The organism is Actinomyces timonensis DSM 23838, from assembly GCF_000295095.1.
Classification (GTDB): Bacteria; Actinomycetota; Actinomycetes; order Actinomycetales; family Actinomycetaceae; genus Actinomyces; species Actinomyces timonensis.
In genome coordinates this window covers 622,369-680,039 of the sequence record NZ_JH806633.1, presented here as the reverse complement: position 1 = coordinate 680,039, position 57,671 = coordinate 622,369, and the positions used below count along the sequence as shown (strand labels likewise).

Genomic DNA, 57,671 nt, shown 5'->3' with positions numbered 1-57,671 from the left:
TGTCACGTGTTCTGGCTCCCAAGGCAGGCGGTTTTGACGTGGTCGACCAGGTGCTGCGCGAGGAGCCTCTTGAGCGTGTGGTGCTGTTCTCCTCGCTGTCGGCCTGGTTGGGCAACCCGGGGCAGGCGGCCTACTGCGTCGCCAACGCCTACCTCGACGAGGCCGCGGCCAGGCGCGAGCGCCAGCGGGAGGCGGGGGAGCGCCAGGGCCGGACAGTGAGCATTGGATGGCCCTACTGGGCCGAGGGCGGTATGACCATCAGCGACGACGCTGTCGAGGCCGCGCGTCGAGATCTGGGAATGGTGCCGCTGGACACGGCGGTGGCGCTGTCGCTGATCGACCGAGCAGTGGCCTCCTCCGAATCCGCGATCGCCTGCGGACAAGGATCTGTCCCGGCGATGCGTCGCGCCCTGCTCCAGCCACAGGAAGAGGCCGGGTCGCCGGAGCGCGCGGGCGCGGGATCTCGTGAGTTGGCGCTTGCTGCCGCTGGCCGAGTGCGGCAGGCCGTTTGCGAGGCGACTGGTACGCCGCCGGAGCGTGTTCGCTTGGACGACACCTTCGAGGACCTCGGCATGGACTCCATCGTGATGATGACGGCGACCCGGGCGCTGGAGCGGGACTTCGGGTCGCTGCCCAAGACACTGTTCCTTGAGCACCGTTCCATCGACGAGGTGGCGCTCACGCTGGCCGGGACCCACGCGGACACATGCGCGGCCCTTGCCCGGGCGCAGGAGCCCGCTCCGACCCCCGAGGCCTCGGTGGACCACCCCGCGCGGCCTGGGACGGAGGGTGGGCCGGGCGTGGCGTCTCCCAGCGGAAGGACGAGCGCCCAGCATCACGGTGCCAGCTCCGGGAATCGAGACCTGGCGGTCATCGGTATGAGCGGGCGCTTCCCCGGGGCGCGCGACCTGCCCGAGCTCTGGACGCTGCTGCGCGAGGGGCGCGACTGCATCACTGAGGTGCCCTTGGACCGCTGGGACCACGCGGCCTACGTCAGTGACGACGGCACTCCTGGCACCACCTATGCCCGCTGGGGCGGTTTCCTCGAGGACGTCGACGCCTTTGACCCGCTCTTCTTCGGCATCTCGCCGGCCGAGGCCTCCTTCCTCGACCCCCAGGCCCGTCTGTTCCTGCAGGAGTGCTGGCACGCCGTGGAGGACGCGGGCTACAGCCGCGCTCAGCTGGCTGGCCGTGCGATCGGCGTCTTCGTCGGGATCATGTACGGCCACTACGGCATGCTGCGTGGTGACATCGAGGGTCGCAGTGTCCCTGTCCCGTCGTCTTTCGCCGCCGTGGCGAACCGGGTGTCGCACTTCATGGATCTGCGCGGGCCCAGCATCGCGTTCGACACCATGTGCTCCTCCTCGCTCACGGCGCTGCATGCCGCAGCGGCCAGTATCCGCTCGGGAGAGGCCGAGATGGCGTTGGTCGGGGGAGTCAACCTCACCATCCACCCGGACAAGCTGGTCCTGCTGTCCCAAGGCAAGTTCGCCGCGAGGGACGGGCGGTGCCGCGCGTTCGGTCAGGGAGGCACCGGCTACGTGCCGGGTGAGGCTGTCGCCGCCCTGCTGCTCAAGCCTGTCGACCGGGCGGTCGCCGACGGTGACCACATCTGGGGAGTGATCCGTGGCACGGCTGTGAACTCTGGTGGTCACGCTGGCGGCTTCACCGTGCCGAGCTCCCAGGCCCAGGCCGAGGTGATCACGGCGGCCCTGCACGACGCCGAGGTCGACCCGGACTCGATCTCCTACATCGAGGCGCACGGCACCGGGACTGAGCTAGGAGACCCTATTGAGGTGCGGGCACTGGCCACGGTCCTGGGCGGCGGGCACCGCGACCAGCCGTGTCTTATCGGGTCGGTCAAGTCCAATATCGGGCACTGTGAGTCGGCGGCTGGTGTGGCGGGTCTGGCGAAGATTCTGCTACAGCTCCAGCACGGCCAAGTCGCGCCGTCGCTGCACGCTGACCCGCCCAATCCGCATATCGACTTCGCCGGGGCCGGTGTCGCCGTCGCGAAAAGCCTGGTCCCGTGGACGGCGGACCCGCCGCGCCGGGCAGGACTGAGCGCGTTCGGGGCCGGTGGCGCCAACGCTCACGTCGTCGTGGAAGAGGCGCCTGCCGTGGCTCGGTGTCCCGAGTCCCAGGGCCGTCACGTGCTGGTGTTCTCGGCGCGCGACGAGGACCGCCTACGCGCGGTCCTGCAGGAGTTCATCGCCTATGTCACCCGCACGCCATTGCTGCGGCTCGATGACGTGGCACTGACCCTGCAGACCGGGCGAGAGGAGATGGCCCAGCGGGCTGCGGTGGTCGTGGGCTCGCTCGATGAGGCGGTTGAACAGATCCAGCATGTGCTCGATGGCCAGGGCTCCTCCGTGCTGCTGGGCCGAGCGCAGCACCACGGCTCCGTGCTGGAGCAGGATCCCGATGACGAGCAGCGGGTCATGGGGCTCCTGCGAGCCGCACGGCTCGACGAGCTGGCTCGTGCCTGGGTGGCCGGACGCGCTGTGCCCTGGCAGGCTGGCTGGCAGGGGCGCGCAGCGCGCCGGGTCAGCCTGCCCGGCTACCCCTTCGCCAGGGAGCGTTGCTGGGCAGAGCCACCCGCGGATGCCGAGGAGCGGGCTGGGCGGTATCCGCACCCGCTGCTGCACGCCAACCGCTCGACCATGGACCAGGTGGTCTTCACGACGTCGTTCACCGGTGCGGAGTCATGGATCCGTGATCATCACGTTGACGGCGGTCCTGTCCTACCGGCCGCGGCTATGGTGGAGATGCTTCGCGCGGCTGCCCAGATGGCGCTCAGGGCACCAGTGGTCCTCTCCCAGGTCACCTTTGTCCGAGCCTGCCGTGAACCGGCCAGCGCGCCCCTGGAGGTGCATGCTGAGCGGGAGGGCGACGGCGTTCACGTTCGGCTCGTGGGCACCGATGAGGGCGCTGAGGTGGAGTACTGCGACGCCCTTGCCCAGATGGCGACCACTCCCGCGTCACAGGAGCGGGTGGCGCTCGCGGAGCTGCGGGCGGCCGCCCGCACCCGGGTTGAGGGGGCCGAGGTGTACTCGGCCCTCGCGGGTTCCGGTTTGGACTACGGCCCTACGCACCGGGTGGTCCGAGACGTCATAGTCGGCACGGATGCGGCGGTCGCCATGCTGCGGCGCTCGGGGGCCGCGGTGACGGGCGCGCTTCTCGACCCCGCGCTGCTCGACGGCGCGTTCCAGAGCACGTGGGCCTTCCTCAACCAGGGTGATGATGCGGCTGCGGGCCAGATGCTTCCGTTCTCGATCGGGCGTGTCGAGGTTGGCAGTGGCGGCTGGCAGTCATGGGACGAGGCAGCTGTAGTGACCACGCCTGCTGACACGGATCACGGCGACGAGCGGTGCGTGCACGTGCGGATCTGCTCGCCCACTGGCGACGTGCTGGCCCGTATCAGCGACCTGCGCTTCCGCGCGTCCTCGACCGGGCGCATGATCCAGGTTCCTGAGTGGCGTCCGGCACCGCTCGCCAGGGAGCGGCAGGACCTGCCCACGACCTGGCGAGTCCTCACCGCTTTCGAGCGCCTGGGGACGTACATGCCGGCCCTGGCCGAGACGACACTCCTGCCCTCGGATGCTTCTTTCGAGCAGGACTACATCCGGGCGGCGGAGACGACGCTGTCGATGCTGCAGCGCCTCCCGTCGGATCGCTGTGGCCGCACCGTGGTGCAACTGGTCCTCCCTGACGGCTCCCTGCTGGCGGGGCTGCTCGCGATGCTGCGCAGCGTCAGGGCGGAGGAGGAGGACATCGAGGTCCAGGCCCTGCTCTGCCCGGATGCCAGCGATCCTGCCTCGGTAGCGAGATGGGCGGGTGAGGAGGCAGGAGCGGCGGTCCTCCACGAGGCGGTCCGGCGAAGCCAGCACGAGCGTGAGACCGAGACCCTGCGGGAGGAGCCGTGGCCCGTTACCGCGCCCCGGCATGCCGATGGTGTCTGGCTGATCAGCGGGGGCGCGGGTGGAGTTGGCCGCCTCGTCGCCGAGGACCTCGCGGACCGGGCGCGGCGGAACGGTGACCCGCTCACGTTGGTGCTGCTTGGCCGCACGGAGCCTCAGGAGGAGATCCGCGCACTGACAGCGCGTCTTGGCGGGGACGGTGTCAGCTGCCGGTACATCCAGGTCGACATCTGTGACGAACCTGCCCTGCGACGTGCTGTCGCAGAGGTCGTCGCCGAGGCGGGTCCGGTCACCGACGTGATCCACGCCGCTGGCGTGCTGCGCGACGGGCTTGTGGCGACCAAGTCGGCTGAGGCCGTGCGCGAGGTCCTGAGGCCGAAGGTGACTGGCACGATGGCGCTGCACCGCGCGACCGCGGATCAGCCGCTGCGCAGCTTTGTGCTGTGCTCCTCGCTGGCAGGCACGGTTGGCAACGCGGGACAGAGCGATTACGCGGCTGCGAACGGTTTCCAGGACGAGTTCGCCGCCTGGCGCCGTGACCTGGTCCGTCGCGGCAAGGTCAGTGGCGCCACGGTGTCAATCGCCTGGCCACTGTGGCAGGACGGTGGTATGACGCTCAGCAGGCATGCGCTCGAGCGTATGGACGTCAGCACGGGGATGGTCCCGCTGCCGACACGCGACGCGCTGGAAGTCCTCCACGCCGCTCGCCATGGGGACGAGACCCGCTTGGTCCCACTGGTGGGCAGCCTGCCCGCTGTCCGCGGCTATCTGTCGCGCTGCCGCCGCAACGACTCACGTGAGCGGGGCGGTCCTCTGACCCGAGAAGCAGAGGCCGTGCCGCAGAGGCGATCGCGGAGACAACCACAGGCGCCGGGGATCGGCGGCGGCTCGGACACCGAGAAGGTGGCGGACCGGTTGCGCGAGATCCTGGCGTCCCTGACCAGGATCGACCGGGCGCGCCTGGACCTGGACGAGGAGATGGAGAGCTATGGCGTCGACTCCATCATCGTCATGAGCTTCGCCGAGCGGCTGCGCCCGACGATGGGCCGGGTGCCCAAGAGCCTCTTCTTCGACAACCGCACGCTGCGGGAGCTGGCTGGCAGCCTGCTGGAGACGCGGCCGCAGGAGTGCGCCGTCCTGCTGGGCGCCGGAGAGGGGGGAGAGTCCGGGCGACAGGACGCGTCAGCGCGTGAGGCCGCCGCGCACGAGCGCCAGGCCGAGGATGACCCGCCGGCCCACGAGCAGATCGCGGTCATCGGGCTGGCGGGTCGCTACCCGCACGCTGAGGGGCTGGCAGAGTTCTGGCAGAACCTGGTCGCCGGGCGCGACTGTGTCGACAGGCTCGACCGCGCGCGTTGGGAGGCGCTCGGCGCCCCCGTGTGGGACCAGGACCCGGCTACGGGCTGGGCGGGGCTGCTCAAGGATGCCGACTGCTTCGACGACAGGTACTTCTCGATCGCGCCCGTCGAGGCCGAGGTGATGGATCCCCAGGAGCGGATTCTGCTGGAGTGCGCCCACCACGCCCTTGAGGACTCCGGGTACGTTCCCCAGGATCTCGGAATGCCGCAGGAGGACCGCTCGATGAGCGTCGGCGTCTATGTCGGTGCGATGTACTCGGAGTACCAGCTCTACGCGGCGCAGTCCCAGATGACGGGGACGGGCTACACGCTCAACGGCGCGCCAGCGTCCCTGGCCAACCGTATCTCCTACACATACGGCTTCGGCGGACCGAGCCTCACCATCGACAGCATGTGCTCGTCCTCGCTGACGGCGCTGCACCTGGCGTGCGAGTCGTTGGGAAGGGGCGAGTGCGAGGCCGCGCTGGTCGGCGGGGTGAACCTGTCGCCGCACCCGAACAAGTTCCGCCTCCTCCACTCCTCCGGCTTCGCTGCCTCCCACGGGCGGTGCAAGGCCTTTGGGGCGGACGCAGACGGCTACGTCCCCTCCGAGGGGGTCGGTGTGGCTGTGCTGAAGCCGCTCTCCCGGGCGCTGGCCGACGGCGACCACGTGTACGGCGTGATCGCGGCGACGGCGGTGGGCCACGGCGGGCGCAGCAACGGGTTCACGGTGCCCCGGCCAGCGGCGCAGGCGAGGGTCGTCTCGCTCGCCTTGGACCGGGCGGGGGTGAAGGGATCCGATGTGGCCTACGTCGAGGCGCACGGGACTGGGACCAGGCTGGGCGACCCGCTCGAGATCGAGGCGCTGGGCATGGCGCTGGGCCCAGGCCGGCAGCGGGCCTGCCTTGTCGGGTCTGTCAAGTCCAACATCGGCCACTGCGAGAGCGCTGCTGGCATCGTGTCGCTGACCAAGGTCCTGCTCCAGATGCAGCACGGCACGCTGGTCCCCAGCATCCATGCCGACGAGCTCAACCCTGAGGTCGACTGGGACGGTGCTGGCCTGGAGCTGGTGACCAGTACCCGTCCGTGGCCCGATCCCGCGCACTGCACGGCCGGGATCTCGACCTTCGGCGCGGGTGGTACCAACGCCCATGTCATCGTGACTTCTGCGCCTGAGCCAGAGCGGGAGCGCCCCGCCCCCGCCATGCCGGTGACGGTGGAGATCCCGCTCTCCGCGTGCCGTCAGGGTGACCTGGGCGTGCTGGCGAGCCAGCTCCTCGAGTGGTCGCGGTCGCGCTCGCTGCAGCCCGAGGACCTCGTCGACATCGCTTTCACCCTCCAGGCGGGGCGCCTGGCTCAGGATCACCGCGCCCTTGTCGTGGCCGGCAGCCAGGAGGAGCTGGAACGGGAGCTTGACGCGCTGGTGTCCGGGAAGACCGGGCGTCCTGCGCTCACGGACACCGGACGCGCCTGGCTGGCCGGGGAGAAGGTCGCGTGGCCACGTCCCCAGGGCAGCCGACGGATCTCGCTGCCGGGCTACCCCTTTGCCCGCCGTCGCCACTGGAGACCAACGGCTGTCACCGTCCCACCCGTTCCCCCCACCCACGGCGCCTCGCTCCCGGGCGCGAGGGAGACACTGCACCCACTGCTGCACCGCAACGAGTCAACCCTGTTCACCCAGCAGTTCGTGAGCAGCCTGGGCCCGGGGGTACCGCAGGCGGCTGACCACCGCGTCGCCGGTCAGCCGGTGCTGGCTGGCGCGGCATCGCTCGAGATGATGCGGACCGCCGCCTCCGCCAGCCTTGAGCATCCTGCGCACACCTTGACTGACATCGTGTGGCCCGCCATGGTTCCTCTCGATTCGCCCATTGACGTGCGCACTGTACTGACTCCAACGGCTGAGTCCCTGCGCGCCGAGGTCGTGGCGCAGGACCGCGCGGTGCCAGCGGCCAGCGCGACGGTGAGCCTGGAGCCGACTGCCCCGGTCGTGCCGGGGCTTGACCTTGACGCCCTGCGTGGGATCTGCGGCGAGCCCAGTGACGCCGCGCCTGTGCGCCGGCTGCTGGCCTCCTGCGGTCTCGATCATCTCGGCTGCTACCGCCAGCTGCGGGCGTGCAGCTCTCGCGGCGACCAGGTGCTTGCGCGCCTGGGTGCCCTGGAGAGCGAGAGCCCCTCCTTGCTGGCTCCCATGCTGAACGCGGCGTTCGAGTGCGCGGTCCTGCTCGGCTCCGAGCAAGGGCTGTACCTCCCATACGCGGCGGAGTCGGCGAGGTTCAGTGATGGCCCCCTGCCCATGCGGGCGTGGGCGCACCTCATCCGACGCCGTGGGCCAGCAGACCGGTTCGTCCTGGACCTGTCTGTGGCAGACGAGGCGGGACGCGTGATTGTCGAGATCGACGGCCTTGTCCTGCGTGAGCTGAAGGAGCCATATCATGCCTGAACAGGAGCTCAGCTACTTACGTGTTGCAGCGACGCGGGCGTCGACGGGGCCTCGGGCGGTGGACGGCGATATCCGCGACGTCATCGCCGTCGATCCACCTGGTGGCCAGTGGCCTGGGACCGGGATCCGCGACTGCCTCGCTCAGGCGGGCGTGGCTGTCAACAGGGTCGGGGAGTGGAGCGCTGTGGCACCTGCGCTCAGGGACATGGACCGGCAGGGCCGTCCTCCTGCCGCCGTCCTGGTTCCCGGATCGTGCGCCGATCCTGTCGCGTGGCTCGAGGTGCTGCTGGAGCTGGTTCACAGCGTGATGGCTCTCCGGCGTGACAGGGCTGTGGACGTGATCGTCGTGCACGACGCGGCATCCGGTCCCGCCCAGGCGCTGCCGTGGGCCGAGGCGGCAATGGGCCGGGTGGTCACGCTGGAGGATCCGCTGGTGCGGCTGCGTTCAATGGTTGTGGCCGGCCCTGTGACGGCTGACCTGGCTCAGCGCCTATGCGCTGAGCTGCGCGGGCACGACGACTGGGTGCGTGTCTCCACGCAGGGCCGGGAGGTGCTCCAGGTCGTGCCTGCTCCAGCAGTTGGCCACGAGCCAGTGCCCCAGTGGCCGGCGATGTCGACTGAGGAGATCGTGCTGGTTACTGGCGGCACCGGTGACGTCGGCAGAGTCCTGGCACGCAGCATCGGTGCCGAGAGCGGTTGCACCCTTGCTCTGGTGGGCCGCAGCCCGCAGGATGCCCCTGGACCGGCCCGGGTGCTCGCGGACCTGAGGGCGGCTGGTTTCGCCGTGCGTTACGAGCGGTGCGACGTGACCGACCGCGTCGCGGTTGCGGACATGACCGCGCGCCTGCGCGCCGATGGCGTCTTGCGGGGTGTTGTCCACGCCGCTGGCGCGGTTGACGACGCCTTTGTCAGGATGAAGACCGCCGCGTCCGCGCGGGCGGTGGCCGCTCCCAAGGTCCTTGGGGCCACCTGCATCGACGAGATGACGCGCGATGACCCGCTCGCGTTCTTCCTGCTCTGCTCCTCCCTCGCGGGGACCTTGGCCAATGTGGGCCAGGCCGACTACGCCTTTGCCAACGGTTTTCTCGACGGTTTCGCTGTACGGCGGGAGGCTCAGCGGCTCCGGGGCGAGCGGCATGGCGCGACGTGCTCAGTGGTCCTGCCCGCCGTGCGCGGCACCGCGATGGTGGACAGCGTGCCGGAGACGGCAAGTACCGCGGTGAGCCTGTCCACTGAGCAGGCTGTCAGCGCCTGCCAGCACGCGGTGTCGGCGGGGGTGCCGGTCCTGGTGCCAGTGAGCGAGGGCGCCCAGTCCGTGATGACCGCCTTGGCGCGGGGCGGCGAGTCAGCGGCTCCGGACGCGCGCATCGCTGGGGACCGTGTTGAGGAGATCGTGCTACAGGTTGTTCGGGAGGTCACCGGACTGGACGCTGAGGAGGTGACGCCTGTCACCAGTTTTCGGAGGATGGGCGTGGAGTCCATCCTGGCGCTGTCCCTGACTGCGGCCCTGGAGAAGCACTTCGGCCAGCTCCCCAAGACCTTGTTCTTCGAGCACGACAACCCTCGTGAGCTCGCCGCGCGTCTGGCTGCCCAGCACCAGGCCGCTCCGGATACCGGTCCCGGTGCCAGCGAGCCCTCCGAGCGCCCCAGCGGCGGGCCCGCTGGCGTCGCGGTGCCGCCTCCGCCGACGAGCCCGCTGCCTGGCAAGTGGGACCTGCTCGCGGCCCGGGCACGTGCTGGGGCGGGCGTGAGCGCCTCAGGACCAGCAGGCAGCGCTGAGTCGTCCGGATCGCTTTGTCGTGATATCGCGATCATCGGTATCGCCGGACGCTACCCGCAGGCTCCCGACCTTGACAGCTTCTGGCACAACCTGCGCGAAGGTGTGGACGCGGTGACGGAGGTGCCGGGCTCGCGCTGGGACCACGAGAGGATCTTCGACCCAGAGGGGCGCCGCCCCGGCAGCACGGTCAGTCGCTGGGGAGGCTTCCTCGACGGTATCGAATGCTTTGACCCGCTCTTCTTCGGCATCTCGCCGGCCGAGGCCGCCTATATCGACCCGCAGGAACGGCTGTTCCTGCAGACAGCCTGGCACGCGCTGGAGGAGGCGGGGTATGCGCCTGACCAGCTGGACGGGCGCGAGATCGGCGTCTTCGCTGGAGCCATGTTCAGCCACTACCAGCTGCTTGCTGATGCGGCCGGCGTGCGCGGAGGGGGCTCCTTCTCCTCCATCGTCAACCGAGTGAGCTGGACCCTTGGGCTGCGTGGCCCCAGCGTCGCGGTCGACACCATGTGCTCGTCATCCCTGACAGCCCTCCACCTGGCGTGCAGGAGCCTGGCGACGGGTGAGTGCGAGGCCGCGATCGTCGGTGGTGTCAACATCATGCCCCACCCGGCGAAGTATGTGACCCTGTCGCAGGCGGGGTTCCTCTCCACCGACGGACGCTGCCGCTCCTTCGGTGCCGGTGGTGACGGTTACGTCCCGGCAGAGGGCGTGGGCGCGGTCGTGCTCAAACCGCTGCGGAGGGCACTGGCTGACGGGGATCACGTCCATGCTGTCCTGCGGGGCAGCGCGCTCAACGCCGCCGGCAGGACCAACGGGTACACGGTGCCCAGCCCCGTCGCCGAGGGCGATGTGATCGGCGCGGCCCTGAGCGCTGCTGGTGTCGACCCGGCGACGGTGAGCTGCGTCGAGGCGCATGGCACTGGGACTGCGCTGGGGGATCCCATCGAGCTGGTCGGCCTGACCCACGCGCTTGGTGACGCCAGTGACCACCCCCAGGTCTGGCTAGGCTCGGTGAAGTCCTCCATCGGCCACGCGGAGTCTGCTGCGGGTGTGGCGGCGCTGACCAAGGTGGTCCTCCAGCTGCGGCACCGTACGGTCGTCCCGTCGCTGCACTCAGCGCCGCCCAACCCGAACCTGGACCTCGCGTCGGCAGGCTTCCGGGTTCCCCAGCGCGCCGCCACCTGGGCCCCGCTACGTGCTGATGAGCCCCTGCGAGCCGTTGTGAGCGCGTTCGGAGCAGGAGGGGCCAACGCGAACATCGTGGTGGAGGAGGCTCCTGCCCAGCCAGATCCGCACGCTGGTGACGACGGTCCGCAGCTGGTGGTGCTGTCCGCTCCCGACGCTGAGCGCCTTGATGCCGTGGTGGACTCCTGGCGTCGTTGGCTGCGCCCGCGGCCTGTGGGCTCCGGCGCGCCCCTGACCGCGGCGCTGGAGGAGGTTCTTGCCCTGCCCGCCGGCAGCGTGGATGAGGACGACTGCCTTGAGGATCTGGGACTGGACGCTGTCACCTGGGGCCGGGTGCTGGAGCGGGTTGGACTTGACGTGATGTCGCCGGGAGCGCGGCGCGTGAGCGAGATCCAGGCCCTCGACGCTCCGGCAGGTCCTGCGGCCGCGCCACTACCGACCCTTGCCCAGATCGCCGCCACGTCCCAGCTGGGCCGTGTCGCGCACCCCCACCGGGTGGCGGTGCTGGCCAGCTCCACTCAGGAGCTGAGCGAGGCCCTGGAGGCACTGGTGCGGGGGAGGGAGCATGACGCCCTGCTGACCGCGCCATCCAGCCAGCCTGCCGGTCTGACTGACGTGCTGGGCACGCAGTTCACGCAGGGGTTCGTCGCCGACGCCGTTCGGCAGCGCCGTTGGGCCGACGCCGCGCGTATGTGGGTCCTGGGGGTGCCCGTCGACTGGGCCCCGGCGTGGCAGGGGCGCCGACCACGTCGTGTGTCTCTGCCGCTGTACCCCTTCCGTGAGGACGTGTGCTGGCTGACACCGACTGGCGCGGGCCGGCCCCTGGCACCCGCGACCGCCGCGGGCGAGCCAGCGCCAGAGCTGCCGGACCATGCCCCGCACAGGACCGGCTCCGTCGAGGACTTCGTCCTGAGCACCTTCTCTCGGGTCCTGGGTATCCCGCGGGACCGACTGGACGTCGGCAGCCCGCTGGAGGCGTACGGGACGGACTCCATCCGCATCCGTCAGCTCCTCTCCGCGCTCGAGACGCGGTTGCCGAAGCTGCCAGCCTCCCTGATGTTCCAGGCGAGGACGGTGGGTGACGTTGTCGACGCCATTGTCACCCGTTGCGCTGACAGCAGGGATGCCGATGACCTGGCCGAGGCGGTGCCGGTGCCGGTGGTGTCTCAAGCGAGTCCAGCGGATCACGCGGGTACCGGGGAGGATGACGATATCGCCATTGTCGGTGTCGCTGGGCGCTTCCCGGGCGCTCCGGACACCGGTGCGCTGGCCGCACGGCTGCGGGCGGGCGAGGACTTGGTGAGCGAGGCGCCGCCGCACCGGTGGGACTGGCGCCGCTACGAAGAGCTCCGGCTGCGCTGGGGCGGCTTCATTGACGAGGAGCGGTGCTTCGACGCCGAGTTCTTCGGCATCGCTCCTGCCACGGCTGCCTATATGGATCCGCAGGAGCGGATCCTCCTGGAGTGCGTCTGGCAGTGCGTGGCCGACGCCGGATACGTGCCGCCCTCCCACGCTGCTACCGGTCAGCGGGTCCTGACCACACGCACCGGCGTCTACGCCGGTGTGTCATTCAAGGATTACGCCCTGCTCGGCGCGCAGGAGCTGGCACGCGGACGACTGGTGCCGGTGGACTCCCAGCACTATTCCGCGGCCAATCGTGTCTCTTACCACCTGGACCTGCAGGGCCCCAGTATCGCCGTGGACACCGCGTGCTCCTCCTCGCTCACCGCGCTGCACACGGCGTGCGCCGACCTGCGCGCCGGTCGCGCGGATGCCGCAGTGGCCGGGGGCGTCAACCTTCTCCTCCATCCCGCCAAGATGGCGACTCTGTCCATGCTCGGGTTCGTCGCGCAGGACGGCCGCTGCCACAGCTTTGGCGACGGAGGCAGCGGATACGTCCCATCCGACGGAGTCGGTGCGGTCCTCCTCAAGCGTCTGAGCGACGCTCGTGCGGATGGAGACCACGTCTACGCTGTGGTCAGGGGATCCGCGGTGAACCATGGTGGTCGAGTGCACGGCTACACCGTCCCCAGCCCGGCTGCCCAGACGGCGCTGGTGCGTGAGGCCTTGGCCTCAGCACGGGTCGATGCCCGCACAGTGACGCGTCTGGAGGCGCACGGAACGGGTACCGACCTCGGTGACCCTATCGAGGTTGAGGCGCTGACGGCGGCCTACGAGGGCGCGGAGCAGGGCAGCGTGGTGATCTCCTCGGTCAAGGCGAACATGGGTCATGCCGAGGCCGCTGCCGGGATCGCGCAGGTGATCAAGGTAGTGCTTGAGATGAGCAGGGGCGAGTGCTTTCCTCATCGCACCAACTCGGCGACGGTCAATCCCCGCCTTGCGCTGGAGCGCACGCCGTTCCGGCTGCCGACTAAGGGCGAGCCGTGGCAGCGCAAAGTCGTTGACGGCGCCGAGGTCCCGCTACGAGCGGGCATCAGTTCCTTCGGCGCAGGAGGGGCCAACGCGCACCTTGTTCTTGAAGAGGCGCCTGCTCGGGTCCAGCTCGCAGAGGGTCGTGAGCCGGAGCTCGTCGTCGTCTCCGGCACGGACGGGGACTCGCTTGGTCGTCAGGTCCGGGCTCTCCTCACCGCGCTTGATGGCGGCGACGCTGGCCAGCCGTCGCTGGCAGCGGTGGCCACGACAATGCGGCTCGCACGGCCCGCGCTGTCCCACCGGCTCGCGCTGGTTGCCTCCACCGTGGGCGAAGTGCGCTCCGCGCTGCGCTCCTATCTTGACGGCGACGAAGGACCCGTCGTCCTGGGCACGGCCGAGCCAGACGCGGATGCTGAGCCGGCGCGCGTGACAGCGCGCCCCGGTCCTGGGCAGCTTCTTGACGCTGGCCGGGCCTGGACCCGGGGGCGGCTGCTGTGGGGCGAGGGATGGCGAACGGGCTCGGTCGTGCCCCTGCCGGGCTACTCCTTTGCCCGAACGGAGCACTGGCTCTACAACGATGCGCCCGTGCTACCGGCCCAGGAGGGGGCCGGTGAGGGTGAGAGCGAGGCCGCTGCGGCCGCCGAGGACAGCACTGTCGAGCCATCGCTTGCCGTGGTTCTGAGCGGTGCGACGCCCGCCGAACGCGAGGCCGCTGTTGAGGCCGAGGTAAGACGGCTCGTGGCGGCCACTCTCGGGTACAAGGATCCTGGGGCGCTGGAGGCGTCCAGAGGCTTCTTTGACATGGGCATGGACTCCATCAGCTCCACTGATCTGTCGAACGCGATCGAGGAGCGTGTGGGCAGGGCGCTGGACATGCAGATGGTCTTCACCTATCCGACGATCGAGAAGCTGACCGGCTACCTGCTGGAAGAGCTGGAACAGGACTATGGGCAGGACCATGAGGCACTGGCTGCGCCGCCCGCGGCACCGGACTACCCGGTCACCCTGCTGGCACCGACCTGGATCCCTGTTCCGTCCGAGGACGGCGACGAGAAGGCTCCGGATGTCCTGCTTCTGCTGGCTGACACTCCTGACCTGTATGACGCGCTGGTGGCGCTGCCGCCCGGAGCTCGTCCGCGTCGCATCGTCCTTGTTCGCCCGGGCGCGTCTCGGCAGCGCGTCGGCGCGGACAGCTTCTGCGTCCGCACGAGCAGCAGACCTGACCTGGACTGGCTTCTCGAACAGGTAGGCGAGACCATCTCCCACGTCCTGGTGTGGTGGAGCAGAGACGATGAGGCGCTGTCCGAGCAGTTGGATGCCGGCTACTACACGGTGATGGCTCTGTGCCAGGCCCTGCGAGCGTCTACCGAGGAACCCACCAGGGTGCTGGTGGGATACGGCCGCGCCGATGACGGGTTCGCGCCATCGGCCGCGGCTGGTATCGGCGGCTTCGCCCGTGCGGTCCGGATAGAGGTGCCGGGCCTGGATGTGCGTACCCTTGAGGTGGCGGCGCCTTCGCTGCCGTGCGCGAAGGTGGCCGAGAGCGCGCTCCGGGTACTGAGCGCCGATAGCGCGGCGGTTGAGTCCCGTCTTGCCCCGGACCTGGAGAGACGTGGTTTCACCGGATTACCCGGCGTCTCGGCGCCTTTGCCCTTCCGGGAGCGCGGTGTCTACCTGGTGACCGGCGGGCGCGGCGGGCTCGGTTCCCTGTTCGCCCGTGAGCTTGCGAGCCGGTACGGGGCGACTGTGGTGCTCGCGGGACGCCGTCGGCCAGACGAGGAGTCCGACAAGGTGGTTGCCGAGATTCGCGCCGCTGGTGGCAGTGCTGAGTACATCAGCATGGACCTTGGCGACGGCGGTGCGGTCCGTGAGCGCGTTGACGACATCCTCGCTCGTCACGGGAGCCTGAACGGCGTGATCCACGCGGCTGGTCTCGTCCGTGACGGAGCCATGCTGGGCAAGTCCCCTGAGGACGCGGCGGCCGTCCTGGCCCCCAAGGTCGCTGGTACCGCAGCTCTTGAGGAGGCTGTTGCCGGTCTCGACCTGGACGTCTTCGTCGCCTTTAGCTCGGTGGCGGGCGTGCTTGGAAACTACGGCCAGAGCGACTACTGCTTCGCCAACGCGTCGCTGGACCAGTCCATGGTCCGACGCGAAGCCTTGTGCCCTGGGCGCTCCGTGTCGATCAGCTGGTCGTTCTGGGGAGGGGTGGGCGGCATGCCCGCCACTGAGGCGGTCCGTAAGCAGATGCGCAGGCACATGGGTGTCGAGCCGCTGGAGGCAGAGGACGCGTGGAGATGCCTCACCTGGGCCTTGGCCAGCGGCAGGCCTCACGTCATTGTGACCAAGGGCGATCTGGAGAGGCTGTCCACGGTATTTGATACCGAGGTGGTGGCTGCTGGTGAGATGGACGGCTTCGGCGCGGGCCAGGACGCGGTCGCATTCTCAACGTCGCCCCTGCCGGACGATCTGGACAACTTGGACGAGGAAGCGCTGGCCGAGCTGCTCAGGACAGAGATCGAGATGTCAACTACGGAATTGGGAAACCATGGCAACTAGTACCGTCGGCTTACTGAAGCAGTCAATCTCCACCATCCGCGAGTTGCGGGCGGACCTTGAGGCGGTGCGACGACGCAGCCACCCGGAGCCGATCGCCATCGTCGGCATGGCCTGTCGGTTTCCGGGTGCTGCAAGGAGCCCCGAGGACTACTGGCGCGTTGTGCGGGACGGTGTCACGACCGTCGTACCGGTCCCGGAGCAGCGGTGGGACGCGGACGCCTTCTACAGTCCCGCCCCGGCCAGGCCTGGCCGGTCCTACGTGCGCAGTGCCCACTTCTTGGAGGACGACGTCGCGGGCTTCGACGCCAGGTTCTTCAAGATGGCGCCGGTCGAGTGCCGCTCGGTGGATCCGCAGCAGCGGCTGCTGCTCGAGATCGTGTGGGAGTCCCTTGAGGACGCTGGAATCGACCCTCTGAGTCTGGCTGGCAGCCAGACCGGGGTGTACCTGGGTATCTCGGGCAACTCCGAGTACGGCAACCTGATCGGCTCGGTGTCAGATGTAGATCAGTACGTGTCCACGGGAGTCGTCTCCAGCGTGGCCGCTGGGCGCGTCTGCTACACCCTTGGCCTCAACGGTCCTGCGGTGTCCGTCGACACGGCTTGTTCGTCGTCGCTGGTCGCCGTCAAGCTCGCGATGGACGCGCTGCGCCAGGAGGACTGCGACGTCGCCCTGGCGGCGGGCTGCAGCCTGATGCTGGCACCGTCTGTGATGTCCAGTCTGTGCGCCATGAACGCTCTTGCTCCGGACGGCCGCAGTAAGCCCTTCTCCGCCGACGCTGACGGCTACGGCCGCGGCGAGGGGTGCGGTGTCGTCGTGCTCAAGCGGCTTGGAGCCGCGATAGACGCTGGTGACCGTGTCTGGGCGGTGCTGCGCGGCGCCGCCATCAACAACGACGGCGAGAGCAGCGGACTCACGGTGCCCAGCGCGCATGCCCAGCGTGATGTCCTCGCCCGGGCGCTCAAGGTCGCCGAGGTCAGCCCTGATGAGATCGACATGCTTGAGACCCACGGCACTGGAACCCTGCTCGGGGACCCGATCGAGACCGACGCGATTCGCAGCGTCTACGGGGACCGGCAGGAGCCGCTGCGGCTAGGGGCGGCGAAGGGCAACATCGGCCACCTGGAGTGCGCCTCCGGCATGGCCGGGCTGATCAAGGCTGTGCTCCAGGTGTACCACGGTGAGTTCGTCCCGGTCGCTGGCCTCACCGAGGTGAATCCCCGCGTCGGCGAGGGCCGTGGTATCGCTTTCCCGCGAGAACGCGAGCAGTGGCCGCGTCCGGAGGGGCGACCGCGTCGTGCCGCGGTGAGCGCGTTCGGCTTCAGCGGGACCAACGCCCACGTCGTGCTCGAGGAGGCTCCGACTCCGCCGGCGGCCGCGCCCTCTGCTAGTGATCCGGTGCTGACGTTGTCAGCGAGGACCTCGGAGTCCCTGCTCGAGCAGGTACGGCGGTACGCGGACTTCTTCCGTGCCCACCCCGACGTCGACCTGGACGCGGTGTGCCAGCAGACCAACCTGGGCCGGGCGCTGTTCGAGCACCGGCTGCTGGTTCTTCCGCGCTCGGTCTCCGAGGCCGTCCAGGTGCTTGACGAGATGAGTCGATGGGCGGAGGGCAGAAAGGATCTTTACGCTGACGCCGTTGAGATTCTCGGAACCAGCCACGGCCGGGACCGCTACGCTGCCCGTCGGCGTCTGTTCCTGACCTTGAGCGACGGTCGTGCGCTGCTGGCGCACACCGATGACCAGATCCCACCCAAGTTCGTTCTCGCTCTTGGGTCGGACAAGACTGACGCTGACCAGCAGGAGCTGTGGGCGAGGTGGCCGGGCTACGCCGAGGCCCGCGCGGTCGCGGCTGCCGCCGCACAGGGCGCTGGCGACCTGGCAGATGTCTTCTCCCATGCCTACGCGCTGGGAACGATGCTTCGACAGCTGGGCGTGGAGCCGAGCCTGGTCACTGGCTGTGGAGGCGGGGCGATGGCTGCCGCCGTGCTGGCTGGCCTGGTCGACCTGGACTCTGCGGCCGGGGCCTTGTGCCGGATAGCGCGGGGGGAGAGGCCCGGGGCTCCCCGGCTGCGCAGTCCCCGTGTGCGCTACTGCTCCTGGGAGGCGGGCGCCGTGGAGCGGGACACTCGTGCTGCCTGGGAGATGGCCTGCGCTGATGCGGCCTCTGGGGCGTCCTCGTCGTCCCCGCTGCCCGGCATCGAGAGGATGGGCTACCGCTTCGTGCTCCTGGGAGGGGTCGGACACCTGCAGAGCGCGCGCGACGACGTTGTCCTGCTGCGCACCGGCGACGGTGACGGCAAACCCGAGATCTCGAGGGTTCTGGCTCAGACAACTGCTCTGGGAGGGTCAGTGCGGTGGCCCAGGGGAGGGCCTCTCTTGGAGCGAGGAGTACAGCTTCCCACCTACCCGTTCCAGCATGGGCGCTACTGGCTGGAGGCGGATGAGCCAGGACCGCGCACGCTGCTCGACGCTCACAGGTTCGCCCTCGACGGGGCGCGACTGGACCTTCCCGGGACTGACCCCAACATCCTGCATGTCTTCTCCGCTGAGAGCTTCAGTGAGGCGGCGGACAACTCTGGAATCGTCCATATCGGCTACTACATGGAGCTCCTTTCGCGCGCGGCCAGCCCCGTCCTGGACGAGGGGCACCTCGTTGTCGAGTGGATGGAGCTGCTGCAGGCTCTGGTCGTCCCGCCGGATACTCCGGTCGAGGTGCTGCTGAGCTTCAGCGAGGACTTTCCTGCCGGGACGTTCAAGATCTACACCCGGGAGGCTGGGGGCGCGTCGTGGGCGTCAATCGCGCGTGGCGCGTTGTCGGTGACGCACGACCCGTGCCCCGATGCGCCGTTCGCTGACGACGAGGAGGCTGTCCCATTCTCGCAGGAGGAGTTCTATGGTCCGCTGGAGAACGACAAGGGCTTCTACTTCGGCCCCTCCGTGCGGGCCGTCGTCTCTGGCCGTCGACATGGCACCTGCGGGATCGTGGAGCTGAGCAGAGCCGATGGCACCCCCCGTCGGGGCCAGTACGCGCTTGGCTTCCACCCTGGTTTCGTCGATGCCTGCGCGCAGGCGTTCAACCGGTTCTCTCACGAGCGGACACCGGCTGGCCAGAAGTACATGGTGCAGAGGGTGGAGCGGGTGCGGCTGTGGGGCTCCACCGCGCCCGACGACGTGGAAGGTCCGCGGTGGGGTCGTGTGACCGTTGACGATATCGACGTCGACTCGGGCACCCTCAGTGGTTCCTTGTCTGTGTCCAGCGATGCTGGTGCTGTACAGCTTGACATGGGTCGTGTTGTCCTCAAGGCCTTTGATGAGGAGAGGATCGTTCTGATGACGGCCGCTCAGTCCTCCCAGCGGGGCGTCGACGAGGCTCTGCTCGCGCGCTTCCAGCGTTCTTCGCAGGAGGGGAAGGTCGCTCTTGTGCTCGAGATGCTCCAGGATCTGGTCAGTGAGGTCCTTGGGATGGAGCGGGCAGAGGTATCAGCGGCGCTAGCGATGCAGGACCTCGGGCTGGACTCGATGACGGGTGTGGAGCTCTACACCAAGGTGTCTGAGCGCACTGGCACGACGCTCACCCTCACCGACCTTCTGGACGCGGACGACCTGGCCGGGCTCGCGCAGGACATCGCCGCGGCGATGCAGCGGCACCGGCAGGACCGGCGTGGGGATGATGCCGTGGACACCTCCCTGTCGCACTGGCTGCGCGGCACTGAGAAACTCTCGAGGCCCGCGAGGGTGAGGCTGCTGTGCTTCCCGAACGGGTACCGAAGCGCGGACATGTTCGACGGGTGGCAAGAGGTCCTGGGGCCCGAGATCCAGGTCCTGGCAGTCCAGCTACCGGGAATGGACGCGTCACGCCTGCGCGAGGCGCCCCCGGTCTACGTCGACAGGTTCTGCGAAACGCTGGAGAGCATTGTCGGAGAGGCCCTCTCAGATCTGCCCGTCGCCACCTTCGGGCACAGTTGGGGATCGCTTTTCTCTTTCCGTCTGGCTCACCGCCTGCGCACCAGCGGGGCGCTTAACGTGGTCCGCGCCTTTGTCTCGGGGTTCACCGCCCCTAATCGTCCCAACGGAGGCACCGAGAAAGTGCTGCGTGAGTTGCAGCGCGAGGGATTCGACCGGATTCCCCAGTTCGATGAAATCGAGGGAGACGAGCATCGCCTCAATGCGGTAGTGGCTGCCTACGTGAAGGCGTGGAAGTACTCTGAGGCGGAGACACGCGCTACTCTTCCGCAACTGCTTGCGGCCTGCTGCCTGATCGACCGATACAAACACGCGGAAGGTGAGAAGCTGGACGTGCCTATGACGGTGCTCCACGGCGTTGACGACTACGGGGTCTCTCTGGCAGAATCGCGTGCGTGGGAGGACCTGGGAGCGCGAGAGGTCAACCTTCACGTCCTCGCGGGGGATCATCAGTTCATCAACGTAGAGCAGTCAGAGGCGCAAGTACTGGAAATTGTGCGCGCCGAGCTTCTTGCCAGCCTGCCTGAGGCGCGCCCCTCGAGCGAAAGCCGGGACGAAGACGAAAGGGTCCAGAGATGAGCCGGCTGTCAGGAATTGAGGCCATCAACTTCTATGGAGGAAGCGCGTACCTGGATGTCGAGGAGCTGGCGCGCCACCGCCAGTTGGATAATAGCCGCTTTGAGAACCTGCTGATGTCGCAGCGCTCTGTCCCGCTTCCCTATGAGGATCCGGTGTCCTATGGCGTCAACGCGGCCGAGCCGATCGTCTCCGCCATGTCCCCGCGAGAGCGCGACAGCATCGAGATGGTTATCACCTGCACCGAGTCCGGCATTGACTTCGGGAAGTCAATGAGTACCTACATCCACGAGATGCTGGGGCTGTCACGCCGGTGCCGGCTGTTCGAGGTCAAGAACGCCTGCTTCTCGGGTACCGCTGGTCTGATGATGGCAGCCTCCTACGCGCTCTCCTCGGGAGCCAAGGCGCTCGTCGTCGCCACCGATCTGGCCCGTTTCACTGCCGCTGACGCCGGTGAGGCCCTGCAGTCGGACTGGTCCTTCGCTGAGCCAAGTGGGGGAGCGGGGGCGATTGCCATGCTCGTGAGTCAGCAGCCGCATGTGCTCCGACTGGATCCGGGGGCCTACGGGCTCTACAGCTACGAGGTGATGGACACCTGCCGACCGGTCCCGGACAGCGAGGCAGGTGACGCGGACCTGTCACTGCTGTCCTACCTGGACTGCTGCGAGAACGCCTACCGCGACTACGCCTCGCGCGTGGCCGGTGTGGACTACCAGGGGACCTTTGACTACTTGAGCTTCCACACGCCTTTCGGGGGAATGGTCAAGGGGGCGCACCGCACGATGATGCGTCGCGTCGCCAAGGTGCGCAAGCAGGAGGAGATTGACCGCGACTTTGATTCCCGTGTGCGTCCCGGTATCGAGTTCTGTCGCAGAGTCGGAAACGTCATGGGGGCGACGGTGTACCTTAATATCCTCAGTACCATCCACCACGCCGAGGTGTCGCGTTCCTGCAGACTGGGAGTATTCTCCTACGGCTCGGGCTGTTCCTCGGAGTTCTACAGCGGCGTCTTCGACCGGGACAGCCAGGAGCTGGTGGCTAAACGCCGCATCGCCGACCACCTGGACAGCCGGTACCGGCTCAGCATCCCCGAGTACGAGATGCTGCTGCGCACGAACGGGGCCGTGGCCTTCGGCACCCGTAACGTGGACCTTGACCTGGATCTTATTCCGGGTGCTCGCGCGCGGGGTGGGCGACGGCTGGTCCTGTCACGTATACGTGAGTACCACCGCGAGTACGAGTGGGTGTGAGATGAGCGGGGACGTCGTCACACTGAATCACCCATATGACGGGATCGCCCTCATCCAGATGTGCGACCAGGAGGGCGGGAACACATTCACTGCCAGTCTGCTGCGACAGCTGCAGGAGCGTTTCGCGGCCGTGGAGGAGGATGAGTCGGTGCGCGCGGTCGTGCTGACGGGGGTGGGCCCCTACTTCTGCTGCGGAGGAACCCGGGAATCGCTGATTGACCTGCATGCCGGTCGTTCCACTTTTTTGGGTGAGAACTCCGGGGCGGCGGTGTACTCGCTCCCGTTGTCCTGCCCGGTGCCTGTGATCGCGGCGATGCAGGGCCACGCTATCGGCGGGGGACTGTCGCTGGGACTGTTCGCGGACTCTGCCGTCCTGGCGGCCGAGGGCGTCTATGGGGCGACTTTCATGAAGTACGGCTTCACCCCAGGGTTCGGCTCCACGTTGGTCTTTCCAGCCCGGCTGGGGCAGGTGCTGGGCAATGAGATGCTGCTCAGCGCCAAGACCTACCGTGGTGTCGAGCTCGGGCGGCGCGGTGTTCCGTACCCTGTGGTGACACGGAGCGACGTGGTGGATGAGGCGCTGCAACTGGCGCGTGTGTACGCCGAGCGCCCCCGTCACTCGCTGATCATCCTGAAGGATGCCCTCGTCGCCGACCTGCGGGCGCGGCTCGCCTCGCAGATTGAGATCGAGCTCGTTATGCACGAGCGCACCATTCACCGGCCTGAGGTCGCTGAGCGCCTAGCGACCCTGTATGACGGCTGATCCCCAGGAACACTTCTCGAGAGAAAGGAAGAACAATGACCACGGATACCGCCTTCGAGGCTCTCGTCGCCTCTGCCCGGGAGATTCTCGGGCTGCCTGAGGACCAGGTTGTGACTCGGGCCGATAGCCTCAGAGACCTGGGAGCCAACTCTGTTGATCGTGCCGACATCATCACCGATGCCATGGAGGAGCTGGGTGTGTGGACCGCGTTGGTCAGCTTTGCTGACGCCCAGAACCTCGGGGAGCTGGCTGACGTCCTCGAGCAGAAGGCGGGCCAGGAATGAGGCCGGTGGCTGTTGTGACCGGAGGCTCGCGCGGTATCGGTCGCGCCGTGGTCGAGCGCCTGGGGCGGGACGGCCACGATGTCGCGGTGCTGTGCTCCTCGGCAGTGTCGACCACCGATGACGCCTGTGCCGCGGTCCGGGCGGCTGGCGGCCGGGCAGTCGGCTATCAGTGCGATGTGAGTGACTCCTCCCAGGTCCGCACCACGGTCAAGGAGATTATCGACGAGCTGGGCTACCCCCAGGTCCTGGTGAACAACGCTGGTGTCATCCGGGACAACGTAACTGCCATGATCAGCGATGAGGACTTCGACCGGGTCGTGGCTGTCAGCCTCCGTGGAGCCTTCCTCCTGACGCGCGAGTGCTACTTCGGCTTCCTGCGCCAGCGTCACGGCTCCATTATCAACGTGGCGTCTGTGTCAGGGCTGACTGGTACGGTGGGCCAGTCCAACTACGCTGCGGCCAAGTCCGGGATGATCGGCCTGACCAAGTCGGTGGCCAGGGAGCTCGCAGAGCGAGGCGTGCGCTGCAACGCTGTTGCGCCTGGCCTGGTCCGCACGGAGATGGCGCACGACTCGATCTCTGACGACGCTCTGTCTCAGATCCCCATGCGCAGGGCGGCGCTGCCTGAAGAGGTTGCCAGCGTCGTCGCGTTTCTGGCTGGTCCTGACAGTACTTACGTCACTGGGACGGTGATTCGTGTGGATGGTGGGCTGGCGGCCTGAGGCTGTGATGGGCGGACGATCCTATGTTCCTGTGTGGGTGGGCGTTCTGGGTTAGGAGTTGTTTATGTCGTGCGTCTCGTGTCTGCATCCTCATGTGCTTGCGTTGAGTGACCTGCATGTGCATTATGAGGCTAATCAGGAGGTTGTGGCGTCATTGGTGCCGGAGCATCCGGAGGACTGGCTCGTGGTGCCTGGGGATGTTGGTCAACGTGTTGACGAGGTCGTCTCGGTGCTGGAGGCGCTGGCGGCCAGGTTCGCGCGGGTGGTGTGGGTGCCCGGCAACCATGAGCTGTGGACTCTTCCGAGGGATCGGGGCGGTCTGCGGGGGCAGGCCAAGTATGAGGAGCTGGTCAGGTGCTGTCGGGAGATTGGTGTCGTGACGCCGGAGGATCCGTTTCCTGTCTGGAGGGGTCCGTGGGGGCGTGTGAGTCATGTGGTGCCTACTTTTCTGTTGTATGACTACTCGTTCCACCCGTCGTGGTTGTCCTCCCAGGAGGCCTATGAGCGTGCTGTCGCGGCTGGGCACATGCTGACTGACGAGGTGGTGCTGCATCCTGACCCTTATGCGAGTCGGGCTGAGTGGTGCCGGGAGCGGGTGCGGGTGACTGAGGGTCGTCTGGCGGCGCTGCCGCGTGGTGAGCCGGTTATGGTGGTCAACCACTATCCTCTGAGGGCCGAGCCGACCGCTCGTATGTTCTCGCCCCATCTCCCGTTGTGGTGCGGTACGCGCCTGACTGAGCGATGGCACCTGCGCTACCCGATTGACACTGTGGTCTATGGGCACCTGCACATGCCGAGTTCCAGTGTGGTCGACGGGGTGCGTTATGAGGAGGTCTCGTTGGGCTACCCCCGGGAGTGGAGTGGGCGTTCCCGGAGGCCGGGGCTGCGGCGCGTCAGGTGCGGCTCATGAGTGGTGCGTCCTTGAGGGAGTTGGTGCCGCGGTGTGTCCGGGTTAGCGAGCGTCGTCATGATCATGATCCTGAGCCGTTGTATCCCGAGGAGGCTGCTCACATCTCTCGGGCGGTGGTGAAACGGCGGCGTGAGTTCACCACGGTTCGGCGCTGCGCGCGCGAGGCGCTGGGAGAACTGGGGCTCGGCCGGCCCCCCATGGTCCCGGGCGAGGCGGGCTCACCGACCTGGCCAGATGGGGTGGTGGGAAGCATGACCCACTGCGCCGGCTACCGGGCCGCGGCTGTCGCGCTGGCCAGTGACGTGTGCGCGGTAGGGATCGACGCCGAGCCCAACGAGAGGATGCCCGCGGGGGTGCTGGGGGCTGTCGCCTCGGAGGCTGAGGCCGAGCGGCTCCGGCTGCTCCTGGCTAGCCGTCCTGGCACCGCCTGGGACAGGCTCCTGTTCAGTGCCAAAGAGAGTGTGTACAAGGCGTGGTTCCCCCTGGCGCGCCAGTGGCTCGGCTTCGAGGAGGCCGACGTCGTCATCGACCCCTCGGGAGGCTTCCGCGCGGCCCTGGCCAGGCCCCTCGTTCTGGGCTCGGGGAGGGAGACCTGGGAGCTGGCAGGCAGGTGGAGCTGCGATGCCAATCACCTGATGACCTCGATCGTGCTCCTCGCGGCTGAGGGCACTGAGGCATCTCATAGCTCTGGGACCGCCTAGATTCTGGGGCACGAGGAGGAGGCGCCCTCGGCCGCCCGCTCGGCCACGTCGTCGACCTCACCGGACTCCCCGCGCTCACCGCACCACCCCGCCCCGGTCCCGTTGACGGGCTCGTTTAGGCTGATCGCATGAGCACCCGCATCGCTGTCACCGGCGCGACCGGCCACGTCGGCGGCATGGCCGCCGGCATCCTCCACACCGAGGGCGTCCCCGCCCGCCTCCTCGTGCGGGACCCCTCCCGCGCCCCCTCGTGGGCGGGCGACGTCGCCGTCGCGCCCTATGGCGATCGGGAGGCCTGCCGGGCGGCGCTGGAGGGGATCGACGTCGTCCTCATGGTCTCGGCGCACGAGTCCTGGGACCGGCTCGAGCAGCACCTGTCGTTCATCGAGGCCGCGCGCGAGGCCGGGGTGAAGCACGTCGTCTACACCTCGTTCCTGTCGGCCGCGCCCGACGCCGTCTTCACCTACGCGCGCACCCACTGGGCCACCGAGCAGGCCCTGGCCGCCTCCGGCATGGGCTGGACCTTCCTGCAGGACTCCTTCTACGCCGACGACTTCCCTGAGTTCGCCGTCGACGGCGTCATCGCGGGGCCGGCGGGGCAGGGGCGCGTGGGCGCCGTCGCCAGGGCGGATGTGGGCCGGAGCGCCGGCGCGGTGCTCCTCGACCTCGCGGGCGCCGGAAGCCGCCCGGGATCGTCGCACGAGGGCGCCACCTACCGGCTCACCGGCCCGGCCAGCCTCTCCATGGCCGAGATCGCGCAGATCCTCACCGAGCACGGCAGCCCCACCGTCTACCGCGCGGAGACCATCGAGGAGGCCTACGCCAGCCGCGAGTCCTACGGCGCTCCGAATTGGGAGGTCGACGGCTGGGTGAGCACGTACACCTCCATCGCCTCCGGCGCGCTCGACGTCGTCACCGACGATGTGCGCGCCCTCATCGGCCGGGCCCCGGTGTCCCTGGCCGACCTGCTGGCCGCCCGCGCCCAGCGCGATTGACCGCCGGAACTGGCACGGGGGAGCGCTGCCCAGTCCTGCGGCGATAGCCGAGCGCCCCGCAAGGCATAGGCTCCACACATGACCGCCAGCACCAATCCCTCCGCCCGCGGTCCCCAGGCGACAGCCTCAGTTCGTCCAGCGCGCCCGCCCAAGGAGCCGCGCAGGATGCGGGTCGCGACCGCGTGGCTGATCGTCCTCACAGGCATCCTCTGCGGGTCGGCACCCATCGCGTTGATGATGGCGCTGCAAACCGGAAGAGCCCCTTATGCGCCTGGGGCGCTGGCAGTGTTCTCAAGGCAGGAGTGCGCGGGGCCGCCGAACCTGCCGTGTGGACCACGGCATTCGGGATCGCGTGGTTCGGCGGCATCGCGCTCACCGTCGCCACGCTCGCCACCCGTCCCTGGCAGCGCCTGCCCACGGACCCGCCCCCACCGGCGCGGTTCCCGCCAGTCATGCTTCCACGTGACCAGCACCACGCTCCCATGATGCGGTCAGGGCCAGCCCCGCCGCCGACGGCGCGCTAACCTCTGAGGCGCCAGACATCCTTTAAGTCCGTCCAGTGAGGCGGGGAAGGGGGCCTTCATGGCCACGAATCTGTCAGGCGCCACTGCTGGCGCACCCACGAGCGGGAAGAAGATCCTCGGCGATGCCGAGATCGCGCGCTCCCTCCTGCGCATCGCGCACGAGGTGATCGAGCGCAACCGCGGATTGGAGGACGTGGTCCTCCTGGGCATTCCCAGTGGGGGAGTGCCCCTCGCGCACCGGCTGGCCGAGGCCCTCGCCGTCGCCGCCTCCACGAGCACCGCGATCGACTCAGCCGCCAACGGCGACCCCATGATCGAGGTCGGCACCCTCGACATCACGATGTACCGCGATGACCTGGGCCGCCACCCCATCCGCGTCCCAAGGCCCACCACCATCCCCGCCGGGGGCATCGATGGGCGCACCGTCATCCTCGTCGACGACGTCCTCTACTCGGGCCGCACCATCCGCGCCGCCCTGGACGCCATCGGCGCCATCGGCCGCCCCTCCTCCGTGCAGCTGGCCGTCCTCGTGGACCGGGGCCACCGCGAGCTGCCCATCCGCGCCGACTACGTCGGGAAGAACCTGCCCACCTCCCGGTCCGAGAAGGTCGTCGTCGCGCTCACCGAGCTGGGCGCCACTGCGGACGCCGTCACGATCGAGACCATCCCGGCCAGCGAGGAGGCCACCCGATGAAGCACCTTTTGAGCGCCAAGGACCTGGACCACGACGACACCGTCATGGTCCTCGACACCGCCGAGGCGATGGCCGCCACCCAGAAGCACGCCGTCAAGAAGCTGCCCACCCTGCGCGGCAAGACCGTCGTCAACCTCTTCTTCGAGGACTCCACGCGCACGCGCCTCTCCTTCGAGGCGGCTGCCAAGCGCCTGAGCGCCGACGTCATCAACTTCTCCGCCAAGGGCTCCTCCCTGTCCAAGGGCGAGTCCCTCAAGGACACCGCCCAGACGATCATGGCCATGGGCGCGGACGCCGTCGTGGTGCGCCACAGCGCCTCGGGCGCCGCCCACCTCCTGGCCCACGCCGGCTGGATCAACGTCCCCGTCCTCAACGCGGGCGACGGCACCCACCAGCACCCCACCCAGTCGCTCCTCGACGCCATGACCCTGCGCCGCTGGTACGCCCCCGGCGGGCCCGCCAGCGGCGCCGAGCGCGCCGCCGACGGCTCGCCGGCCCCCCAGGGCCGCGACCTGGACGGCGCCCGCGTCATCATCGTCGGCGACGTCCTGCACTCGCGCGTGGCCCGCTCCAACGTGGACATGCTCACGCACCTGGGCGCCTCCGTCACCCTCGTCGCCCCGCCGACCCTCCTGCCCGTGGGCATGGAGGACTGGCGCTGCGAGGTCTCCTACGACTTCGACGACGCCATCGCCTCCGTCGAGCCCGACGCCGTCATGATGCTGCGCGTCCAGCGCGAGCGCATGAGCGCCGCCGGCGGCGGCTACTTCCCGAGCCCCGCCGAGTACTCGCGCGCCTACGGGCTGGACGCCATCCGCCGGGCCGCCATGCCCGAGCACGCCATTGTCATGCACCCCGGGCCCATGAACCGCGGCCTGGAGATCACCGCCGAGGCCGCGGACGACCCGCGCTCGCGCGTCATCGAGCAGGTCGGCAACGGGGTCTCCGTGCGCATGGCCGCCCTCTACCTCCTCCTCGCCGACGAAGGGAACCAGCTGTGACCGCCCACCTCATCACCGGTGCCCGCCCCTATGGCGAGGACACCGCCGACATCCTCATCATCGACGGCGCCATCGCCGCGATCGGCCCCGACGCCGCCGCCCAGGCGCCCGCCGGCGCCACCCGCCACGACGCCACCGGCCTCGTCGCCCTGCCGGGCCTGGTCGACATCCACACGCACCTGCGCGAGCCCGGCGGCGAGGACGCCGAGACCGTCTTCACCGGAACCCGCGCCGCCGCCGTCGGCGGGTACACGGCCGTGTTCGCCATGGCCAACACCAACCCCGTGCAGGACAACGCCGGAGTCGTCGAGCAGGTCCTGCGCCTCGGCCGCGAGGCCGGCTGGGTCGACGTCCACCCCGTGGGCGCCGTCTCCGAGGGCCTCCAGGGCAAGCACCTGTCCGAGATGGGCGCCATGGCGGCCTCCGAGGCCCGGGTGCGCGTCTTCTCCGACGACGGCAAGTGCGTGTCCGATCCCGTCCTCATGCGCCGCGCCCTGGAGTACGTCAAGGCCTTCGACGGCGTCATCGCCCAGCACTCCCAGGACCCCCGCCTCACCGAGGGCTCCCAGATGCACGAGGGCGCCCTGTCCGCCGAGCTCGGCCTGCGCGGCTGGCCCGCCGTCGCCGAGGAGTCGATCATCGCCCGCGACGTGCTCCTGGCCGAGCACGTCGGCTCGCGCCTGCACGTGTGCCACCTGTCCACCGCGGGCAGCGTCGACATCATCCGCTGGGCCAAGGCCCGGGGAATCAACGTCACCGCCGAGGTCACGCCGCACCACCTCATGCTCACCGATGAGAAGGCGCGCACCTACTCGCCGTTGTACAAGGTCAACCCGCCGCTGCGCACCGCCGAGGACGTCGAGGCCGTGCGCGAGGCGCTGGCCGACGGCACCATCGACGTCGTCGGCACCGACCACGCCCCCCACCCGGTGGAGGACAAGGACTGCGAGTGGGCCGCCGGCGCCTTCGGCATGACGGGCCTGGAGACGGCCCTGCCGATCATCATCGCCACGATGGTCGAGCCCGGCCGCATGACCTGGCGCGACGTCGCCCGCGTCCTGTCCACCACGCCGGCCCTCATCGGCCGCGCCGAGGACCAGGGCCAGGGCCTCGAGGCCGGCGCTCCCGCCAACCTGTGCCTCGTCGATCCGGCGGTCAAGCGCGTCGTCGACCCCGCCGCCCAGTGGACCCGCTCCTCCAACAGCCCCTACGCGGGCATGGAGCTGCCCGGCCAGGTCATGGCCACCTTCCTCCACGGCCGCCCCACGGTCCTGGACGGGAAGCCCGTCGAGGCCGCCTGAGCCATCGGCCCTCCTGGCGGGCGGCGCCCCTTGGCGCTGCCCGCCGGCTCGGCGCGCCCACCCGCCCGCCGAGCCCATCCATCCCCGTACCCCGGACGCTCCCTGGGCCCTGCGCCCCTCCCACCCGCTCCACCACTCACTCCTCAGGAGCCGCATATGCCAACCAACGGAAGCGCCGGGCCTGTCACAGCCCCCGGCCACACGCCCACCACTGCCAGGCCACCCGCGATCCTCGTCCTGGAGGACGGCTACGTCCTGCGCGGGCGCGCCTACGGCGCCCAAGGCCGCGCCCTCGGCGAGATCGTCTTCAACACCGGCATGACCGGCTACCAGGAGACCCTCACCGACCCCTCCTACCACCGCCAGATCATCACGATGACCGCGCCGCATATCGGCAACACGGGCATCAACGGCGCCGACGCCGAGTCCTCACGCATCTGGGCCGCTGGCTTCATCGTCCGCGACCCCGCCAGGCGGGCCTCGAGCTGGCGCTCCACCGGCGAGTTGGAGGACGCGCTCATCGACGCGGGCGTCGTGGGGCTGTGCCACGTCGACACGCGGGCGCTCACCCGCCATCTGCGTGAGCGCGGCGCCATGCGCGCCGGCATCTTCTCCGGCGAGGCCCTCCCAGTCGGCGCCGCCCACGAGGGGCCCGGCTCGGCCGCCGCCATCGAGATCTGCCTCGACATCGTCCGCTCCAGCCCCGCCATGGCCGGCCAGGCCCTCGCCGGGGAGGTGACCACTGCCAGCGGCTACGTCGTCGAGCCCAGCGGGGCCTTCGCCGGGCGCGAGCCCGTCGCGGTCGTCGCCGCCATCGACCTGGGGATCAAGAGCCGCACGCCGGCCCAGCTCGCCGAGCGCGGCGCCCGCGTCCACGTCCTGCCGCAGAGCACCACCCTGGCCGAGGTCCTCGCCCTGGGCCCCGACGGCGTCTTCTTCTCCAACGGCCCCGGCGACCCCGCGACCGCCACCGCCGAGATCGACCTCCTGCGAGGCGTTCTGGACGCCGGCATCCCCTTCTTCGGGATCTGCCTGGGCAACCAACTGCTCGGCCGCGCCCTGGGCTACGGCACCTACAAGCTCGACTACGGGCACCGCGGCATCAACCAGCCCGTCCTCGACCGTGCCACCGAACGAGTCGAGATCACCTCCCACAACCACGGCTTCGCCGTCGACGCCCCCACGGGCGCCCCGACCACCGCGCCCTTCGACTCCGGGCGCTACGGGCGCGTCGAGGTCAGCCACGTGGGGCTCAACGACGGCGTCGTCGAGGGCCTGCGAGCCCTCGACATCCCCGCCTTCTCCGTCCAGTACCACCCCGAGGCGGCCGCCGGCCCCCACGACGGCGAGCACCTCTTCGACCGCTTCATCCGCCTCATGCGTGACCGGCGCGGCGCCCAGAGCGCGCCCGGCGCCCCGCAGACCGGAGCCGGCGCCCCCGCCCATCCCGACACCACTGCCAAGGAGGCCTGAGATGCCACTGCGCGACGACATCCGCTCCGTGCTCGTCATCGGATCCGGCCCCATCGTCATCGGCCAGGCCTGCGAGTTCGACTACTCCGGAACCCAGGCCTGCCGGGTCCTGCGCGCCGAGGGGATCAGGGTCATCCTGGTCAACTCCAACCCGGCCACCATCATGACCGACCCGGAGATGGCCGACGCCACCTACATCGAGCCCATCACCACCGAGGCCCTGACCACCATCATCGCCCGGGAGCGCCCCGACGCCCTGCTGCCCACGCTCGGCGGGCAGACCGCCCTCAACGCCGCCATGGCGCTCGTCGAGGCCGGCGTCCTGGCCGAGTACGGCGTCGAGCTCATCGGCGCCAGCGCCGAGGCCATCAACGCCGGTGAGGACCGAGACGCCTTCAAGAGCGTCGTCGAGCGCTGCGGGGCCGAGGTCGCGCGCAGCGTCATCGCCCACACGATCCAGGAGTGCCACGCCGGGGTGGAGGCCCTGGGCGGGTACCCCGTCGTCGTGCGCCCCTCCTTCACCATGGGCGGGCTCGGCTCGGGCTTCGCCCACAACGCCGAGGACCTCGAGCGCATCGCCGGCGCCGGCCTTGCCGCCTCGCGCACCACCGAGGTGCTCCTGGAGGAGTCCATCCTGGGCTGGAAGGAGTACGAGCTCGAGCTCATGCGCGACACGGCGGACAACGTCGTCGTCGTGTGCTCCATCGAGAACGTCGACCCCGTGGGCGTCCACACCGGCGACTCCATCACCGTCGCCCCGGCCCTCACCCTCACCGACCGCGAGCTCCAGCGCCTGCGCGACATCGGCATCGCCGTCATCCGGGAGGTCGGCGTGGACACCGGCGGGTGCAACATCCAGTTCGCCGTCGACCCCGCCACCGGCCGCGTCATCGTCATCGAGATGAACCCCCGCGTCTCGCGGTCCTCCGCCCTGGCCTCCAAGGCCACCGGCTTCCCGATCGCCAAGATCGCCGCCCGCCTCGCCGTCGGCTACACCCTCGACGAGATCCCCAACGACATCACCGGCTCGACGCCCGCCTCCTTCGAGCCGGCCATCGACTACGTCGTCGTCAAGGTGCCGCGCTTCGCCTTCGAGAAGTTCCGGGGCGCCGACCCGACCCTCACCACCACCATGAAGTCGGTCGGCGAGGCCATGGCGATCGGGCGCTGCTTCACCGAGGCACTGCTCAAGGCCATGCGCTCGATCGACAAGCGCGGATCCGTCTTCCACTGGGACGGCCCCGTCCCCGACGCCGAGGCCACCGCCGCGCTCCTGGAGGCGATCCGCACCCCCACCGAGGGCCGGCTCATCCAGCTCCAGCAGGCCATCCGCGGCGGCGCCACCATCGAGGCCCTCCACGAGGCCACCGGCATCGACCCCTGGTTCCTCGACCAGATGATGCTGCTGGAGGAGATCGCCGTATCGGTCCGCCAGGCCTCGGCCCTCACCCCCGAGCTGCTGGGCGAGGCCAAGCGCCACGGACTGTCCGACCACCAGATCGCCGTGCTACGGGGCCTGGGCGAGGAGACGGTGCGCGAGATCCGCCACGCCTACGGCCTGCGGCCCGTCTACAAGACCGTGGACACCTGCGCCGCCGAGTTCGCCGCCAACACCCCCTACCTCTACTCCAGCTACGAGGCGTCCACGGAGGTGGCGCCGCGCGAGCGCGAGGCCGTCATCATTTTGGGCTCGGGGCCCAACCGCATCGGGCAGGGCATCGAGTTCGACTACTCCTGCGTCCACGCCACCATGGCGCTCGCAGAGCGCTACGAGACCATCATGGTCAACTGCAACCCCGAGACGGTCTCCACCGACTACGACATCTCCGACCGCCTCTACTTCGAGCCGCTCACCTTCGAGGACGTGATCGAGGTCTACGAGGCCGAGCTCGCCGCGGGCCCCGTGGCCGGCGTCATCGTCCAGCTCGGCGGGCAGACGCCCCTGGCGCTGGCCGCCCGGCTCAAGGCCGCGGGAGTCCCAATCCTGGGCACGAGCCCCGAGGCGATCGACGCCGCGGAGGACCGCCAGGTCTTCGGCGGGGTGCTCGAGCGCGCCGGCCTGGCCGCCCCCGCCCACGGCACCGCCCGCTCGGGGGAGCGCGCGCTGGCGGTGGCCGAGGAGATCGGCTACCCGGTGCTCGTGCGCCCCAGCTACGTGCTCGGCGGGCGCGGCATGGAGATCATCTACGAGCGCTCCGGACTGGTCGACTACCTCGCCCGCGCCGCCGCGGAGGCCGGGGGAGCCGAGGCCGTCTTCGCCGCCGGGCCCCTGCTCGTGGACCGCTTCCTCGACGACGCCATCGAGATCGACGTCGACGCCCTCTACGACGGCGAGGAGCTGTTCCTCGGCGGCGTCATGGAGCACATCGAGGAGGCCGGCATCCACTCCGGCGACTCCTCCTGCGTGCTGCCCCCGATGACCCTGTCCGACGCTGAGATCGCCCGCATCCGCGCCGCCACCGAGGCCATCGCCGACGGCGTGGGCGTGCGCGGGCTCATCAACATCCAGTTCGCCCTCATGAGCGGCACGCTCTACGTCATCGAGGCCAACCCGAGGGCCTCGCGCACCGTGCCCTTCGTCTCCAAGGCCACCGGCGTCGCCCTGGCCAAGGCCGCCGCCCTGCTCATGGCGGGGGAGTCGATCGCCCAACTGCGCGAGCGCGGGGCGCTGCCCGCGAAGGACGCCTCCACGCCCGGCATCCCCAGCGTCATCGCCGTCAAGGAGGCCGTGCTGCCCTTCAAGCGCTTCCGCACGCGCTCGGGGCGCGTCGTCGACCCGATCCTCGGCCCCGAGATGCGCTCGACCGGCGAGGTCATGGGCTGCGACGTCGACTTCCCCAAGGCCTTCGCCAAGTCCCAGACGGCCGCCTACGGGGGCCTGCCCAGTCAGGGCGCGCTGTTCGTCTCCGTGGCCGACCGGGACAAGAGGGCCATGATCCTGCCCGTGGCCAGGCTCGCCGAGCTCGGCTTCCAGGTCTACGCCACGAGCGGCACCGCCCAGGTGCTGCGCCGCAACGGGATCAGCGCCACGCCCGTGCGCAAGCTCAGCGAGGGCGTCGGCGAGCACGGGGAGGACACGATCGTCGGCCTCATCGAGTCCGGCGCCATCGACATGGTCGTCAACGTCCCCCAGGGGCAGGGCGCCCGCGCCGACGGCTACGCGATCCGCGAGGCCACCACCAGCGCGGACAAGCCGATCATCACCACCGTCCACCAGCTGCAGGCCGCCGTCCAGGCGCTCGAGGCGCAGCTTCGCGGCGCCTTCTGGGTGCGCAGCCTCCAGGAGATGCACGCCCCGATCCCCGCCGGCGCCCCTGCCCCGCACGATGAGTACTGAGGAGTCACGATGAGCAGCGTCCACACCACCAGCGCCGAGGGCGGCCCCGGCCCCACGACCCCCGCGCCCGAGAGCGGCAGCCCGCAGGCCGAGGAGACCGGTTTCCCGGGCACCCTGCCCTTCGGCGCCCGACTGGCCGCGGCGATGGATGACCACGGCCCCCTGTGCGTGGGCATCGACCCGCACGCCGCCCTCCTGGCCGCGTGGGGCCTGCCCGACGACGCCGCCGGGCTGCGGGAGTTCAGCCTGCGCGTCGTCGAGGCCCTCGGCGGGCGGGTGGCCGCCGTCAAGCCGCAGTCCGCCTTCTTCGAGCGGCACGGCAGCGCCGGCATCGCTGTCCTGGAGGAGACCCTCCAGGCGCTGAGGGCCGCGGGAACGCTGTCGATCCTCGACGTCAAGCGCGGGGACATCGGCTCGACCATGGGCGGCTACGCCCAGGCCTACCTCGCCGACGGCGCCCCCCTGGCCGCCGACGCGATCACCGTGTCCCCCTACCTCGGCTACGGCTCCCTGGCCCCGGCCCTCGAGGCCGCCAGCGCCACCGGGCGCGGCCTGTTCGTCCTCGGGCTCACCTCCAACCCCGAGGGCGCCACCGTGCAGCACGCCGTCACCGCCTCGGGGCGGGCCGTCGCCGCGGCGATCGCCGACGGCGCCGCCGCCTCCAACGCCGCCGCGCGGGCCGCGGGCACCCTGGGAAGCGTCGGCCTCGTCGTCGGCGCGACCGTCGGCGACGCGGTCCGCGAGACAGGGATCGACCTCGCCGCGACCAACGCGCCCCTGCTCGCCCCGGGGGTCGGCGCCCAGGGCGCCGGGGAGGCGGAGCTGGCCCATGTCTTCGGGGCGGCGCGCGCCCAGGTCCTCGCCTCGACGTCGAGAGGCGTGCTCAGCGCCGGCCCGGATCCTGACGCCCTGTGCGGGGCGGCCGGACGTGCGGCATCGGAGGCCGGAAGGGCTCTGAGGAGGCAAAACGACACGCCCTCGAACTGTGGCCCTCATCACTTGCGGGAGGGTGTTGCTCGGCTGTAATGCCCCTGACCTGCGCGGGTAGCCGGAGCGTTACGGTGTCCGGAACGATACCTCGTAACGTCTTCGCAAAACTGCCCGTAGGCGGCGGTTTCGAGTCATAACCTTTCATCACCGCACAAAGTGACCGATATGAAGGAGATTACAGGTCATGGCGCTTCCCACCCTCACCCCCGAGCAGCGGGCCGAGGCCCTCGCTAAGGCCGCCGTCGCGCGCACCCGCCGCGCGGAGGTGAAGATTGCACTCAAGCGTGGTGCGATGAGCCTGTCAGAGCTCTTCGACCTCGCTGCGACCGACGAGGCGATCGGCAAGATGAAGGTCCTCGACCTTCTCCAGTCGCTCCCTCGTGTTGGCTCGACGACGGCTCACGCCCTCATCGAGGAGATCGGGATCTCCGAGTCCCGTCGTGTCCGCGGCCTGGGAGCGCAGCAGCGCGCTGCCCTCCTGCGCCGCTTCCACTGAGCTTCCCCGGGTTCCCATCCCTGACAAACTCAGTACCCTGAAAGGCTCCCCGCGATCGCCCTCGGCATCGCGGGGAGCCCTCTTCTGCCGCAGTGCCCCCGCCGCTCCCGATGCGCGCGGCGCGCCCAATGGCCCCGCTGCCCTGATCGGTTTTCCGGCGACGGCGCCGGATGCCCCATGATGGGGCAGTGACCTTTCCGACCTCAGCGACCTCCCCGACCCCCGCGTCCCCTGAGACCCCACTGACCCCCGCGCCCTCCCCGGCGGCGCCACCGGCCCGACTCACCGTGGTCGCCGGGCCCACCGCCGTCGGCAAGGGGACGATCGTCGCCGCGCTGCGCGACAGCCACCCCGAGCTCTTCGTCTCGGTGTCCTGCACGACCCGCGCGCCGCGCCCGGGGGAGATCGACGGCGTCCACTACCGCTTCGTCGACGACGCCGAGTTCGACGCGCTGGTCGAGCGCGGCGACATGCTCGAATGGGCCCTCGTCCACGGCGCCCACCGCTACGGCACCCCCCGGGGCCCGGTCGCCGAGGCCCTCGCCCAGGGGCGTCCCGCCCTCCTCGAGATCGACCTCGCCGGGGCCCGGCAGGTGCGCGAGTCCATGCCGGACGCGCTCTTCGTGTTCATCGCCCCTCCCAGCTGGGACGCGCTCGTCGAGCGGCTCGTCGGCCGCGGCACCGAGGGCGCCGCTGAACGCGAGCGCCGCCTGGCCACCGCCCGCACCGAGATGGCGGCGGCCGACGAGTTCGACGTCGTTGTCGTCAACGACACGGTGGAGCGCGCCGCGGCCGAGCTCGAGCGCCTCCTCTCCCTCGCACCCGCGGCCTCCTAGGATGAGGCGCATGGCTCTCCCCACCTCGCCCTCCCGGCGCCACGTCCTCACGATCCTGCCCCTCGCCGCCACGGGCGGCCTGCTCGCCGCATGCTCCTCCGACGATGCCTCCTCGCAGGCCTCCGCGACGTCCGGCCAGCCCCACGCCCCCAAGCCCTCAGTGAGCTTCCCGGCGGACGGCACGATCATCGACGTGCGCACCCCCGAGGAGTACGCGCAGGGCCATCTCGAGGGAGCGATCAACATCGACGTGTCCTCCGCCGGCTTCGATACCGCCATCGACGCCCTCGACCACGGCGCCAGCTACGCCGTCTACTGCCAGTCGGGCAACCGCTCGGCCAAGGCCGCCCAGGCGATGACGGCCAAGGGCTTCACCTCAGTGCTGGACCTCGGCGGCTACTAGGAGGCCTCGCTGGCGCTCGGCGTTCCCGTCATCGCAGGCTGAGACGGGGACCACGGCGCCCGTGGGCGGGGCGGGTGATGATTCGCCGCGCCCTGAGCGCTAGGATGTCCTGGCTCGGCCCATCGGCCAGCGCACGGACATATCGAGGCCCTCGCCGCCCCTCGCCCGCCGCGGCGGCGCCCGGCCAGGCCCATCGACACCCGATCGATCCGAAAGAGGAGCTCATGCTCGGAACCTCCCCCCAGCCCGAGGGCATCACGAACCCGCCGATCGACGATCTCCTGGAGAAGGTCGACTCGAAGTACGGGCTCGTGGTGGAGGCCGCCAAGCGCGCCCGTCAGATCAACACCTACACCCAGCAGCTGGAGTCCAACCAGTTCGAGTACTTCGGCCCGCTCGTCGAGGTCGCCCCGGAGGAGAAGCCCCTGGGCATCGCCCTGCGCGAGATCGCCGAGGACAAGCTCCAGGTCATCAGCGGCGAGGAGGCCCGCGCCCGCCGCGCCGAGGCCGACGCCGCCCGCCGCGCCGCCGAGGAGGACATGTTCTCCGACATCTCGCTCGACACCGCCATCTCCTTCGACGAGACGGACGCCTCCGGGACCACCAGCCCCGGCGTCGACAGCATCGAGTTCTGACGCGAGCCCGCTCGTGCCACCGCGCAACGAGGGCGCCCACCGCGCCGCGACCCCCACGGGGCCGCGGCGCGTCGTCGTCGGCGTCGCCGGCTCCATCGCCGCCTACAAGGCGCCCACCGTCATCCGGCTCCTGCGCGCGCGGGGCCACGAGGTGCGCGCCGTGGCGACCGAGGCCGCCCTGCGCTTCATCGGCGCCCCCGCCCTGGCCGCCGTCAGCGGCGGGCCCGTGCGCACCGGTGTCTTCGATGACCCGGCCGCCGTCGAGCACGTCGGCACGGGGGAGTGGGCCGAGCTCGTCCTCGTCGCCCCCGCCTCGGCCGACCTGCTCGCCCGCATCGCCGCCGGCCGCGCGGACGACATGCTCACCGCGACGATCCTGACCACCACGGCGCCCGTCGTCCTCGCCCCCGCCATGCACACGCAGATGTGGGCCAACCCCGCGACGGTCGAGAACGTCGCCACCCTGCGGCGCCGCGGGCTGACCATCATCGAGCCCGACGTCGGCTCCCTCACGAGCGGGGACTCCGGCGCGGGCCGCCTGCCCGCCCCCGAGCGGATCGTCGCCGAGGCCCTCGCGGCGCTGGAGGGCCCTGCCGGGACTGCCGGCGCACCGCGCCCCGCGGCGCAGGCCTCGCCGGGGCCGCTGGCCGGCAGGCGCCTCGTCGTCTCCGCGGGCGGCACCCACGAGCCCATCGACCCCGTCCGCTTCATCGGCAACCGCTCCTCGGGCCGCCAGGGGGTGGCCATCGCGAGCGCCGCCGCCGCGCGGGGAGCCGATGTCGCCCTCATCGCCGCCAATATCTCGCCCGAGGTCCTCGCCCCGCTCGGCGAGTCGACGGCGGCACCGGGCGCTGGGACCGTGCGGATCGTCGAGGCGCCCACCGCCCTCGACATGGAGACCGCCGTCCGCTCCGAGGCATCGACCGCCGACGCCGTCGTCATGGCGGCCGCCGTCGCCGACTTCCGGCCCGCCCGCCCCGGGAGCGCCAAGATCAAGAAGCACCGCCTGGCCGAGCCCTTGGGGGAGACCGGGGCGGGGGAGCCCGGGGGCGCGGGCGGGGAGAGCCCGGCGCCCATCGAGCTCGTGACCAACCCCGACATCCTCGCCGGGCTCGTCGCCGAGCCTCCCCAGCCCGGCCAGCTCATCGTCGGCTTCGCCGCGGAGACCGGGGACGAGGAGGGCGACGCCCTCGCGCACGGCGCGGCCAAGGCCCGCCGCAAGGGCGCGCACCTGCTCGCCGTCAACGCCGTCGGCGATGGCAAGGGATTCGGGGACGTGCCCAACGCCGTCGTCGTCCTGGACGCCCAGGGCGCGGAGGTGGCCCGGGGCGAGGGGACGAAGGCGGAGGTCGCCGAGCTGCTCCTCGATCTCATCGCCGAGCGCCTGCCCCGCTGAGCCCTGCCCGGCGCGCGACGCGCTGATCGCCACGCGGCGGGGCGGTGAGCCAGCGGTCAAACATGTCGGTGGCCGTGGTTAAGATGCGGCCGTGACATCCCAACTGCGCCTCTTCACCTCCGAGTCCGTCACCGAGGGCCACCCGGACAAGGTCTGCGACCGCATCTCGGACTCCATCCTCGACGCCATCCTCGCCCAGGACCCCGATGCGCATGTGGCCGTCGAGACCATGGTGACCACGGGACTGGTGCATGTCGCGGGGGAGGTCACCACCTCGGCCTACGTCGAGATTCCCCAGATCGTGCGCGACGAGATCGTGCGCATCGGCTACGACTCCTCCGACGTCTGCTTCGACGGCCGCTCCTGCGGCGTGTCCATCTCCATCGGCCAGCAGTCGCCGGATATCAACGCCGGCGTCACCAAGGCCCTCGAGGCGCGGGACGACTCCTCGGGCCTCGACCCCCTCGACTTCCAGGGCGCGGGGGACCAGGGCCTCATGTTCGGCTACGCCTGCACCGACACCGCCGCCCTCATGCCCCTGCCCATCCACCTCGCGCACCGCCTCGCCGAGCGCCTGGCCGCCGTGCGCAAGCAGGGGATCCTCCCCGGCCTGCGCCCCGACGGCAAGACGCAGGTGACCATCGGCTACGACGGCGATCGCGCCGTGAGCATCGAGAGCATCGTCATCTCCAGCCAGCACGATGAGGACCGCAGCCGCGCCTGGCTCACAGACGCCCTGGCCGCCGAGGTCATCGACCCCGTCATCGCCGCCGAGCAGGCCGCCGGGATGGACATCGCGGTCGACGGCATCGAGCTCCTCATCAACCCCTCCGGCCAGTTCGTCATCGGCGGGCCCACCGGGGACGCGGGCCTGACCGGCCGCAAGATCATCGTCGACACCTACGGCGGCATGGCCCGTCACGGCGGTGGCGCCTTCTCCGGCAAGGATCCGTCCAAGGTGGACCGCTCCGCCGCCTACGCCATGCGCTGGGTCGCTAAGAACGTCGTCGCCGCGGGGCTCGCCACCCGCTGCGAGATCCAGGTGGCCTACGCCATCGGCGCCGCCCATTCCGTGGGTCTCTACGTGGAGACCTTCGGCACCCACACCGTCCCCGTCGAGCGCATCCAGGCCGCCATCGACGAGGTCTTCGACCTGCGCCCCGCCGCCATCATCCGCGACCTCGACCTCCTGCGCCCCATCTACGCGGCCACGAGCGCCTACGGCCACTTCGGCCGCCCGGGCTTCAGCTGGGAGGGGACCGATCGCGCTGAGGCGCTGCGCGCAGCGGTCTGAGACGGCGGGCGCGACGCGATGGGCGAGCCGATGACGGGCGCGGCCCAGCAGGGCGAGCTCATCGCCGCGCCCGCGCGCCCCGAGCGCCGCGTCACCTCGCCCGACGGCGTCGTCGACCCCGTTGCCCGCGTGCTCCTCGACACGCCCGTCGCGCACCTCGACCGGCTCTTCGACTACCTCGTCCCCGCCGCGCTCGACGCCAGCGCCCAGGTGGGCACGCGCGTGGCCGTGCGCTTCGGCGGCCAGGAGACGCGCGGCTGGATCTGGGAGCGCGGCTCGACCACCACCCACCCGGGCACGCTCACACCGGTGCGAAGGGTCGTCTCCGACCTTCCCGTCGTCACTCCCGCCACGATGCGCCTGGCCGAGGCCGTGGCCGAGCGGAGCGCGGGGTCTCGCCCCGACGTCCTGCGCGTGGCCATCCCACCGCGCCACGCCCGGGCCGCGGCCTCCGTTCGGGAGAGCCCCGCGCCGGTACTGCCGCAGTGGCGATTCCCCGAGGCGATCGGGTGGGGGGCCTACGAGGGCGGCGAGGAGATGCTGCGCGCCCTCGCCGACGGCGGCGCCCCCCGCAGCGTGGTCACCGTCCTCCCCGGGAGGGCGGGTTTCACCCGGCCGTGGCCCGAGCTGCTGGCCGACGCCGCCCGAGCGGCGCTGAGCGCCGGGCGGGGCGTGCTCGTGCTCGTCGCCACCGCCGAGATGGCCGAGGACCTCGCGAGCGCCCTCACGGAGCTCCTGCCGGACGAGCCCGTGGTGGCACTCGCCGCGGATCACGGGCCCGCGCGGCGCTACCGGGCCTTCACCCGGCTGCTGCTCGGGCAAGCCCGCGTCGTCGTGGGCACACGCGGCGCCGCCTTCGCGCCGGTGCCGGACCTCGGCCTGGCCGTCATCTGGGACGACGGCGACGACCGCCTCGACGAGCGTCACGCCCCCTACACGCACGCCCGCACCGTGCTTGCCCTGCGCTCGAGCCTGGAGCACTGCGGCCTGCTCATCGCCTCCCATGCGCGCAGCGTCGAGGCCCAGGCCTATGTGGAGCGCGGATGGGCGAGGAGCCTGGTCGCGCCCAGGAGCGTCGTGCGCGCGGCCGCCCCGCGCGTGGAGGTCCCGGGCGTCGAGCTGGAGGCGGAGGGGGCCTCGGGCGCCGCGCGCTTCCCGTCCTTCGCCCACAGGGCGGTGCGGGCCGCCGTCGACGACGGGCCCGTCCTCATCCAGGTGCCGCGCGGGGGCTACGCGCCGCTCGTGGCCTGCGCCACCTGCCGGGCGCCCGCGGCCTGCGCCACCTGCGGCGGGCCGATGACCATGGAGCGCGGGGGAGCGGTGGCCTGCCGATGGTGCGGCCGGGCGCCGCACGGCTGGCACTGCGCCAGCTGCGGGTCCGACCGCCTGCGGATGCGCAGTGTCGGCTCGGCCCGCACGGGGGAGGAGCTGGGGCGGGCCTTTCCCGGCGTCGGCGTCGTCGTCTCGGGGGCCAGGGAGGACCACGGCGTCATCGCCGAGGTGGACGACTCGCCGAGGCTCGTCGTCGCCACGCCCGGGGCCGAGCCCGTCGCCCAGGGCGGCTACCGGGCGGTCATCCTCATGGACGCTGGCGCGCTGTCCTCCCGGGTGGATATGGGCGCGACCGTGGAGGCGGCGCGCCGCTGGACGAACGCGGCCGTCCTGGCGGGCCCGGGGGCGCGGATCATCGTGCTCGGGGGCCCGGAGCCCGTGGCCGCCCAGCACTTCCTGCGCTGGGACCACGAGGGCTTCGCCCGGCGCGAGCTGGCCGAGCGCGAGGAGCTGCACCTGCCGCCGGCCTGGAGGACCGCCCGCCTGGATGGCCCTCGCCGGGCCATCGAGGACCTGCTCATGGCCGGCCAGGCCGAGGGCTATGAGGCGCTGGGGCCCGTTGAGGCGCCGCGCGTGGGTGCCGGGCGGGTCAAGGCCTCCCAGGAGGCCGTCCAGGGCGCCCACCGCGGGGTGCTGCGCGCGCCGGTGTCCCGGGGCCGCGAGCTCGCGCTCTGGCTGCGCCACCGCCTGCGGGACCGCTCCGCCCACCGGGAGGACCCCGTCCGGGTCGAGCTCGATCCCACGCACCTGTGGTGACGATTCGGTGACACCGGCGGATCGGCCGGATTCTGGTGCTACGATGCCGATATCAGGTCCTCGTCGATCCCCACGACGGTCTCCTGAGGCTCGCTGGCGACGTCACCGCGCGAGCCCCTCCCGTCCCTCTCCCTAGGAGCCAACCGTGCTACCCCTGCGCCGTTCCCTCGCTTGTGCTGCCTGCGCAGCGCTCGCCCTTCCCCTGCTCGCCGGCTGCGACACCGATGCCGCTGCCTCCTCGACGAAGCCGACTCCGAAGGCCGTTGTGACGACCGACGCCAGCGCCGCGGAGGCTGAGGCCTCCCGCCAGGCGGAGGCGACCAAGCAGGCTGAGGTGAAGGCGTCCCAGGAAGCTGCCGCGACTAAGAAGGCGGAGGCCGAGGCGAGCCAGGCGGCCGCTGCCGAGGCGAGTCGCGCGGCCAAGGAGGAGGCCGACCGCGTGGCGGCCGAGGCTGAGGCTGAGGCCTCCCGCCAGGCGGAGGCCGCTCAGCAGGCGGAGCAGGACACTTCCTCCAGCCAGGACTACCAGCAGATCGCCCCGTTCGCGGGTGGCGGCGGCTCCTCATCCTCCAACCAGGGCGGGTCCGTCTACTACTCGAGTTGCAAGGAGGCCAAGGCGGCTGGCGCTGCGCCGCTCTACCGGGGCGAGCCCGGATATAGGCGAGGTCTTGATTGGGATCGGGACGGCATCGCCTGCGAGAGGTGACGAGCGAGATCCTCGTGCCTTCGACCCGCTCCCGCCGTCTCATCCCGCTCCCGCGCCCTCAGCCCGCAGAAACCGTCTCATCCCGCTCTCGCCCTCTCATCCTCGCAGTTTGAGGGCGCGAAAGCGGGCCGAGGGCGCGGGACCGGGGTGAGGTCGCAAAGGCGGGCTGAGGGCGCGGGAGCGCGGAACGGGAGGCGTGACTGGCGCTACAGTCGGACGATGAGCACGACGAGCACAGGTCCCTCTTCCTCGCGGCCCCAAGCCACCCAGCCGTCCCCGGGCCAGGCCCGTCCCAGCAGCATCGACGCCGGGGCGCCAATCGACACGATCATCCTCGACCTGGGCAATGTGCTCTACGTCTGGGAGGCCATCGCCGCCGTCGCCGGGCGCGTGAGCCTCCCCGCCTGGCAGGAGTTCTGCGAGGGCGCCGACTTCGCCGCCCTCAACCGCCGCTCCGACCTCGGCGAGGACTTCGAGTCCGTCGTCGCCAGCCTCGCCACAGCCCACCCCGAGCGGCCCGACTGGGTGGAGATCCTGCGCACCTACCGCGCCTGCTTCCGCGATGCCCTCACCGGGCCGGTGCCCGGCATGAGGGACCTCGTCGACGAGCTCCTCGCCACCGGCATCCCGCTCTACTGCCTGACCAACTACGACGGCCCCACCTTCGACGACACCCGCGACCTCATCCCGCAGCTCGACCGCTTCGCCGGGATCGTCGTCTCCGGCAAGGAGCACCTCATCAAGCCCGACCCCACGATCTACCGCGTCACCCTCGAGCGCTTCGGCCTCGATCCCGCCCGCACCCTCTTCATCGACGACTCCCCGGCCAACACCGCCAGCGCCGCGGGCCTCGGCATCCTCACCCACACCTTCACCGGCGCGGGGGCCCTGCGCGCCGAGCTCATCGAGCGCGGCATCCTCCCAGCCCGAGCGGCCCGCTCCTAGACTGGCGCCCATGCGCATCCTCTTCGCCGGGACCCCGGAGCCGGCGCTCCCCGTGCTGCGGGCACTCATGGACTCACCCGAGCACGAGATCGTCGGAGTCCTCACCCGCGCCGACGCCCGCTCCGGCCGCGGCCGCGCCCTGCGCCCCTCGCCCGTGGCAGCGCTCGCCCGCGAGGCAGGCATCGACACGCGCACCCCAGCCACCCTCAAGGACCCCGGGACCCAGGACTGGGTGCGCGCCCTGGGAGCCGACGCGGCCGTCGTCGTCGCCTACGGGAGGATCGTCCCCCCGGCCCTCCTCGACGTCCCCGCGCACGGATGGCTCAACCTCCATTTCTCCCTCCTGCCCGCCTGGCGCGGCGCCGCCCCCGTCCAGCACGCCCTCATGGCGGGCGACGACGTCACCGGCGCCTGCGTCTTCCGCCTCGAGGAGGGCCTGGACACCGGCCCCATCCACGCGCGCCTCACCGAGCCCATCGGCCCCACCGACACCGCCGGGGACCTCCTGGCACGCCTCGCCGACGCCGGAGCGCCCCTCGTCCTGGACGTCCTGGCCGCCCTGGACGCCGGAACCGCCAGCCCCACACCCCAGCCGAGCGACGGCGTGAGCCTGGCTCCCATGCTCATGCCCGACGACGGGCGCATCGACTGGACCCGACCCGCGGCCGACATCGACCGCCAGATCCGCGGCGTCACCCCCGCGCCCGGCGCGCACACCACTTATGGGGGCGCCCGCTTCCGCCTCGGGCCCGCAACCCCCATCGAACCGGTCGCCGACGCCGACGATGCGGGCAGTCTCGCTCCCGGCGAGCTGCGCGCCACCAAGCGGGAGGTCCTCGTGGGCACCGGCTCCGGCGCGCTGCGCCTGGGCCAGGTGGCGCCCGCGGGGAAGAACTGGATGGACGCGGCCGCCTGGGCCCGCGGCGCCAGGCCGGAGCCCGGCGCCCGCCTCGGTGAGCAGACCGCTGCCACCTCCGCGACGACCGCCTCGACGACGGGTGGGAAGCGCTGATGGCCGGGCGCGCGGGCGGTCACCAGGACCGCCGGGGGAGCGGCCAGAACCGACGTGGGGGCGACCACCGCGGTCAGCAGCGCGGACACGCCGCCTCCCAGCGCCGGGGCCAGGGCCGCGAGCGCGGTTACGGCAACGAGGGCGGCCGCCACAACCCGGCGCGCACCGGTGACCAGCGGGGGCGCGGCCCGCGCGACGACTCCGGCCCCCGCCGCGCGCGCCCGAATCCCGACGCCGCGCGCCTGGCCGCCCTCGAGGCGCTCACGAGGGTCCGCGAGGACGGCGCATACGCCAACCTCGTGCTCCCGCCGATACTCGACGCAGCCCGCCTCGACCGCCGCGACGCCGGCTTCGCCACTGCCCTGGCCTACGGCGCCCTGCGCCTGTCCGGCCGCTATGACGCGATCCTCGCCCGCTGCATCGACCGGCCCCTGGAGCGGGTCGACGGCGTCGTCCTCGACGCGCTGCGCCTGGGCGCCCACCAGCTCCTCGGCATGCGCGTGCCCTCCCACGCCGCCGTCTCGGCGACGGTGGAGCTCGCCGCCCACGCCGCGGGACGCGGCGCCTCCAGCTTCGTCAACGCCGTCCTGCGGAAGGTCGCCGCCAAGGACCTCGACGCCTGGCTGGCCGAGGCGCGCGAGGCCGCCCCGGACGACCTGACCGCCCTGGCCGCCGTCGAGTCCCACCCCGTGTGGATCGCCAAGGCGCTGCGCCAGGCACTCGTCGTCAACGGGCGCGACCCCGGTGAGCTCGCGAGCCTCCTCGCCGCGGACAACGCCGACCCCGAGGTGGTGCTCTGCGCGCGTCCCGGCCTTATCGAGACCGAGCGCCTGGCCGTGGAGGCCCGCCGCGCCGTCGGCGACGAGCCCCGCCTGGGAGACACGAGCCCCTACGCGGTGGTCCTGCCCGGGGGCGATCCCGGCCGGATCCCCGCCGTGCGGAGCAGCCGCGCGGGCGTGGAGGACGAGGGCTCCCAGCTCGTCGCCCTCATGGCCAGTGAGCCCGCCATCAGCGGCCGTGATGAGCGCTGGCTCGACATGTGCGCCGGCCCCGGCGGCAAGGCGGCCCTCCTCGCCGCCCGGGCCGCGCAGCGGGGCGCGCGCCTGACCGCCAACGAGGTCGCGCCGCACCGCGCCCGGCTCGTCGAGGCCGCCCTGCGCGCCATCCCCGACGGCGTCGTCGACATCCGCTGCGGGGACGGCCGCCAGATCGGGCGCGACGAGCCCGGGAGATACGACCGCGTCCTCGTCGACGCCCCCTGCACGGGGCTCGGCTCCCTGCGCCGCCGCCCCGAGGCCCGCTGGCGCCGCGACCCCAAGGACGTTACCGAGCTCGCGGCCCTCCAGCGCGAGCTGCTGCTGTCCGCGCTGAGCGCCGTGCGGCGCGGGGGACTGGTGGCCTACGTGACCTGCTCGCCCCACGCCCTGGAGACCGGCCTCGTCGTCAAGGACGCCCTGAGCCGCGCCACCCGCGAGGGCATGAGCATCGAGGCGCTCCACGCCGGCAACGCCGCCACCCGCATCGCGCCGCGCCCCCCTGCTGGGGCGGACCGCGAGCAGCTCCAGCTCTGGCCGCACCTGGACGGCACCGACGCCATGTTCTGCGCGCTCCTGCGCCGGGACCGCTGACGGGGAGCCCAGCGGCCCGCGCCCGCACCACCCGCCCCGACATCTCACCGAGGAGAAGCAACCATGACCGCAGCGCCGACCACCCCCGCGATCCACCCCTCCATCCTCAACGCCGACATCTCGCGCCTGGCCGATGAGATCGCCCGCATCTCCGGGCCCGGTGGCGCCGACGGCGTCCACGTCGATGTCATGGACAACCACTTCGTGCCCAACCTGTCCTGGGGCCTGCCCGTGGCCGAGGCCGTCCTGGGCTGCACCGATCTGCCCATCGACGCCCACCTCATGATCGAGGACGCCGACCGCTGGGCCCCCGCCTACGCCGAGGCCGGCTGCGCCACCGTCACCGCCCACGCCGAGGCCACCATGGCGCCCGTGCGCCTGGCCGCCGAGCTCCACCGCCTCGGGGCGCGCGCCGGTATCGCGCTGCGCCCGGCCACGCCCCTGGAGGCGGTGGCCGATGTGCTAAGCGACTTCGAGATGCTCCTCATCATGACCGTGGAGCCCGGTTTCGGGGGCCAGTCCTTCATCGAGAGGATGCTGCCCAAGATCCAGCGCGCCCGCCGGCTCGTGGGCGAGCGCGGCCTGGAGCTGAGCATCCAGATCGACGGCGGTGTCTCGGCCGCGACGATCGAGCGAGCGGCCGAGGCCGGCGCGAACGTCTTCGTCGCGGGATCGGCCGTCTACCGGGCCGACGACGCGCTGGCGGCCATCGGCGAGCTCCGATCCCTGGCCGCGGCCCACAGCCACTGAAGGAGCGCCGGGCCCACGACGCTGCGACGTCTCGGGCCCGACGCACGTTGGACGTTTTCTGTTGGTTGTGGTGCGCCTGGTCGGGGTTGGTGGGCTGATCGGTGAGGCTCGCCAGGTTGGGGAGGTCAGACGATTGCCTCGCCGCAACAGCGCTGGCCGCCTGGCCCACTTCGTTGAGAGCATCTCCAAGCCGTCCAGAGCATCCTCAGACTTCCTTGAGCACCCCGCTACAGGATGCTCACGATGGTCTGGGGGGCTTCAGCTGGTCTGCAGGTGCTTTCGACGGCGCGGCGTCGTTGACGACTCCCACGTCGTGCTCCTCGCCGCCTGTCTGTACGGGGGTTCGGGGAACATGCCGGGGGTTCAGTGCGCAGAACGGGGTCTCTACCCCCGTCCCGATGGCGAAGACCCCGGTCAGATGGTCGAAACCCCGTCCAGAGAGCCACGACAGCGACCTATCAGGGGGATGGTCCACCTGGGCTCGTGTCGGCACCGCGCCTCCCCAGCGATTATCCGGGGCCAGGCACAACGGGCAGCGTGGGACGGGGCGGGCGGCATAGGAGAGGTTCATGGGGCCATGGCGGAAGGAGGCTCGTCAGTCGGCGATGCCGAGGCGTTTGGTCAAGTTCCTGCGCCTGCGATGGAGGCGCCACCAACTCGCGGTGTGCTTGGCCTGGATCTTTCCCACATCATCGAGCGAGGGCAGTCCCAGTCTCTCCAGTTCCGCCGCGATCGCGTCATTGTCCCCAGGACGATGCCCCTCGATGATCTCATGGGCGCGCTTGACTGATGGATCGGACAGCGGGTGCGCCGCAATCTGCTCCTCGACTGCGGCCAACTCGCTCCGGAGGCTCTGTGCGGACTTTCCCCAGAACATCGTCCCCACCTTCCGAAGACACGTGCCCACCTTCCGAAGACACGTGCCCCCATGTTACCGGACGTACCCGGGGCAGGAGGGCTGCTGCCGCGCTGCTCTGCCCGGCTCCTCATAGGGGATTTCCCTCAGTCGGGGCCGCCGTGCGCGCCTGGCGACACGCCGTGGCGGGCGCGCCGCCAGGCGGGGTGAGGCGCTTGTCTCATAACGCCTTTCCCCTGTTCTGGCGCGGGATATCTCGGAAGGGTCACGCAGGTTCAAGGCCCCAGAGTGCGTTTGTGAGGATTCCACAATCGGTAAAACACGGGCCTGGGACGTAGCGTGGGACATGACCGCAACGGCTGTCTGTTTCGACAGGCGCCCCGCGCGGCCCGCGCCCGGCACCCGTCGGGATGCGACGTCGACACCGCCGGCAGCCCCGGCCCGAACCCGCCGCCTCCCACGCCCGCCGCTGGGCCAGGGGCAGCGGCGATCGGCCCGGTCTCGCGCAGACGGCCCCAAGGAGCTATTGGTGACTTTCGGTCAGTACCCCTCCCGCGTCCTCATCGCCAACCGCGGCGAGATCGCCCTGCGAGTCATCCGCACCGTCAGGGACCTGGGAGGGACCTCGATCCTGCCGTACACCCCCGAGGACCTCATGAGCCCGGCCGCCGAGCTCGCCGACGAGGCCCACGCCCTGCCCGAGGGCTCCTCCTACACCCACGCCGACGCCATCCTCGACCTTGCCCGGGCCACTGGCGCCGACGCCATCCACCCCGGCTACGGCTTCCTCTCCGAGAACGCCGACTTCGCCCGCGCCATCGCTGCCGCCGGCATCACCTGGGTGGGCCCCAGCCCCGAGGCCATGGACGCCCTGGGGGACAAGATGAGCGCCCGCGCCACCGCCGAGCGCGCCGGCGTCGCCCCCGTCCCGGGGATCACCGAGTCCATCACGTCGGCCTCCACCGTCATCGACTTCGCCGCCGAGCACGGCTACCCCGTGGCCCTCAAGCGCACCGACGGCGGGGGCGGCCGCGGCATCACCGTCCTGGCCAGCGACGACGAGGTCCGCTCCACCCCGGCCTTCGACTCGGCCACCGCCGGGGGCGGCACCCTCATCCTCGAGCGCTTCGTCACCGCCGCCCGCCACATCGAGACCCAGTGCGCGCGCGACTCCCACGGCGCCTTCGCCGTCGTCTCCACCCGCGACTGCACCCTCCAGCGCCGCAACCAGAAGCTCCTCGAGGAGGCTCCCGCCCCCTTCCTTCCCGAGGGCGCCCACGAGGCCCTCATCGAGTCCTCCCGGCGCCTCCTGGAGACCGTCGGCTACGTGGGCGTGGCCACCTGCGAATTCCTCCTCACCCCTGAGGGCGATCTGTGGTTCCTAGAGGTCAACCCCCGCCTGCAGGTCGAGCACTGCGTGAGCGAGGAGGTCACCGGCCTCGACCTCGTCGCCCTCCAGTTGCGCGTGGCCGCCGGCGGGCACCTCGGCGAGATCCCCGAGCCCCGCGGGCACTCCGTCGAGCTGCGCATCACCTGCGAGGACCCCTCGGCCGGGCTCGCCCCCTCCACCGGCACGATCACCCGCCTGCGCTGGCCCGCCGGCCCGGGCATCCGCATCGAGTCCGGGGTCGTCGAGGGCGACGTCGTCACCCCCATGTTCGACCCCATGCTCGCCAAGATCGTCGTCACCGGCGCCACCCGGGAGCAGGCCCTCGCCCGCGCGCGCCGCGCCCTGGCCGAGACGGTCGTCGAGGGCGTCACCGTGTGCACCGCCCTGCACGAGGCCGTCCTGGGCATGCCCGCCTTCACGCGGCCCAGCGCCTCCGGCCTGCTCGGCGTGACCACCCGCTGGATCGAGAACGACGTCCTGCCGGTGCTGGCCGCCGGCGCCGGCTCCGCGGGGGAGGCGACCGCGACGGCCGGGCCGGTCGCCGCGGGCAGCCGCGCCCCCGCACCGGCCGCCGCCTCGACCCGGACCCGCTCCACCTACATCATCGAGGTCAACGGCCAGCGGGTCTCCCTGACCATCCCCGACGGCATCCTCGGCGGGCACGGCCACCGCGGCTCCCTCGCGGGCGCGGGCGGCGGCTCCCACCGCGCCAGACGCGGCCAGCCCCTGCGCGGCCGCGGCGCCGCGCGCTCGGCCCGCCCCGGATCCGAGGGAGCGGAGAGCGCCGAGGGCGTCATCGCCGCCCCCATGCAGGCCATCATCACCCGCATCTGCGTCGAGCCCGGCGCCCGGGTCACCGAGGGCGACCTCCTCATCGTCCTGGAGTCCATGAAGATGGAGAACTACGTCCACGCCCCCTATGACGGCGTCGTCGAGGAGATCGCCGTGAGCGCCGGGACGACCGTGAGCGCCGGGGACGTCCTCATCCGCTTCGCCGACGAGACCACCACCAGCGAGAAGGAGGCCTGAGCCATGACAGACACCGCCAGCACGGGAGGCTCCACCATGGCCGACTCGGCGGCCACCCAGGCCTTCCGCGAGCGCATCGCCCGCGTCGACGCCCAGGCCGAGGAGACCGCCGCCGCCCGCCAGCACGCCAAGGGCAAGCAGACCGCCCGCGAGCGCATCGACGCCCTGCTCGACGAGGGCACCTTCCTCGAGATCGGCCGCTACACCGGCTCCGGCGCGGGCGCGGGGGCCCGCCCCTCCGGCGTCGTCACCGGCTTCGGGCAGGTCGACGGCCGCCAGATCGCCGTCTACTCCCAGGACTTCTCCGTCTCCGGCGGCGCCCTGGGGAGTGTCGAGGGGGACAAGATCGTCAGCCTCCTCGACGACGCCCTGCGCCTGCGCGTCCCCGTCGTCGGCCTCATCGACTCCGGCGGCGCGAAGATCCAGGAGGGAGTGGGGGCGCTGCGCCAGTACGGGCGCATCTTCAACCGCACCTGCGCCGCCTCCGGCCTCGTCCCCCAGATCAGCGTCATCCTCGGCCCCTGCGCCGGCGGCGCCGTCTACAGCCCGGCCCTGACCGACTTCGTCATCGCCACCCGCGAGGCCTCCCATATGTTCGTCACCGGCCCCGACGTCGTTCGCGCCGTCACCGGGGAGTCCATCAGCGCCGAGGACCTGGGCGGGGCCCGCGTCCACGGCAGCGTCTCCGGCGTCGTCCACTACGTCGCCGAGGACGAGGCCGATGCCCTCGACCAGGTGCGCACCCTGCTCGCCTACCTGCCCTCCTCCGCCGAGCTCGAGGCCCCCCTGTACGACTACACCCCGGCCGACCGCGAGGAGGACGAGGCCTCCGCCGCAGGGGTCGGCGCCCTCGTGCCGGCCTCCACCCGCCAGGCCTACGACGTCGTCGAGGTCGTCTCGGCGATCGTCGACCACGGCGAGCTCGTCCAGGTCCAGGAGGAGTACGCGCCCAACGTCGTCGTCGGCTTCGCCTGCTTCGAGGGCCACCCCGTGGGCATCGTCGCCAACCAGCCGCTCGTCGACGCCGGCACCCTCGACACCGCCGCCTCCGAGAAGCTCGCCCGCTTCGTGCGCTTCTGCGACGCCTTCGGCCTGCCCGTGGTCACGCTCGTCGACGTCCCCGGCTACCGGCCCGGCGCCGAGCAGGAGCACGCCGGCATCATCCGGCGCGGCGCGAAGGTCATCAACGCCTACGCCACCGCCACCGTCCCCCTGGTGACCATCATCCTGCGCAAGGCCTACGGCGGCGCCTACATCGTCATGGGCTCCAAGGCCATCGGCGCCGACCTCAACTTCTGCTGGCCCGGCGCCGAGATCGCCGTCCTGGGCGCCGCGGGGGCCGTGGGCATCATCCACCGCCGCGAGCTCGCCGCCGTGCGCGCCGAGTCCGGCGAGGAGGCCGCCGCCGCCGAGCAGGAGCGATTGACCGCCGCCTACACCGAGACCGTCATCAACCCGGACAAGGCCGTGGCCATCGGTGAGATCGACGCCGTCATCGCCCCCGAGGAGACCCGCGGCGTCATCGCCGAGTCCCTGGCGGCCCTCCGCGCCAAGCGCGGGGCCCGCGCCGTGGGCCACAAGAAGCACGACAACGTCCCCCTATGACGCCCCGCCACCCCGGCGCGGGCCCCGCATTCTGCGGCGCCCGCGCCAGCCAGCCCCCTCAGACCATCACGACCGCCCATTCCCGCCACTACGAGGAAAACATGAGCCAGCCCATCTCCACCACGCCGACCGCCCGCACCACCGCCGCCCGACTGAGCGCCGGCGAGCCCTACATCCTCGCCTTCGGCGGCCAGGCCACCCCCTGGCGCGCCGTCCTGTCCGAGCTCGTCGGGCTCGACCGCGAGCTCTCGGCCCGCCTGGCCTCCATCGACGTCGCCGTCGCGCAGCGTCTCGCGCCGGTGGCCACCGAGCTGCTCACCATCTCCCCGCGCGGGTCCCGCCTCCTCGACGATGCCGCCGCGCCGGTTGTCCCCATGCCGTCGGGCAGGGGAGCCGCCGCCGCTGACACCGCCGACGTCTCCGTGCCCGGCATCCTCCTGGCCCAGCACGCCGCCCTGGACACCATGCGCTCCTGCGGCCTCGACGCCACCGGCGAGGCCTCCTCCCGCCCCGCGGGCGCCATCGGGCACTCCCAGGGCGTCCTCGGCGTCGCGCTGCTCGGCGCCCTCCAGGGCCCGGCCGACCAGCGCGAGGCCCGCGCCGTCGAGATCCACGCCATCGCCCGGCTCATCGGCGCCGCCGCCGCCCGCACCACCCGCCGCCTCGACCTGGGCACCGTGGGGGAGTCCACCCCCATGCTGTCCGTGCGCGGCGTGACCCGCAAGGTCCTCGACGCCGTGCTCGCCCGCGTCCCCGCCGCCGAGGGCATCTCGGTGGGCGTCATCAACGGCCGCCAGGCCCACATCCTCTCCGGGCGCCCCGCCGACCTCGAGCAGGTCGTCACCGCGCTGGAGGCAGCCGCCGCCCGCAGCGCCAAGGCCCGCAAGGAGCGCCGCCTGGGCGGGGCGGTGCTCGCCCCCGTCACCGAGTTCCTGGCGACCTCCGTGCCCTTCCACACCCCGCTGCTGGCCCCCGCCGTCGAGGACGTCGTCGACTGGGCCGGCCGCTGCGGCCTCGACCAGACCGCCGCCCGCCAGCTCGCCGTCGCCGTCCTCATCGACGTCGTCGACTGGCCCGCCCAGGTCACCGGCGCCCTGGCCGGCGCCAGCACCCACGGCGCCCCGGCCCGCACCATCGTCGACCTCGGCCCCGGCACGGTGCTCGCCCGCCTCACCGACGCCGTCCTGGCCGGCACGGGCTCCACCATCGTCGCGGCCGGCACCGCCTCCGCCCTCGACGAGCTCGACCGCGAGGGCGCCGAGCCCACCCGCACCGTCGACCGCTCCCGCTTCGCCCCGCGCCTGACCCGCCTGCCCGACGGGCGCGTCACCGTCGACACCGCCTTCACCCGCCTGACCGGCCGCAGCGCCGTCATGCTCGCCGGGATGACCCCCACCACCGTGGACCCGGCCATCGTCGCGGCGGCCGCCAACGCCGGCTACTGGGCCGAGCTCGCCGGCGGCGGGCAGACCACCGGCCCCGTGCTCACCGAGAACATCGCCGGGCTCACCAGGCTCCTCGACCCCGGCCGCACCGCCGCGTTCAACGCCATGTTCATGGACCGCTACCTGTGGAACCTCCACCTGGGCACCCAGCGGCTCCTGTCCAAGGCCCGCACCGGCGGCGCCCCCGTGGACGGCATCACCATCTCCGCGGGCATCCCCGAGCTGGAGGAGGCCACCGCCCTGCTGGCGCGCTTCCGCGCCGAGGGCTTCCCCTACATCGCCTTCAAGCCCGGCACCGTCGACCAGATCCGCCAGGTCCTGGCCATCGCCCGCGCCAACGAGGACACCCCCGTCATCATGCAGATCGAGGACGGGCACGCCGGGGGCCACCACTCGTGGGAGGACCTGGACACGATGCTCCTGGCCACCTACGACGCCATCCGCGCCGTCGACAACGTCGTGCTGTGCGTGGGCGGCGGCATCGGCACCCCCGAGCGCGCCGCCGACTACCTCACCGGCCGCTGGGCCCTGGCCTACGGCACCGCCGCCGCCCCCGTCGACGGCGTCATGGTCGGCACCGCCGCCATGACCTGCCTGGAGGCCAAGACCAACGACGACGTCAAGCAGCTGCTCGTCGACACCCCCGGGATCGACCCGTCCGACGAGGGCGGCTGGGTCGCCTCCGGCGCCTCGCGCGGCGGCATGACCTCCGGCCTGTCCCACCTGCGCGCCGACCTCTACGAGATCGACAACTCGTCGGCCCGCGCCTCCCGCCTCATCCAGGAGCTCGCCGGCGACGAGGCCGCCATGAGCGAGCGCCGCGACGAGATGATCGAGGCGCTCTCGCGCACCGCCAAGCCCTACTTCGGCGATGTCGAGACCATGACCTACCTCGAGTGGGCCACCCGCTACGCCGAGCTGTGCGTCGCCCCGCACGAGGGGCGCGCCGCTGTCGAGGCCGACTGGGCCGACGAGGGCTGGTACGACCGCTTCCTCGACCTCCTCCACCGCATCGAGGCCCGCCTGTCGGCCACCGACCGGGGCTCCATCGCCACTCTCTTCGCCGACTACGACGACGTCATCGACTCCGACGCCGCGCTGGCCGCCCTCGCGGGGGCCTACCCGGGCGCCGCCACCACGCGCGTCGAGCCCATCGACGCCGCCTGGTTCGTCGACCTGTGCCGCAAGCACCCCAAGCCGATCCCCTTCGTGCCCGTCGTCGACGCCGACATCCTGCGCTGGTGGGGCACCGACTCCCTGTGGCAGTCCCAGGACCCGCGCTACACCGCCGACCAGGTCCGTATCATCCCCGGCCCCGTCGCGGTGGCCGGCATCACCACCATCAACGAGCCGATCGGCGAGCTCCTCGGCCGCTTCGAGACCGCCGCCGTCGAGGCCCTCCAGGCCGCCGGCGAGCAGCCCGGCGACGCCGCGGGCCGCATCGGCGCCGCCTGGGGCCCCGACGGCGCCCCCGTGGCCGACGCGCTCGCCCTCGTGCGCACCGCCCCCCACGTCCTGTGGAACGGCCACCTGTCCATCAACCCCGCCCGGGTCCTGCCCGACGAGGCCTACACCGTCACCGCCCGCCCCGACGTCGCGGCCGACGCCTACGACCTCGACATCCACCTCGACACGCACTGGGACTCCACGCCCGGCGGGGACGACATCCACGCCGTGCGCCGCCTCGTCATCCCGCTGCGCCTGGCCCGCGCCGCCGACGGCGCCGCCCCCCTGGTGGACCCCGGCCGCATCAGCGAGACCATGAACGACCTCCTGCGGGTCACCGCCGGCGTCGGCGCCACCTCCATCACCGGCGACTTCGTCGAGCAGCTGCCCCAGGTGCGCCCCGCCGCCGACGGCGCCACCGACGCCCTGGGCAGGCCGGTCGACCAGCCCTTCGGCACCGTCCACGCCCAGTTCACCCTGGCGGACACCCTCGGCCACGACCACGCCGCCGTGACCGCCGACGCGCTGCCCACCGACCTGTCCGCCGTGCCCCTCGTGCCGGACGCCCTCCTCGGCCCCGCCTGGCCCGTCGTCTACGCGGCCCTGGGCAGCGTCGTCGAGGACGGCATGCCGCTCATCGAGGGCCTGCTCGGCGCCGTCCACCTCGACCACACCATCGACCTGCGCCGCCCGCTCGACGAGCTCGAGTCCTGGGCCGGCGCGGGCGCCCGCGTGCAGGTCGACGGCTGGGTCGCCGCCCTGGAGGAGTCCAGCGCCGGCCGCATCGTCGACGTGCGCCTGCAGATGACCGACTGCTCCGGCGGCGAGAACGACGGCGAGCTCATCGCCCTCCTGCGCGAGCGCTTCGCCATCCGCGGGCGCGCCACCGGCTCCGCCGTTCCCTCGGCGCCCGAGCCCGCCGGCGGCACCGGCCGCGAGACCGCCCCCGCCGCCCGCCGCCTCCTGCGCCGCGTCACCGTCACCGCGCCCGCGGACATGACGGCCTTCGCCCGCGTCACCGGCGACTTCAACCCCATCCACACCAGCTACCACGCCGCGAAGGTCGCCGGCATGGACGCCCCGCTCGTCCACGGAATGTGGCTGTCGGCGACCGCCCAGCAGGTCGCCGCCTCCGCCGCCGCCGATGGCACCCACCACGAGCTCGCCGGCTGGACCTACGTCATGACCGGCCCCGTGGAGCTGAACGACGACGTCGAGATCAGCGTCGAGCGCACCGAGCTCGTGCGTGGCGGTGGCTACGTCCTGGAGGTCGTGTGCCGTATCAACGGCGAGGTCGTCTCGCGCGGCACCGCCGTCACCCTGCCCGAGCCCACCGCCTACATCTACCCCGGCCAGGGCATCCAGGCCGCCGGCATGGGCCTGGACGAGCGCGCCTCCTCCAAGGCCGCCCGCGAGGTCTGGGAGCGGGCCGACGCCCACACCCGCGCCGAGCTCGGCTTCTCCGTCATCGCCCTCGTGCGCGACAACCCCACGGAGATGACCGCCCGCGGCGTGACCTACCGCCACCCCGAGGGCCTGCTCAACCTCACCCAGTTCACGCAGGTCGCCCTGGCCACCGTCGCCATGGCCTCCACCGCGCGGCTGGCCGAGGCCGGCGCGCTCGTCGAGGGCGCCGTCTTCGCCGGCCACTCCCTGGGCGAGTACACGGCACTGTCCTCCTACGGGCGGGTCATGCCGGTGGAGACGACGATCTCCATCGTCTTCCAGCGCGGCTCCACGATGCATTCCCTCGTCCCGCGTGACGAGACAGGCGCCTCCGACTACCGGATGGGCGCCCTGCGCCCCAACCACGCCGGCATCCGCGCCGAGGACGTCGAGTCCTACGTCGCCTCCATCTCCGAGGCCACCGGCGAGTTCCTGCAGATCGTCAACTACAACCTGGCCGGCGTCCAGTACGCCATCGCCGGGACCATCAAGGGACTGGACGCCCTGGCCGCCGACGCGCGCGCCAAGGCCAAGGCCCGCGGCGGCAAGAACCCCTTCATGCTCGTGCCCGGCATCGACCTGCCTTTCCACTCCGAGGTCCTGCGCCCCGGCGTCGCCGAGTTCCGCGAGCGCCTCGAGCAGCTCATCCCGGCCGACCTCGACGTCGACCGCCTCGAGAACTGCTACGTTCCCAACCTCGTGGCCCGCCCCTTCGCGCTGACCCGCGAGTTCGCCGCCTCGATCCTCGACGTCGTGCCCTCCGAGCAGGTCCGCGCAGCCCTGGAGGACTGGGACAGCTGGTCGGCCCGGCGCACCGAGCTCGGCCGTCTCCTGCTCATCGAGCTCCTCGCCTGGCAGTTCGCCTCCCCGGTGCGCTGGATCGAGACCCAGGACGTGATGTTCCGCTCGCCCGCCGAGGGCGGGCTCGGCATCGAGCACGTCGTCGAGGTGGGCCTCGCGGCCTCCCCGACCCTGGCGAACCTGGCCACCAACACCCTCAAGCTCCCGGCCCACGCCGGGCGCCACGTGACCGTCCACAACGCCCGCCGCGACGAGGCCCGCGTGCTCGCCACCGACACCGACCCCGCCGTCGAGCTCGCCGAGCCGGCCGTCGACGTCGCCGAGGCCCCCGCTCCCGCGCCCGCCGCAGAGGCGGCTCCCGCGGCCAGCGCCCCCGCTGAGGCCG

At 71.4% G+C, this 57,671-nt stretch carries 32 protein-coding genes (1 of these 32 running past the window's edge); 31 read left to right on the top strand and 1 reads right to left on the bottom strand.

The window, feature by feature from the left end:
* The 28 genes from A1QA_RS0109355 to rpe form a co-directional block, all read left to right on the top strand.
* A protein-coding gene (locus A1QA_RS0109355) for an SDR family NAD(P)-dependent oxidoreductase (protein WP_020372764.1) crosses the window boundary here: on the top strand, positions 1 to 7,697 show its 3' portion. Its footprint begins 3,376 nt before the window's first position; the window shows 7,697 of its 11,073 coding nt (coding positions 3,377-11,073); its start codon lies beyond the left edge, outside the window; it ends in the stop codon at positions 7,695 to 7,697.
* Positions 7,690 to 15,594: an SDR family NAD(P)-dependent oxidoreductase gene (locus A1QA_RS0109350; RefSeq protein WP_017178650.1), complete on the top strand. Its 7,905-nt coding sequence runs from the start codon at positions 7,690 to 7,692 to the stop codon at positions 15,592 to 15,594. Before A1QA_RS0109355 ends, A1QA_RS0109350 begins: the two co-directional genes overlap by 8 nt.
* The gene (locus A1QA_RS15050) at positions 15,584 to 20,137 is read left to right on the top strand and encodes a beta-ketoacyl synthase N-terminal-like domain-containing protein (RefSeq protein WP_017178649.1); all 4,554 of its coding nucleotides are present in this window, start codon (positions 15,584 to 15,586) and stop codon (positions 20,135 to 20,137) included. The genes A1QA_RS0109350 and A1QA_RS15050 overlap by 11 nt, the downstream gene beginning before the upstream one ends.
* Positions 20,134 to 21,384 (top strand): hydroxymethylglutaryl-CoA synthase family protein, encoded by a 1,251-nt coding sequence (locus tag A1QA_RS0109340; RefSeq protein WP_017178648.1) that lies wholly within the window; start codon positions 20,134 to 20,136, stop codon positions 21,382 to 21,384. Before A1QA_RS15050 ends, A1QA_RS0109340 begins: the two co-directional genes overlap by 4 nt.
* Position 21,385: 1 nt before the next feature.
* The gene (locus tag A1QA_RS0109335) at positions 21,386 to 22,147 is read left to right on the top strand and encodes a polyketide synthase (RefSeq protein WP_017178647.1); all 762 of its coding nucleotides are present in this window, start codon (positions 21,386 to 21,388) and stop codon (positions 22,145 to 22,147) included.
* A 35-nt stretch (positions 22,148 to 22,182) separates the two neighbouring features.
* A complete protein-coding gene (locus A1QA_RS0109330; protein ID WP_017178646.1) occupies positions 22,183 to 22,431 on the top strand; it encodes a phosphopantetheine-binding protein in 249 nt (82 codons plus the stop codon).
* Positions 22,428 to 23,153, top strand: a complete 726-nt coding sequence (gene fabG, locus A1QA_RS0109325; RefSeq protein WP_043508389.1) for a 3-oxoacyl-ACP reductase FabG — start codon at positions 22,428 to 22,430, stop codon at positions 23,151 to 23,153. The genes A1QA_RS0109330 and fabG overlap by 4 nt, the downstream gene beginning before the upstream one ends.
* Positions 23,154 to 23,217: 64 nt before the next feature.
* Positions 23,218 to 24,063 (top strand): metallophosphoesterase family protein, encoded by an 846-nt coding sequence (locus A1QA_RS16805; protein ID WP_017178644.1) that lies wholly within the window; start codon positions 23,218 to 23,220, stop codon positions 24,061 to 24,063.
* Positions 24,060 to 24,764, top strand: a complete 705-nt coding sequence (locus A1QA_RS16700; protein WP_051000626.1) for a 4'-phosphopantetheinyl transferase family protein — start codon at positions 24,060 to 24,062, stop codon at positions 24,762 to 24,764. The genes A1QA_RS16805 and A1QA_RS16700 overlap by 4 nt, the downstream gene beginning before the upstream one ends.
* 128 nt (positions 24,765 to 24,892) lie before the next feature.
* Positions 24,893 to 25,759 (top strand): SDR family oxidoreductase, encoded by an 867-nt coding sequence (locus A1QA_RS0109310; protein WP_017178642.1) that lies wholly within the window; start codon positions 24,893 to 24,895, stop codon positions 25,757 to 25,759.
* A 582-nt stretch (positions 25,760 to 26,341) separates the two neighbouring features.
* Positions 26,342 to 26,977: a bifunctional pyr operon transcriptional regulator/uracil phosphoribosyltransferase PyrR gene (pyrR, locus tag A1QA_RS0109305; RefSeq protein WP_017178641.1), complete on the top strand. Its 636-nt coding sequence runs from the start codon at positions 26,342 to 26,344 to the stop codon at positions 26,975 to 26,977.
* Positions 26,974 to 27,978, top strand: a complete 1,005-nt coding sequence (locus A1QA_RS0109300) for an aspartate carbamoyltransferase catalytic subunit (RefSeq protein ID WP_017178640.1) — start codon at positions 26,974 to 26,976, stop codon at positions 27,976 to 27,978. The genes pyrR and A1QA_RS0109300 overlap by 4 nt, the downstream gene beginning before the upstream one ends.
* The gene (locus A1QA_RS0109295) at positions 27,975 to 29,279 is read left to right on the top strand and encodes a dihydroorotase (RefSeq protein WP_017178639.1); all 1,305 of its coding nucleotides are present in this window, start codon (positions 27,975 to 27,977) and stop codon (positions 29,277 to 29,279) included. Before A1QA_RS0109300 ends, A1QA_RS0109295 begins: the two co-directional genes overlap by 4 nt.
* Before the next feature lie 156 nt (positions 29,280 to 29,435).
* Positions 29,436 to 30,752 (top strand): glutamine-hydrolyzing carbamoyl-phosphate synthase small subunit, encoded by a 1,317-nt coding sequence (gene carA / locus A1QA_RS0109290; protein ID WP_017178638.1) that lies wholly within the window; start codon positions 29,436 to 29,438, stop codon positions 30,750 to 30,752.
* 1 nt (position 30,753) lies between these two features.
* Positions 30,754 to 34,089: a carbamoyl-phosphate synthase large subunit gene (gene carB, locus A1QA_RS0109285; protein ID WP_017178637.1), complete on the top strand. Its 3,336-nt coding sequence runs from the start codon at positions 30,754 to 30,756 to the stop codon at positions 34,087 to 34,089.
* A 9-nt stretch (positions 34,090 to 34,098) separates the two neighbouring features.
* Entirely contained in the window at positions 34,099 to 35,115 is a 1,017-nt protein-coding gene (gene pyrF, locus A1QA_RS14195; RefSeq protein WP_017178636.1) for an orotidine-5'-phosphate decarboxylase, read from the top strand.
* A 148-nt stretch (positions 35,116 to 35,263) separates the two neighbouring features.
* A complete protein-coding gene (mihF, locus tag A1QA_RS0109275; RefSeq protein WP_017178635.1) occupies positions 35,264 to 35,575 on the top strand; it encodes an integration host factor, actinobacterial type in 312 nt (103 codons plus the stop codon).
* A gap of 242 nt (positions 35,576 to 35,817) precedes the next feature.
* A complete protein-coding gene (gene gmk / locus A1QA_RS0109270; protein ID WP_026048832.1) occupies positions 35,818 to 36,411 on the top strand; it encodes a guanylate kinase in 594 nt (197 codons plus the stop codon).
* Positions 36,412 to 36,421: 10 nt separating this feature from the next.
* Complete coding sequence (locus A1QA_RS16695) at positions 36,422 to 36,814, top strand: rhodanese-like domain-containing protein (RefSeq protein WP_017178633.1); 393 nt, start codon at positions 36,422 to 36,424, stop codon at positions 36,812 to 36,814.
* A 224-nt stretch (positions 36,815 to 37,038) separates the two neighbouring features.
* Positions 37,039 to 37,449, top strand: coding sequence for a DNA-directed RNA polymerase subunit omega (gene rpoZ / locus A1QA_RS0109260; protein WP_017178632.1), 411 nt, complete (start codon positions 37,039 to 37,041; stop codon positions 37,447 to 37,449).
* Between the two features lie 13 nt (positions 37,450 to 37,462).
* Complete coding sequence (coaBC, locus tag A1QA_RS0109255; protein ID WP_017178631.1) at positions 37,463 to 38,845, top strand: bifunctional phosphopantothenoylcysteine decarboxylase/phosphopantothenate--cysteine ligase CoaBC; 1,383 nt, start codon at positions 37,463 to 37,465, stop codon at positions 38,843 to 38,845.
* A gap of 91 nt (positions 38,846 to 38,936) precedes the next feature.
* A complete protein-coding gene (gene metK, locus A1QA_RS0109250; protein WP_017178630.1) occupies positions 38,937 to 40,139 on the top strand; it encodes a methionine adenosyltransferase in 1,203 nt (400 codons plus the stop codon).
* An 18-nt stretch (positions 40,140 to 40,157) separates the two neighbouring features.
* Entirely contained in the window at positions 40,158 to 42,227 is a 2,070-nt protein-coding gene (locus A1QA_RS0109245; RefSeq protein ID WP_017178629.1) for a primosomal protein N' family DNA-binding protein, read from the top strand.
* Positions 42,228 to 42,372: 145 nt separating this feature from the next.
* Entirely contained in the window at positions 42,373 to 42,933 is a 561-nt protein-coding gene (locus tag A1QA_RS16525) for an excalibur calcium-binding domain-containing protein (RefSeq protein ID WP_017178628.1), read from the top strand.
* 219 nt (positions 42,934 to 43,152) lie between these two features.
* Complete coding sequence (locus A1QA_RS0109235; protein ID WP_017178627.1) at positions 43,153 to 43,878, top strand: HAD family hydrolase; 726 nt, start codon at positions 43,153 to 43,155, stop codon at positions 43,876 to 43,878.
* A gap of 10 nt (positions 43,879 to 43,888) precedes the next feature.
* On the top strand, positions 43,889 to 44,890 hold the full coding sequence (gene fmt, locus A1QA_RS0109230) for a methionyl-tRNA formyltransferase (protein WP_017178626.1): 1,002 nt from the start codon (positions 43,889 to 43,891) through the stop codon (positions 44,888 to 44,890).
* Complete coding sequence (locus A1QA_RS0109225) at positions 44,890 to 46,518, top strand: RsmB/NOP family class I SAM-dependent RNA methyltransferase (protein WP_017178625.1); 1,629 nt, start codon at positions 44,890 to 44,892, stop codon at positions 46,516 to 46,518. Before fmt ends, A1QA_RS0109225 begins: the two co-directional genes overlap by 1 nt.
* A 63-nt stretch (positions 46,519 to 46,581) precedes the next feature.
* The gene (rpe, locus tag A1QA_RS0109220) at positions 46,582 to 47,268 is read left to right on the top strand and encodes a ribulose-phosphate 3-epimerase (protein WP_017178624.1); all 687 of its coding nucleotides are present in this window, start codon (positions 46,582 to 46,584) and stop codon (positions 47,266 to 47,268) included.
* Positions 47,269 to 47,863: 595 nt separating this feature from the next.
* Here rpe and A1QA_RS15435 read toward each other — a convergent pair.
* Positions 47,864 to 48,145, bottom strand: a complete 282-nt coding sequence (locus A1QA_RS15435) for a hypothetical protein (protein ID WP_082181188.1) — start codon at positions 48,143 to 48,145, stop codon at positions 47,864 to 47,866.
* Between the two features lie 508 nt (positions 48,146 to 48,653).
* Here A1QA_RS15435 and A1QA_RS0109210 point away from each other — a divergent pair.
* From A1QA_RS0109210 to A1QA_RS14180, 3 genes are all read left to right on the top strand, one after another.
* Positions 48,654 to 50,543 carry an ATP-binding protein gene (locus A1QA_RS0109210; protein WP_017178622.1) on the top strand — a complete coding sequence of 630 codons (1,890 nt, stop codon included), beginning with the start codon at positions 48,654 to 48,656 and terminating at the stop codon, positions 50,541 to 50,543.
* Between the two features lie 3 nt (positions 50,544 to 50,546).
* The gene (locus A1QA_RS0109205; protein ID WP_017178621.1) at positions 50,547 to 52,148 is read left to right on the top strand and encodes an acyl-CoA carboxylase subunit beta; all 1,602 of its coding nucleotides are present in this window, start codon (positions 50,547 to 50,549) and stop codon (positions 52,146 to 52,148) included.
* Between the two features lie 101 nt (positions 52,149 to 52,249).
* Positions 52,250 to 57,671: fatty acid synthase subunit beta domain-containing protein (locus tag A1QA_RS14180; RefSeq protein WP_154652370.1), on the top strand; the 5,422-nt coding region annotated here is incomplete at its 3' end.

Bases quoted from the DNA above. Each gene is read 5' to 3' on its own strand.
- A1QA_RS0109350 (WP_017178650.1), top strand. From the start codon at position 7,690: ATGCCTGAACAGGAGCTCAGCTACTTACGTGTTGCAGCGACGCGGGCG.
- A1QA_RS15050 (WP_017178649.1), top strand. From the start codon at position 15,584: ATGGCAACTAGTACCGTCGGCTTACTGAAGCAGTCAATCTCCACCATC.
- A1QA_RS0109340 (WP_017178648.1), top strand. From the start codon at position 20,134: ATGAGCCGGCTGTCAGGAATTGAGGCCATCAACTTCTATGGAGGAAGC.
- A1QA_RS0109335 (WP_017178647.1), top strand. From the start codon at position 21,386: ATGAGCGGGGACGTCGTCACACTGAATCACCCATATGACGGGATCGCC.
- A1QA_RS0109330 (WP_017178646.1), top strand. From the start codon at position 22,183: ATGACCACGGATACCGCCTTCGAGGCTCTCGTCGCCTCTGCCCGGGAG.
- fabG (WP_043508389.1), top strand. From the start codon at position 22,428: ATGAGGCCGGTGGCTGTTGTGACCGGAGGCTCGCGCGGTATCGGTCGC.
- A1QA_RS16805 (WP_017178644.1), top strand. From the start codon at position 23,218: ATGTCGTGCGTCTCGTGTCTGCATCCTCATGTGCTTGCGTTGAGTGAC.
- A1QA_RS16700 (WP_051000626.1), top strand. From the start codon at position 24,060: ATGAGTGGTGCGTCCTTGAGGGAGTTGGTGCCGCGGTGTGTCCGGGTT.
- A1QA_RS0109310 (WP_017178642.1), top strand. From the start codon at position 24,893: ATGAGCACCCGCATCGCTGTCACCGGCGCGACCGGCCACGTCGGCGGC.
- pyrR (WP_017178641.1), top strand. From the start codon at position 26,342: ATGGCCACGAATCTGTCAGGCGCCACTGCTGGCGCACCCACGAGCGGG.
- A1QA_RS0109300 (WP_017178640.1), top strand. From the start codon at position 26,974: ATGAAGCACCTTTTGAGCGCCAAGGACCTGGACCACGACGACACCGTC.
- carA (WP_017178638.1), top strand. From the start codon at position 29,436: ATGCCAACCAACGGAAGCGCCGGGCCTGTCACAGCCCCCGGCCACACG.
- carB (WP_017178637.1), top strand. From the start codon at position 30,754: ATGCCACTGCGCGACGACATCCGCTCCGTGCTCGTCATCGGATCCGGC.
- pyrF (WP_017178636.1), top strand. From the start codon at position 34,099: ATGAGCAGCGTCCACACCACCAGCGCCGAGGGCGGCCCCGGCCCCACG.
- mihF (WP_017178635.1), top strand. From the start codon at position 35,264: ATGGCGCTTCCCACCCTCACCCCCGAGCAGCGGGCCGAGGCCCTCGCT.
- A1QA_RS16695 (WP_017178633.1), top strand. From the start codon at position 36,422: ATGGCTCTCCCCACCTCGCCCTCCCGGCGCCACGTCCTCACGATCCTG.
- rpoZ (WP_017178632.1), top strand. From the start codon at position 37,039: ATGCTCGGAACCTCCCCCCAGCCCGAGGGCATCACGAACCCGCCGATC.
- A1QA_RS0109245 (WP_017178629.1), top strand. From the start codon at position 40,158: ATGGGCGAGCCGATGACGGGCGCGGCCCAGCAGGGCGAGCTCATCGCC.
- A1QA_RS0109235 (WP_017178627.1), top strand. From the start codon at position 43,153: ATGAGCACGACGAGCACAGGTCCCTCTTCCTCGCGGCCCCAAGCCACC.
- fmt (WP_017178626.1), top strand. From the start codon at position 43,889: ATGCGCATCCTCTTCGCCGGGACCCCGGAGCCGGCGCTCCCCGTGCTG.
- A1QA_RS0109225 (WP_017178625.1), top strand. From the start codon at position 44,890: ATGGCCGGGCGCGCGGGCGGTCACCAGGACCGCCGGGGGAGCGGCCAG.
- rpe (WP_017178624.1), top strand. From the start codon at position 46,582: ATGACCGCAGCGCCGACCACCCCCGCGATCCACCCCTCCATCCTCAAC.
- A1QA_RS15435 (WP_082181188.1), bottom strand. From the start codon at position 48,145: ATGTTCTGGGGAAAGTCCGCACAGAGCCTCCGGAGCGAGTTGGCCGCA.
- A1QA_RS0109205 (WP_017178621.1), top strand. From the start codon at position 50,547: ATGACAGACACCGCCAGCACGGGAGGCTCCACCATGGCCGACTCGGCG.